Origin of the sequence: Burkholderia semiarida, from assembly GCF_029268935.1 — a bacterium.
In the GTDB taxonomy this organism is placed as follows: Bacteria; Pseudomonadota; Gammaproteobacteria; order Burkholderiales; family Burkholderiaceae; genus Burkholderia; species Burkholderia semiarida.
Window position 1 is genome coordinate 48,751 of record NZ_JAHLCL010000007.1, and the last position, 57,671, is coordinate 106,421.

The 57,671-nt window shown below is 66.9% G+C and carries 44 protein-coding genes and 2 tRNA genes (1 of these 46 running past the window's edge); 31 read left to right on the top strand and 15 right to left on the bottom strand.

The features are described 5' to 3' along the window. Positions 1-33: 33 nt before the first annotated feature. Positions 34-528: a recombinase family protein gene (locus KPB06_RS13205; protein ID WP_275920512.1), complete on the top strand. Its 495-nt coding sequence runs from the start codon at positions 34-36 to the stop codon at positions 526-528. 9 nt (positions 529-537) lie between these two features. On the opposite strand, the gene KPB06_RS13210 is transcribed toward KPB06_RS13205, so the two are convergent. The 3 genes from KPB06_RS13210 to KPB06_RS13220 form a co-directional block, all read right to left on the bottom strand. After that, positions 538-3,108: a S8 family peptidase gene (locus tag KPB06_RS13210; protein WP_275920457.1), complete on the bottom strand. Its 2,571-nt coding sequence runs from the start codon at positions 3,106-3,108 to the stop codon at positions 538-540. Positions 3,109-3,137: 29 nt separating this feature from the next. Continuing rightward, a complete protein-coding gene (locus KPB06_RS13215; protein ID WP_275920458.1) occupies positions 3,138-4,109 on the bottom strand; it encodes an AAA family ATPase in 972 nt (323 codons plus the stop codon). Positions 4,110-4,354: 245 nt separating this feature from the next. After that, positions 4,355-4,445: transfer RNA gene (locus KPB06_RS13220), tRNA-Ser, on the bottom strand. Positions 4,446-4,795: 350 nt separating this feature from the next. Here KPB06_RS13220 and KPB06_RS13225 point away from each other — a divergent pair. From KPB06_RS13225 to KPB06_RS13255, 7 genes are all read left to right on the top strand, one after another. After that, entirely contained in the window at positions 4,796-7,573 is a 2,778-nt protein-coding gene (locus tag KPB06_RS13225) for a type VI secretion system Vgr family protein (RefSeq protein ID WP_059578269.1), read from the top strand. A 23-nt stretch (positions 7,574-7,596) separates the two neighbouring features. Further along, entirely contained in the window at positions 7,597-9,858 is a 2,262-nt protein-coding gene (locus KPB06_RS13230) for a T6SS effector phospholipase Tle3 domain-containing protein (protein ID WP_059578272.1), read from the top strand. Further along, positions 9,855-11,336, top strand: coding sequence for a virulence factor (locus tag KPB06_RS13235; RefSeq protein WP_196485202.1), 1,482 nt, complete (start codon positions 9,855-9,857; stop codon positions 11,334-11,336). The genes KPB06_RS13230 and KPB06_RS13235 overlap by 4 nt, the downstream gene beginning before the upstream one ends. 9 nt (positions 11,337-11,345) lie before the next feature. After that, a complete protein-coding gene (locus KPB06_RS13240; protein WP_059578274.1) occupies positions 11,346-11,609 on the top strand; it encodes a PAAR domain-containing protein in 264 nt (87 codons plus the stop codon). Between the two features lie 47 nt (positions 11,610-11,656). Next, positions 11,657-12,994, top strand: a complete 1,338-nt coding sequence (locus tag KPB06_RS13245) for a hypothetical protein (RefSeq protein WP_059578277.1) — start codon at positions 11,657-11,659, stop codon at positions 12,992-12,994. A gap of 209 nt (positions 12,995-13,203) precedes the next feature. Next, positions 13,204-13,587 carry a hypothetical protein gene (locus KPB06_RS13250; RefSeq protein ID WP_230951156.1) on the top strand — a complete coding sequence of 128 codons (384 nt, stop codon included), beginning with the start codon at positions 13,204-13,206 and terminating at the stop codon, positions 13,585-13,587. 120 nt (positions 13,588-13,707) lie between these two features. After that, positions 13,708-14,328, top strand: coding sequence for an HAD family hydrolase (locus KPB06_RS13255; protein ID WP_059578280.1), 621 nt, complete (start codon positions 13,708-13,710; stop codon positions 14,326-14,328). 41 nt (positions 14,329-14,369) lie between these two features. On the opposite strand, the gene KPB06_RS13260 is transcribed toward KPB06_RS13255, so the two are convergent. Next, on the bottom strand, positions 14,370-15,479 hold the full coding sequence (locus KPB06_RS13260) for a fatty acid desaturase (RefSeq protein ID WP_059578282.1): 1,110 nt from the start codon (positions 15,477-15,479) through the stop codon (positions 14,370-14,372). Between the two features lie 224 nt (positions 15,480-15,703). Here KPB06_RS13260 and KPB06_RS13265 point away from each other — a divergent pair, with 224 nt between their 5' ends. Continuing rightward, a complete protein-coding gene (locus KPB06_RS13265) occupies positions 15,704-16,741 on the top strand; it encodes an AraC family transcriptional regulator (protein ID WP_059578285.1) in 1,038 nt (345 codons plus the stop codon). Between the two features lie 76 nt (positions 16,742-16,817). Here the strand turns inward: KPB06_RS13265 and KPB06_RS13270 are convergent, their stop codons facing one another. Next, positions 16,818-17,867: a lactonase family protein gene (locus tag KPB06_RS13270; RefSeq protein WP_059578288.1), complete on the bottom strand. Its 1,050-nt coding sequence runs from the start codon at positions 17,865-17,867 to the stop codon at positions 16,818-16,820. Next, on the bottom strand, positions 17,854-19,221 hold the full coding sequence (locus KPB06_RS13275; RefSeq protein WP_059578289.1) for an MFS transporter: 1,368 nt from the start codon (positions 19,219-19,221) through the stop codon (positions 17,854-17,856). Before KPB06_RS13275 ends, KPB06_RS13270 begins: the two co-directional genes overlap by 14 nt. A gap of 572 nt (positions 19,222-19,793) precedes the next feature. On the opposite strand from KPB06_RS13275, the gene KPB06_RS13280 reads away from it, so the two are divergent. Continuing rightward, entirely contained in the window at positions 19,794-20,774 is a 981-nt protein-coding gene (locus KPB06_RS13280; RefSeq protein WP_059578340.1) for a hypothetical protein, read from the top strand. Positions 20,775-21,110: 336 nt separating this feature from the next. Continuing rightward, on the top strand, positions 21,111-22,595 hold the full coding sequence (locus tag KPB06_RS13285; protein ID WP_059578296.1) for a cryptochrome/photolyase family protein: 1,485 nt from the start codon (positions 21,111-21,113) through the stop codon (positions 22,593-22,595). A gap of 22 nt (positions 22,596-22,617) precedes the next feature. On the opposite strand, the gene KPB06_RS13290 is transcribed toward KPB06_RS13285, so the two are convergent. From KPB06_RS13290 to KPB06_RS13300, 3 genes are all read right to left on the bottom strand, one after another. Beyond that, on the bottom strand, positions 22,618-22,740 hold the full coding sequence (locus tag KPB06_RS13290) for a hypothetical protein (protein WP_059578298.1): 123 nt from the start codon (positions 22,738-22,740) through the stop codon (positions 22,618-22,620). After that, positions 22,731-23,960, bottom strand: coding sequence for an MFS transporter (locus KPB06_RS13295; RefSeq protein ID WP_275906090.1), 1,230 nt, complete (start codon positions 23,958-23,960; stop codon positions 22,731-22,733). The genes KPB06_RS13290 and KPB06_RS13295 overlap by 10 nt, the downstream gene beginning before the upstream one ends. A gap of 166 nt (positions 23,961-24,126) precedes the next feature. After that, positions 24,127-25,068 carry a LysR substrate-binding domain-containing protein gene (locus tag KPB06_RS13300; RefSeq protein WP_059578302.1) on the bottom strand — a complete coding sequence of 314 codons (942 nt, stop codon included), beginning with the start codon at positions 25,066-25,068 and terminating at the stop codon, positions 24,127-24,129. A 461-nt stretch (positions 25,069-25,529) separates the two neighbouring features. Here KPB06_RS13300 and KPB06_RS13305 point away from each other — a divergent pair, with 461 nt between their 5' ends. Next, positions 25,530-26,570, top strand: coding sequence for an alpha/beta hydrolase family protein (locus tag KPB06_RS13305; protein ID WP_275906091.1), 1,041 nt, complete (start codon positions 25,530-25,532; stop codon positions 26,568-26,570). A 123-nt stretch (positions 26,571-26,693) separates the two neighbouring features. Next, positions 26,694-27,449, top strand: coding sequence for a 4'-phosphopantetheinyl transferase family protein (locus KPB06_RS13310; protein ID WP_275906092.1), 756 nt, complete (start codon positions 26,694-26,696; stop codon positions 27,447-27,449). Positions 27,450-27,470: 21 nt separating this feature from the next. On the opposite strand, the gene KPB06_RS13315 is transcribed toward KPB06_RS13310, so the two are convergent. Then, the gene (locus KPB06_RS13315; RefSeq protein ID WP_275906093.1) at positions 27,471-28,391 is read right to left on the bottom strand and encodes a glutamate/aspartate ABC transporter substrate-binding protein; all 921 of its coding nucleotides are present in this window, start codon (positions 28,389-28,391) and stop codon (positions 27,471-27,473) included. A gap of 211 nt (positions 28,392-28,602) precedes the next feature. Here KPB06_RS13315 and hutH point away from each other — a divergent pair, with 211 nt between their 5' ends. From hutH to KPB06_RS13365, 10 genes are all read left to right on the top strand, one after another. Beyond that, on the top strand, positions 28,603-30,126 hold the full coding sequence (gene hutH, locus KPB06_RS13320) for a histidine ammonia-lyase (protein ID WP_059640055.1): 1,524 nt from the start codon (positions 28,603-28,605) through the stop codon (positions 30,124-30,126). Positions 30,127-30,130: 4 nt separating this feature from the next. Further along, the gene (gene hutC / locus KPB06_RS13325) at positions 30,131-30,826 is read left to right on the top strand and encodes a histidine utilization repressor (RefSeq protein ID WP_059578316.1); all 696 of its coding nucleotides are present in this window, start codon (positions 30,131-30,133) and stop codon (positions 30,824-30,826) included. Positions 30,827-30,864: 38 nt separating this feature from the next. Then, positions 30,865-32,553 (top strand): urocanate hydratase, encoded by a 1,689-nt coding sequence (hutU, locus tag KPB06_RS13330; protein ID WP_059578320.1) that lies wholly within the window; start codon positions 30,865-30,867, stop codon positions 32,551-32,553. A gap of 2 nt (positions 32,554-32,555) precedes the next feature. Further along, entirely contained in the window at positions 32,556-33,179 is a 624-nt protein-coding gene (locus KPB06_RS13335) for a HutD/Ves family protein (protein ID WP_059578323.1), read from the top strand. Between the two features lie 4 nt (positions 33,180-33,183). Continuing rightward, positions 33,184-34,407 (top strand): imidazolonepropionase, encoded by a 1,224-nt coding sequence (hutI, locus tag KPB06_RS13340; RefSeq protein ID WP_059578324.1) that lies wholly within the window; start codon positions 33,184-33,186, stop codon positions 34,405-34,407. A 197-nt stretch (positions 34,408-34,604) separates the two neighbouring features. Next, on the top strand, positions 34,605-35,981 hold the full coding sequence (locus tag KPB06_RS13345) for a formimidoylglutamate deiminase (protein WP_059578327.1): 1,377 nt from the start codon (positions 34,605-34,607) through the stop codon (positions 35,979-35,981). Between the two features lie 57 nt (positions 35,982-36,038). Next, entirely contained in the window at positions 36,039-36,836 is a 798-nt protein-coding gene (gene hutG, locus KPB06_RS13350) for an N-formylglutamate deformylase (protein ID WP_059578330.1), read from the top strand. A gap of 733 nt (positions 36,837-37,569) precedes the next feature. Further along, positions 37,570-38,382: a gamma-glutamyl-gamma-aminobutyrate hydrolase family protein gene (locus KPB06_RS13355; protein WP_059578332.1), complete on the top strand. Its 813-nt coding sequence runs from the start codon at positions 37,570-37,572 to the stop codon at positions 38,380-38,382. A gap of 11 nt (positions 38,383-38,393) precedes the next feature. Then, entirely contained in the window at positions 38,394-39,731 is a 1,338-nt protein-coding gene (locus tag KPB06_RS13360) for a glutamine synthetase family protein (RefSeq protein WP_060966349.1), read from the top strand. Positions 39,732-39,759: 28 nt separating this feature from the next. Next, on the top strand, positions 39,760-41,154 hold the full coding sequence (locus tag KPB06_RS13365) for an aspartate aminotransferase family protein (RefSeq protein ID WP_275906094.1): 1,395 nt from the start codon (positions 39,760-39,762) through the stop codon (positions 41,152-41,154). 115 nt (positions 41,155-41,269) lie between these two features. Here the strand turns inward: KPB06_RS13365 and KPB06_RS13370 are convergent. Together KPB06_RS13370 and KPB06_RS13375 are read right to left on the bottom strand one after the other, a co-directional pair. Beyond that, positions 41,270-41,344 (bottom strand) — tRNA-Val (locus tag KPB06_RS13370). Between the two features lie 99 nt (positions 41,345-41,443). After that, positions 41,444-42,346, bottom strand: a complete 903-nt coding sequence (locus tag KPB06_RS13375) for a LysR family transcriptional regulator (RefSeq protein WP_275906095.1) — start codon at positions 42,344-42,346, stop codon at positions 41,444-41,446. A 172-nt stretch (positions 42,347-42,518) separates the two neighbouring features. Between KPB06_RS13375 and KPB06_RS13380 the strand changes: the two genes are divergently transcribed. The 3 genes from KPB06_RS13380 (at position 42,519) to KPB06_RS13390 (ending at position 47,040) form a co-directional block, all read left to right on the top strand. Continuing rightward, complete coding sequence (locus tag KPB06_RS13380; RefSeq protein WP_275906096.1) at positions 42,519-44,270, top strand: acyl-CoA dehydrogenase family protein; 1,752 nt, start codon at positions 42,519-42,521, stop codon at positions 44,268-44,270. Continuing rightward, on the top strand, positions 44,267-45,469 hold the full coding sequence (locus KPB06_RS13385) for a CaiB/BaiF CoA transferase family protein (protein WP_275906097.1): 1,203 nt from the start codon (positions 44,267-44,269) through the stop codon (positions 45,467-45,469). Before KPB06_RS13380 ends, KPB06_RS13385 begins: the two co-directional genes overlap by 4 nt. 158 nt (positions 45,470-45,627) lie before the next feature. Next, positions 45,628-47,040 carry an MFS transporter gene (locus KPB06_RS13390; protein WP_275906098.1) on the top strand — a complete coding sequence of 471 codons (1,413 nt, stop codon included), beginning with the start codon at positions 45,628-45,630 and terminating at the stop codon, positions 47,038-47,040. A gap of 215 nt (positions 47,041-47,255) precedes the next feature. Here KPB06_RS13390 and KPB06_RS13395 read toward each other — a convergent pair whose 3' ends face one another. Both KPB06_RS13395 and argA read right to left on the bottom strand, forming a co-directional pair. Then, the gene (locus KPB06_RS13395; protein WP_006478357.1) at positions 47,256-47,531 is read right to left on the bottom strand and encodes an oxidative damage protection protein; all 276 of its coding nucleotides are present in this window, start codon (positions 47,529-47,531) and stop codon (positions 47,256-47,258) included. A gap of 52 nt (positions 47,532-47,583) precedes the next feature. Continuing rightward, positions 47,584-48,963, bottom strand: coding sequence for an amino-acid N-acetyltransferase (argA, locus tag KPB06_RS13400; protein ID WP_059583282.1), 1,380 nt, complete (start codon positions 48,961-48,963; stop codon positions 47,584-47,586). Positions 48,964-48,986: 23 nt separating this feature from the next. Here argA and hrpA point away from each other — a divergent pair, with 23 nt between their 5' ends. The 5 genes from hrpA to KPB06_RS13425 all read left to right on the top strand — a co-directional run bounded on the left by hrpA (position 48,987) and on the right by KPB06_RS13425 (position 57,129). Continuing rightward, complete coding sequence (gene hrpA / locus KPB06_RS13405; RefSeq protein ID WP_104012022.1) at positions 48,987-53,207, top strand: ATP-dependent RNA helicase HrpA; 4,221 nt, start codon at positions 48,987-48,989, stop codon at positions 53,205-53,207. Between the two features lie 174 nt (positions 53,208-53,381). Then, on the top strand, positions 53,382-54,371 hold the full coding sequence (locus KPB06_RS13410; protein WP_059583285.1) for a YVTN family beta-propeller repeat protein: 990 nt from the start codon (positions 53,382-53,384) through the stop codon (positions 54,369-54,371). A gap of 16 nt (positions 54,372-54,387) precedes the next feature. After that, complete coding sequence (locus KPB06_RS13415; protein ID WP_059583286.1) at positions 54,388-55,362, top strand: sterol desaturase family protein; 975 nt, start codon at positions 54,388-54,390, stop codon at positions 55,360-55,362. 127 nt (positions 55,363-55,489) lie between these two features. Further along, positions 55,490-56,317, top strand: a complete 828-nt coding sequence (locus KPB06_RS13420) for an EI24 domain-containing protein (RefSeq protein WP_059583288.1) — start codon at positions 55,490-55,492, stop codon at positions 56,315-56,317. Further along, positions 56,314-57,129 (top strand): competence/damage-inducible protein A, encoded by an 816-nt coding sequence (locus KPB06_RS13425; protein WP_059583289.1) that lies wholly within the window; start codon positions 56,314-56,316, stop codon positions 57,127-57,129. Before KPB06_RS13420 ends, KPB06_RS13425 begins: the two co-directional genes overlap by 4 nt. Before the next feature lie 116 nt (positions 57,130-57,245). Here KPB06_RS13425 and KPB06_RS13430 read toward each other — a convergent pair whose 3' ends face one another. Then, positions 57,246-57,671, bottom strand: partial view of a rhodanese-like domain-containing protein gene (locus KPB06_RS13430; RefSeq protein WP_059583291.1) — the 3' portion only. It continues 39 nt past the right edge of the window; only the last 426 of its 465 coding nucleotides appear in the window; its start codon lies beyond the right edge, outside the window; it ends in the stop codon at positions 57,246-57,248.

A 57,671-nucleotide genomic window follows, 5' to 3' on the forward strand; every position in this document is an offset into this window, starting at 1 on the left:
TTCCTGCCTGGTGTTAGTCAAAAACACAGTCTTATGCCTACCCGTTATTGTAAGTGGGTGACTGTGTCCGGCGTTTCAGGGGGCTGCTCCACTGAACACGATCTGCGCCACGGCGGCATGCTCATCGTTCGCTGGCTCGACCGGATCAGCCGTCGCTATGACGAACTGCACGCGACCATGCGCCGACTGATGGAACTGGGTGTGCGGGTCGAATGCACGCTCAACGGCATGGTGTTCGACGGGAAGGCGAAAGACCCTATCGAGAAAGCGACGCGCGACGCGATCCTCGCATTCATGGCTGCGCAGGGCGAAGCCGACTATCTGAACCGCGCCGAGATGCAACGGCGCGGCGTGGCAATCGCGAAAGCCGAAGGAAAGTACAAGGGGCGCACGCGCTCACACGACTACGCGGCGATCAAGGCATGGCGAGCGGAGCGCGGCGCGAGCATTCGGGAAACCGCCGAAAAGTTCGGCGTCGGAACGGCTACAGTCAAGAGAGCCTGCTCCGAAGGCAGGAAAGACGCTTAAAGAGGGGCGTTACGTCGCTGCAGGAGCTACAGCAATTCGTTGCTGAACTCGCTCACGAATTTGTTGATAGATAGGAACATCGATACCTTCCGCGACCTCCAACGAGACGCAGAGCGCAAAGTCCACGGGCTCGGTCAACCGCCCGGCGTCGGCCAAACAGTTTACCCGCAGTACCAAGTCCTGATCGGCAACAATTGGAACCGCGCCCCCGCCTTCAAATATCTCATGTTGGAGCGTTCCCATTCGGGCTTGTCGAGCCTCTACGTCGACTCGTTCGAGTCTCAGCGGATCGTCGGGCAGGTCGACCCATAGTCGAGCAGTTCGATAGTGGGAATGACGTGGATTCACTGGAGACAACCATGCGAGGGTCACGGTCAGCCGCCTCATTACCACGCGCGCGCTCAGTGCTTCCGGAAGCGGTACGCGAAACTCCAGCGCGCGGTCGTTGCGCAGTTGGCCCACCCCGAGGAGGGTCGCCCGCTGTTCGGTGCATGTCAGCGCACGGACGATGTCTGCTGTGCCGTAACCGATGTAGCGACTTACCAAGCGCCGTTGCGCGTGCCAATGATCAACATCCGGCCGGGCTCTAAGTATCGGATTCCCGAGATCGTGCCAGCGAGCCCCATGCGCAAGAAGGGCCTTGATCAAAACGGCATCGAAGCGCGAGGGCAGCGCGGTTGCATCGGCTGCACGTAACTGCTCAATAATCGAATGTGCGAGAGCGCCCCCCCTTGTACCCAACGCTGCCGCGTTACTGGTACCCCTTGTGTAAGCGGTATCCCCGGCCTCTCCTGGCAGAGCCGTGCGCTGCCCCGGAGCCCTCGGGGTCCGCCAGTGACCGGTGACTTCAGTCTCGTTGGGTAAAGACATCGGGCGCTCGCCATACAATCCACGGCCACCGGGCAACAAGATGTCCGGTTTTACAGACCGTCGATACCCCGGTCCGATCGAAGAATACGGCGCGACACCTTGCTGCGGGAACAGCGTATAGCGAGTGGGAATACCTGCAAAATTTGCGTCGTCACTGTAGCTTGCGCCTACCGTTAACGCGTTAACCGACTCGGCTGGCGAAATCAATCTGCGATGACCATCAGCTCGAAGCAGAGCGGTCATAGCAGCCGATTCACGCGCTGCCGGGGCAGCATCTGAGAGTGTCCCTCGCGGCACGTCGAGGACGAGGTCGTCTGCTCGATTCCCGGTGCTGACGACGAAAAGTACACGGTACCGATATGCCAACCAATCTATGAGCCGCGCCCAGGGCGATAGTGCACCGTTGAAGGGGCGCGTACCATCTCCAACAGACAGGTTAATCACCTTGACGGTAGGAGCCGAAGGCGCTGCGGTCGGCGAGCCTTCAAACATGCGCCGCACCGCTTCATGAACAACGTCAATCAATAGCCGGTCGCCCGGAGTACGCTCTTCCCTTAGTTCGCCGTTTGGATGCGCGGCTCCATCTGGGCGCAAAATTGGCCGCACATAAATCGGATTTGGCAGCGCTATGGAAGCGGAATCGAGATCGCCCCATACAATAAGGGACGCCATTGCCGTTCCATGCAACCGCTCGTTCACTGAGTAATCCGCAGCCCAACCATCCGGGTCTTCGATCTGCACACGCCCCTGTAACCGGGGATGATTTTCCATCGGGAGTCCGTCGAGCAAGGCGACTATAGGTGTCCCAAAAGTTCGAGTGGCAGGCAGGCGGGTATCGGGGACGCGCGCGTCGACATCAATGCCGACGGAGTAGCTTTGGCCCTGAGGGCGCAAAAACATCACGCGCTCCGATATCAGGAGAGGCGAACGCGCATCGTTCAGCAATAGCTGTACGCTTGGCGCTGGCATTTCGACTAAGAAACCGTGATAGGCGATTTCCGAAATTAGTCGCGTGCTCAATATTGCCCCGTTCATTTCCCGAACTAGGGTGCGAATCTCCTCTGCGGCTCGCGCATTTTTTGTAGCGGACTGGAAACACCAAGCTTCCACCTCAAAGCGAATGGTTTGAGCGTCGTGTGCAAGCCGTTCCCCCCAGATATGTCGGAGGCTCGCGTCTAGCCGGTCCGCTGGTCCCCAGAAACGCACGTCTCGGAGGTGTGCGAACAACTGCTTCCACGCACTAAGGCCGGCCCCGAGGTTTGCAGAATGATCTTCCTGGTACCGAGTCCATAGCCGCACCAGTTCATCGAGAGCCTGACGATTCGTACCAACCAAGAACAGTTTTCCCTTGATTGATCGATCATGGTCGTCGGTATGGTAGAAGTCCTCGTCCGGGGCAAATTCAACGTCCAGCATGCCGGTCAGCCACTCCATACCGGCAATACGTTGCGCCGTTGAAATAAAGTCGCTGATGCTGCCGACGGTTTCGAACACAACGACTAAATCTGGGTCATCGTTCAACGCCGCCGCCTGCAGTTCTATCCGGCGGGCCGCAAACGCTTCCTGTAGCGCACGAAATTTCGGTGCCAGTCGTTGGCCTTGACGCGGGCCGCCGGGCACATGCAGGGTGGGCGGAACCGATGATCCTGGCTCTCGCCGAATTGGAGCGGGATTTGGAAAGAGAAGTAGCGGAAGGGGTCCCGTACTCATGTGGTCGCGTTGTTTTTGATAGCTTTAGGCTACTCGCCAGAAAGGCGATGCGCCCATTGCTCGATTCGCGTCGCCACAATGTCCTTGATATTACCAGACGGTAAAGAAAGCACATAACGCCTATGAACGTCTTGGCAAAACTGCTCCAACTCTGAAAAACTGTTCGCTTTCAAGCGCGTGGCGAGCGTTTTAGGTGACACGCCTAACGATGTACCGATTCGCTCTTGAAATTTCTCGAACCACGCAGTGCGCTGGGCGTGCGTTGGCACGGGCAACTCCAAGCGCAACTGGAAGCGACGCCATACCGCGCGATCTAGTAGCTCGGCATGATTCGTCGCAGTGACGACAACGACATGACTAGGTAGGGCGTCGATTTGCAGCAGCAAGGAACTGACCACGCGCTTGATCTCGCCGGTTTCGTGCGTGTCTCCGCGTTCTTTTCCTAGGGTATCGAATTCATCAAAAAACAGCACACAATTGTGGGTTCTTGTGAAGTCGAAAAGCCGTTTGAGGCGACCACTCGTTTCCCCTAAAAAGCTCCCCACCACGGCCTCATAACGAACGACAAAGAGCGGGACCATCAGCTCGTATGCGATAGCTTCGGCGAGCGTAGTTTTTCCATTCCCCGGCGGGCCGGAAAGAAGCACGCGATGTCGCGGTTCAAGTCCGTACGAGCGGAGGAGATCGCGACGATGTTGCTCTTCTACTAGCTCACGTGCAGCCCGCTCCACATCCTCGGGCAAAAGCATTGCTTCTAGCGGACGATGCGGGTCGATTTCGTACAGCAGGCCGCCGTGACCACCATCAAAGCTGCGAATAACCTCTGCCCCGCGCTGCGGCGTCACTGCAGCGCGCAAGTTCTCTTCCAATTTGTCAGCAAGTTGCGTGTGCCGCTTGGCGCGCTCATCAGCAGCCAAGGCTTCGACCGTCGAGCGGAAAAGCTTTTGATCGCCCTGGGTGCCTGCGCGGACAAGGTTGACGAGGAGATCGGCCCGGGCCATGACCATGTATATAGAGGTGGATGCTTTGTCGAGTATACCGGAGTGCGTCCGTTCCTAGGCTCTGTCCTGAGGCAACCAACGATTCGAGTCGCAGATCAATCGGGCGCACGAAAAACCGGTACGGCGTGGCGGGCAGCGCGACTACTGGCCGCGCCATCGCGATGACCCATTTGATAGTCAATTCGTGGGTCAAAAAACAAAAAGCCCTGCAACTTGTTGATTTTGCAGGGCTTTTTCGTCATATCTGGCGGAGAGAGGGGGATTCGAACCCCCGATAGGCGATTAACCTATACACGCTTTCCAGGCGTGCGACTTAAACCACTCATCCATCTCTCCGGAAGACCGAGAGTATAGCAAACTCTGGCGGCAGCCCGCCACTCCCTTCCGCGCCTGTCGGAAAATCGTCGATTCATACCGAGCGCGCGTCGCCCTGCGTCAGATCGTGACGACCCGTACGACCTGTTCGCTACATCGGACACGGAACGTCCCGGTTCGAAAGAATGTGAACGGTTGAGTCCGTTCGGACGCTTCGCAAAAAGGATTCTAAATCCTGTCAAAAAGCCGTCACCAAGCCGACAAATTTGTTATGCTCGCCGAAAATCAGACGGGCGGCACTCCCAGGACGGACCAGCGGGCGTGATTGCTTGCCGAATAACGAAGTCAAACAAAATCCTGAGAGTCACGCTGTGAATACAGCCGAATTGCTGCGCACGTTTGCGTCCGGGGTGGTCGATCAGAACAATCGGCCGGTTCGCATGAACTGGGGGGCCGCCCAGAAAACGCTCGAGCAGGTGCTTGCGCTCCAGTATGCCGATATCCGCGAAGGGTTGATGACGGGCATCGAGGGGCATCTGACCTGCGTGTCAGCGCGGGCCGATCTTCCGATCCGCAGCTTCATCGGGCTGCCGGTCTCCGTCGAGATGACGACCGATCGCGGGCGTCTCCATACCATCAACGGCATTGTCACCGACGTTCGCACCGGACAATCGGACGGTTCACTGACCTGCTACCAGCTGACGATTCGCGACGTGCTGTCCGTGATGGAGCGGCGCACCAATTCGCGGTTGTTTCGGTCCAAGAGCCTCCCCGACATCCTGGGTGTGCTGCTTCAGGAATGGCGCCAGCGCAGCTCGGCGCTCGCGGGCGCATTCGAATTCGATCTGTCCGGTCTGCAAGCCGAGCGTTACCCCGCGCGGGAACTCACACGGCAGGTCAACGAGTCGGACGCGCATTTCATTCGGCGCCTGTTGCGACGGGAGGGAGCGACCGTATTCGTCAAGGCGGGCAAGGCCGGGGAGCGGGCGAGCGGCAATGCGCACGACACGCCGGTGCATACGCTCGTCTTTGCCGACGACTCGATGAAGTTGCCGCAGACGGCCGCCGGCACCATCCGCTACCACCGTGACGCCGCCACCGAAGAGCGCGACTCGATCACGCTGTGGGCGACGAGCCGCCGGTTGATTCCGGGCAAGATCGTCCGGCCGACGTGGGACTACAAGAGCGGCCGGATGTCCCAAACCGAGCAGGCGACGATCGTCGATCAGGGCGACAGTGGCAACGACCTCGGGCATTTGCTGGCCGACGTCGTGATCGATATCCCGCACGCCGGGGATTCGTCGTCCGATCTCGACCGAATCGGCAAGGACCGGATGCTGGCGCATGAACTGCGCGCCGAATCCGTCGACGGCGTGAGCAACGTGCGTGATCTGGCCGTCGGTCACTGGTTTGCGCTCGCGGAGCATCCGCAACTCGACACGTTGCCGGCTGAACAGCGGCAGTTTGTCGTCACGTCGCTTCATCATTGCGTGCGAAACAATCTGCCGAAGGAACTGAACGAGCGCGCGCAATCGCTGTTCGCGGCAAGCCGCGTGCTGTTCAGCGCGGTGCCGACCGACGTGAGCGGCAAGCCGGGCGACGAAAGCGACAGGCGCTACGAGAACACGTTCTCGTGCGTGCGGCGCGGCGTGCCGCTGACGCCTGCCTACGATCCGCACGTCGACCTGCCGCCCGTGCATCCGATGACGGCCGTCGTCGTCGGGCCGGAGGGCGAGGAGGTGTTCTGCGATGAAATGGGCCGCATCCGGGTGCGGATCCAGGGGCTGAGCGCGGACGATCATGCGCACGCGCAGGGTGCCGGCACGAGTGGCACGCCGTCCGACAGCGCACCGGTGCGCGTCGCCTGCGCGCTAGCCGGGCCGAGTTTCGGCGCGAATACGTTGCCGCGCGTCGGCATGGAAGTGCTGATCGGCCATATCGGCGGCGATCCGGACCGGCTCGTCGTGATGGGTGTGCTGGCCAATGGGCCGAACATGCCGGCGACCTTCAGTCATACCGGCGCGCTGCCGGGCAACCGCTATCTTTCCGGCACGAAGACGAAGGAAATCAAGGGGCAGCGGTACAACCAGATCCGCTTCGACGATACGCCCGGGCAGATCAGCAGTCAGTTGGCGAGCGAGCATGCGTACAGTCAGCTGAACCTCGGCTATCTGACGCAGCCGCGCGACAACGGGCAGGGGGCGGCGCGCGGCGAAGGCGCGGAATTGCGCAGCGATGCGCACGTGGCGATTCGAAGCGGCAAGGCGATGCTGATTTCGGCCTGGGAGCGGCTGCGCGCCAGTGACGGCCACCTCGCGCGGGACGAGTATCTGCAACTGATGCAGGAATGCGTCGAGCTGTTCAAGAGTCTCGGCGACTATGCGGGCCAGCATCAGGGCGTCGCGCCCGATACGCAGCCGCACGATGCACTCGTGACCACGGTGAAAGGCTGGCCGAATGGCGAGGCGTCCGGCGGCGGTGAGTCGTCAGGCGCGCCGATGGCCGCGATCGGCATCACCGCACCGGCCGGCATCAGCATGGCGACGCCGAAGACCGTGACGACCCATGCGGGCGGCAACGTCGATGTCGTCGCGCAGAACCACCTGCAGTACACGAGCGGGCAGCGGATCAACCTGCAGGCCGGGCACGGTGTCGCGATGTTTGCGCACAGCGAAGGCGTGTCGGCAATCGCCAACCAGGGGAAAGTTGCGCTGCAGAGCCAGAACGACGACACGCAGATCGATTCGGCGAAGAACATCCAGATGACGGCGGGCGGCGGCAAGCTCGCGGGCATGGCCAGCGAGCAGGTCGTGTTCGTGACGTCGGGCGGCGCGTATCTGAAGCTGCATGGCGGCGATATCGAGCTCGGGTGTCCGGGGAGTTTCACCGTCAAGTCCGCGTCGCATACGTGGGCCGGGCCGGCGAGCATGAGCGCCGACTTTCCGAAGTTCGACCAAGGCTCGCTGGGGCGCGTGCCGAAGCTGGTACGCGCCACGGACGGGCAGCCGGTCGAGGGCATGGAAGCCGAGGTGCGAAAGGCGTCGGGCGAATTGATCAAGGGGAAGACCGACGCGCAAGGCAAGCTGGCGCCGGTCAGCAGCGATCAGTTCGAACAATTGGCGGTTCGCTTTTTCAAGTCCAGAACCTGAGCTGAGTCTTCAAGAAAAACAACATGTTCAACTACAACTTTGCGCAGAACCCGGGCGGGCAACCGTCGACGGACGACCCGTCGCAGACTTCGGTGGGCGGTGGACTGGGGACGACACTGTTCAACCGCAACGACCTCGAGTGCGTGATGCAGATGCCGTTGCCGGGCGTCGTCATTTTCGTGCACGGGGTGAATTCGGAAGGGGAATGGTTCAAGGACGCCGAGAAAGGGTTGTGTGCCGGATTAAACCGGCGCATGGGGCGTTATGACGATCAACTGTTCCATTGGGGGCCGGTGGCCGGGCAGATGACGCCGGTCAGCTATATCGAAAGCCTGACGCCAGACGGTTTCCTGAATCCGGACATGTCGTCGAAGACGTACATCAAGCCCGATCCGTCCTTTTCGCCCGTCATCCACTTTCGGTGGGGCTATGCCGCGAACGCGGAGGAGCTGAAGGAGTATGGCGACAAGATCATGCTCAACGAAAAGAATTACTGGGGCGGTGGCCCGTTCGCGGGCGGGTGTACGAGTTTGCCGGATCTGTGGAACGACGGGTTGAACGATCGGCTTTTCCTGTGGCTGACCGTCCAGCACATGAATGGCATCGGCAATCGAAAAATCTACTCCACGCCACCGCGCACTTACGGTGTGCTTGGCGCGCTGCGGCTTGCACGCCTGGTCGAGTCGATCCGCAAGCGACAGGCCGACGCGCCGATCACGATCGTGTGCCACAGTCAGGGAAACATGATCGGCCTTGCCGCTGCATTCCTTGGAGACCGCTTGCCCGAGGTGACGGATCAATGGGGCAAGAAAGGGCGCTGCGTCGCCGATACCTATGTTCTCGCCAATCCCCCGTACAGTCTCGTCGAGGCCAACATGACCGACTCGTGGGCCCAGCGCGGGGTGCGCGACAAGAACGGGCACGTGGGGCGCGAGACCTATGTCGCGCGCAAGGAAACGCTGAGGGAGTACTTCGATATCCTGCGTGCCCGGGCCGAGGTCGAGATGCCTGCGGAGGATCTGGATCGCGCAATGGAAAACGCAAGACCGTCGAAGAACGGCGGCAAACCGTATAGTGCAGCCAAGGACCGCGAGGCGCACGGGTTGTACCAGAAAAACACGTACGGCAGAGTGACGCTGTATTGTTGCCCGCACGATCAGGTCATTTCGGCCTTGACCGTTCAGGGAATCGGCTGGCGCGGGATGAGTGTCGACGAGATCAGTGCGACCAACGGGTGGGGTGTTTTCTCGCAGCGCGTGTTCGCGTCGAATTTCGAGGTGGGCGGAGAGAACAAGCTCTATCGGTATTGGCAGGATGACTGGCGCAAGGACAAGAACCAGAAGGAGGGTTTCTGGTATCCGCCGTCACCACCTGCACGGTATGGTCTTGGACGAGGCACGCATTCCAATAAATCGTGGATCGCGAAGTTTTTCACGATTGCAACGAGCCCGGCTCTTTACCTGTTCAATTTGACTAACATGGCGGTCAATGCCGATCCGCCGAAAGACTGGGAAATCCCGATTACGGCACCGATGCTCGACAAGGAGACCCGCTTCCTTCCGCAGGCGTTGCGCTACGACAAACCGTCGGGCGCTTGCGATGCGCAGGGGAAACCGATTGAGGAAGGGCGCTTCAACGAGAGTTACGATCCGCCGTCGGCTGCGCGCGATGCCAGGAAGGAGAGCAAGCGCGATGACGATCCGTACGACAACTTCGACGCGAAGTCGGAAAAATTCAAGACTGAGGGTGATGCGCTGAAAGCGCAGGGCGATGCGGCGTCCGAGGCTGCGCAGCGGTATGAGGATCATTCGATTCTTCGCATGGAAGCGCGGAGATCCGGAAATCGTCGCTGGGTCGACGAGATCGGAACCGTGGTCGGGGAGGACAATCCGGAGTCAGCGAGTGCTGACTATACGGAATGGCGGAACAAGGAGATATTTCAGATTCTGAACGGCGGGGACAAGAATAACCCCACCAACCATTCGACCATCATGACCAACAAGGACCATGCTGAAAAGGCGTTGGCTTATGATGTTGCAATTGGGCTTTGTTATCTGACCGAGATGGATTTTGAAGAAATCAGGATTCAGGCTGATTGGCGATTTGCCAATAGTTTGGGTGATGAGGGTCAAAATGGTAAGATGGCAGAATATATTATAACTGGAAAGTGTGAAAAAATGTTTTTGCAAGATTGGGTTGTTAAGGATGATCATGCAAAAATGCCTTCCAAGATACACGACGAAAGAGATGGTGGATTTTTCCTGAAGCTTGGAGGCCATTTATGAGATCGGCCATCGCTACATGGCCGCGTCGTGCCGGAGTCGCCGGCGGTGCATTGCTTCTTGCGCTGGGTGTATCGGTTTTGATATTGGTTTCGTCTGATGACGGGACAGGAGCGTTGTTGAGCATGGGAACTCTGATGAAGCGGTTAGTCCTGGTTCCAGGACTTGTGGCAATCATGGTATTTGCATTTGCAACGGTGATTGCGGGTCCGCGAGCGGTTGCGGCTTCATTGAACGAGAAGGCGGCTCCAATTACCGGAGCTGGGGCGTCCAGACCATTCGTTGCTCAGGTCGTCGGGCTTGGCTGGATGAACCCGTTGCAGCGCAAGGATTACAGCACCGAGTGGCAGATATTATGGACGCTCGGCCTGGTAAAGCCGAATGTCAACGATGACATGGTTCGGGTCAATCCAAAAAAATATTCAACATTGCAACCGATTTCTATCGTGGCCGATGGTCGCCGGGGGCGTGAATCGTTTTCCGGATTTTATAAGAAATATATCAATGAGCTGCTGGTACTTTTCCGGACTCGATATTTCACGAATCAGGATTATTTTTACACGGTTAGCGCGGATAGTCAGAAGAAGTGGCGAGAATTGGCTGGCATGCACATCGAGCTGGCAATCCCCTCTGGTCGACTCGATCCTGGGCTGGCATCGTCACATTTGCGAGATCAGATTGTTAATTTCTTCGAAATAGGAAATCCGTCCGCCAAAAATTTATGGAGCCACGACACACCGCCGGACGTGCACGTGACATCGGGGCAGGGGAATGCCGGCTTCACGTCGCTGAACGCGGCGCTGGACTATCTGGCCGCCCACCCCGACAAAAGCGCGTGGGTGATGAACTGGGATGCACCGAGCTTCCCGCCGAACGACGAACAGATCAACGAGAACATGGTGGTGCTGTTCCTCGCCGGCCCCGACCTGAAGACCGAGCGTGAGCCGCTGGCCTGGATCGGCAAGGCTGCACGAAGCAACGTCAAGGATTTCGAGGCAAAGCAAGGCGCGAGCCGTGCGGTGCAGGCATGGAAGTCGACGATCGATACGGCGGCGAGTAATGCTGGCGTGCCGGTGTCGTCGTTGAATTACATCGTGCACGACGCGGGCAAGGGCAGCGATGCTGCATCGACACGCATTGCCTCACTGTCGCAGACGCTGACAGAAGTTCTGCCGGAATACGATTTCCGCACGCAGACCTTCAATACATCGGCGTTGCTCGGTGACATGGGTGCCGGCGCGGCGCTGACCGATGTGGCGCTGGCGATCGGCCGCGCGAATCACCTCGGTGGAAATGTGCTCGTAGCCGGAACGACCGACGCGGAGCATCCGACGGCCGTGGTGGTGGTTGCGCCGTCGAAGCTGACACCGATAGATCCCGGCAAGGACTGGTTCCGCGCACGTGGTGAGAACAACGCGTACTTGCCGTGGTGGGGGCGCCGTCACGACGCGCGTCCGGCTCCGCAAGGCTATTCGGAATAAGGAGCGCGCATGCGCGGAATCATTCGGGTCGGCGACGCAACGAGCCACGGCGGTCAGGTCGTGACCGGCAGCACAGTCAGCGAAGTGATGGGGCGGCCGGTCGCCCGGCTCGGTGATACGTGCGTCTGCCCGATCACGGGCCATCAGGCCTGCTTTATCGCCGAAGGCGATCCGCAGGTTATCGTCGACGGGAAGCCGGCCGCATTCGATGGTCACAAGACATCGTGCGGCGCGACGCTGATTTCGAGTCTGGCGTCGTCCGGACGGGAATGAATTATCGGACCGGCGCTCGGGATTGGTCGGCTCGATCGGGAATATTCATGCACTGTTTCACGCTTGCGAGACGCATCGGGTGCGTCTCGATCCTCGTGGCGACACTCGTGTCGGGTTCGCCGTTGCGGGCCGAGACGAGCACCACATCGGCGCAATCTGTCGAAGGTGCATCTGCCGCGCCATTTCTTGCTCAAGTTGTCGGACTTGAATGGCTCAATCCGCTGCAGCGTCGTGACTATCCGACCGAGTGGCAATTGCTGTGGACGCTCGGGTTGGTGAAACCGAACGCCAACGACGACATGGTGCGGACAAACCCCAAAAAATACTCGACCTTGCAGGCGGTTTCCATCGTTGCGAATGGTAACTGGGGAAGTGAGACGTTTTCCGGGTTCTATGAAAAGTACGTCGACAAACTCCTTGTGTTGTTTCGAACGCGCTACGTGATGAACCCCGATTATTTTTACACCGTCAGCTCGAAGTACAAGCGGGAGTGGCGTGAACTGGCCGGGGTGCGTGTCGAACTCGCTCTTCCTGCCGACCGTCTCGATCCTGAAGCTGCCGGCGCGTACTTGCGCGACGAAATGGTAAGTACGTACGAAATCGGCAACCCCTCCGCAAAAAATCTATGGAGCAGCGATACGCCGCCCGATGTGCGCGTGACGTCGGGTCACGGCAATGCCGGCTTCACGTCGCTGAACGCCGCGCTGGACTATCTGGCCGCGCATCCCGACAAAAGCGTGTGGGTGATGAACTGGGACGCGCCAGGTTTTCCCCCGCAGGACGAACAGATCAACGAGAACATGGTGGTGCTGTTCCTCGCCGGCCCGGCTCTGAAGACCGAGCGCGAACCGCTGGCATGGATCGGCAAGGCGGCGCAAGGCAACGTCGAGGATTTCGACGCGAAGCAGGGCGGCAGCCGGGGAGGGCAGGCATGGAAGTCGACGATCGATGCGGCGGCAGGCAATGCGGGCGTCGCTGTCTCGTCGCTGAACTATGTTATTCACGATGCGGGCAAGGGCAGCGCTGCCGCGTCGGCAAGGGCCGCGTCGCTTTCGCAAGGGCTCGCGCAAGCCGTGCCGGAAAGCGACCTCCGCGACGCGACCTTCAACACGTCGGCACTGCTCGGTGACATGGGCGCCGGCGCGGCGCTGACCGATGTGGCGTTGGCGATCGGCCGCGCAAACCATCTCGGCGGAAACGTGCTCGTGGCGGGGACGACCGACGCGGAGCATCCGACGGCCGTGGTGGTGGTTGCGCCGTCGAAGCTGACACCGATCGATCCCGGCAAGGACTGGTTTCGCGCACGCGGGGAGAACAACGCGTACTTGCCGTGGTGGGGCCGCCGTCACGATGCGCGCCCGGCGTCGCAAGGCTATTCGTACTAGGGCGCGACGCAAGGGCTCGCGTTAAGCGATCTGTAACAATCAGCGGAATGGCGAACGCTTAATTCTTTCAAAATACTTTCCGCTTCTCTTTGCCGACGTGCCCCGAGGAACCCGGATTCGTGCTCCATCAAGGCACTTGTCCTGACGTTGCCGGAGGCAACATCGGAATCCCCATCGCATACATTGCAAAATGTATTGAAATGGAAAGGATGGCCTGGCTTGACGCGCCGCATCGTCGCGCCAGCCATGTCGACTACCGCGCGGCGCTCGGCGCGCTGAAGCAATCGCTCGGCTTTTTCCCGCGCCGGACCGAGGAACTCGCCGCGACGGTTCGCCATGCGGAAGAGAACCTTGTGGTCGTGCTCGCGGCGCTGAGCGCGGTGTCGGACGTCGTGCGGGCGCCGGACGACGCGGGCGTCGAGCGCACGCTGTTCGATCGCCGCAACATCGTCGGGCAGGCCGTCCAGCAGATCCGGATGCAGCCGGCGCAACTGCGCGGGCTCGACGAGCGCGTGACCGATCTGCTGTCGCGCGCCGATCACCTGATGAACGTCGTGCTGCCGGCGGCGCTGGCCGCGCGGCCGCCGCGCTGAGGGAACGATGCGACCGCGCGCTTCGGCGCGCGTGGTCTCATGTCGGGCTTTACGGTTTCGCGCGGATGGCCCCGACTCTGCTATCTTCCCGGCATCTCACCGCTTTCCCGCCGATTCCCCATGACCGACCGCATCGTCGCCGCCTTCGATTTCGACGGCACCATCACGACCACCGACAGCTTCCGCCATTTCGTCCGCCAGGCGGTCGGCACGCCGCGATTCGCGTGGGCCGGGCTGCGCGCGCTGCCGTGGATCTTCGCGATGAAAGCCGGGCTGCTGTCGCGCGGCGACGCGAAGGCGAAGTTCGCGTCGTTCGCGTTCGGGCCGATCCGCGAAGACGCGCTCGATGCACACGCGCGCACGTTCGTCGACAGTTATCTGCCGAGCCTCGTGCGTCCGGAAATGCTCGAACGCATTCGCGAACATCGCGCGCGCGGGCATGAAGTCGTGCTGGTCAGCGCGTCGCCGTCGCTGTATCTGGAGAAGTGGGCGAAGACGGTCGGCTTCGACGCGGTGCTCTCGACGCGGCTCGCGTTCGAGCGCGGTGTCTTCGCCGGGCGGCTCGACGGCGAGAATTGCTGGGGGCCGCAGAAGGTCGTGCGGTTGCGCGGATGGTGGGGCAACCGGCCGCCGAAGCAGTTGTTCGTGTACGGCGACAGCCGCGGCGACAAGGAAATGGCCGAGCTCGCGAACTGGTCGTGGATTCGCGGGCAGGGGCCGATGCCGCCGATCGGCGATTGACCCCGGCGCTGACGCCGCGCTGACGCCCCACGCTGCCCGCGTTACGCGTCGGCCTGCGCGTCGCGCGTGCCGCGAGACGGACGATAGGCGCCCCAGCGATTCGCGCGGGCGAACGTGCCGACATCGTTGAAGCGCACGCCGACTTCGCGCAGCGCCGCATGCGCGGTGCGCGCGGTCAGCTGCCGGATGTAGAACGGGTCGCGCACCACGAAGTGATGGATCGCGTGCGTGCTGCCGAAATTGAAGCAGAACAACTGAAACGGCAGCATCCACCACGGGTTCAGCACCTGCGTCTGCTGGATCACGTTGCGCGAATCGATGTCGCCGAAGTAATGCATGTTCGAGCTGACGAAGTTGATGCAGAAGCTGCGCAGGAAGTTCGGCCCGAGCCACACCACCGCGAGGAAATCGACGACGCTCATCACGCGTTCGACGACGGCCGGCACCGTCACCGCGTAGCCGAACCCATGCAGTGCGAACAGGCCGACGTGATAGACGATGAACGCGTGCCACAGCGTGTAGTACAGGTGACCGATCGGCATGTACGACGACAGCTGCTCGACGCGCAGTTGCAGGCGCTCGGACGGATCCTGCACCGGCTGCGCGGCCACGTACTGCTTCACCTTGCGACGCATCGCGGCCGGCCGCAGCACGACGGCGAGCATGCCGTCCGCGATCATCAGCGCGCGCTTCATGCCCCAGCGCTCCCCGTTGGTGATGCCGAATTCCTCGAGATCCGATTCGCCGCCCGATACCTTGTGGTGATGCAGGTGCATGCGCCGCCGCGTCCACGGGTTGATCGTGCCGGGCCGCGTGAGCCAGCACAGCGCCATCATCAGGTGATACGCCCACGGTGTCTTCTTGAAGTACATCAGGTGGATCAGGTCGTGCTCGAGCTCGTGGATCAACGACGTGACGAACGCGGCGAGCGGCAGCGCGACGTACCACGCGATCGCGCCGCGCGCATACAGCCACGCGATCGCGAGCATCGCGCCGACCGACACGACCATCACGGTCGCGCCGACGAGGTTCTGGTTGTCGAGCAGCGGAAACCGCGCGCGGATCGCGTCGCTCGCGGCGTTGACTTCGCGGCGGACGTACGCGACCTTGTCTGCGTCGTGGCGAAAGGCGGTTCGTGCGGGGTGGCTCATCGACCGGGATCCATGCGGAAGGAGTGGGGCGCAATGCCGATGCGACAAGCATAGGCGCGTGCCGGAGCGCGTGCGAGGGCCGCCGGTGCCAATCGTGGTGTCATTTCGGGCCACGTTGGCCGGCGGGCGCGCACCCGACGGATGTCGGCGCGCTAGAGTGCCGGCAAGGTGTCATGGCGGGCCAGCGACGCTACAATCCGCCGAAACCGCCCGGAGTGAGCCGCATGGTCCCGTCCGTTCCGGATGCCGCGCGCCAGTTGAACAAGGCGACGGTATCGTCCGCGTATGCGCTGTTCATGCTGATGCTGGCCGAGGAGCGCGGCATCGACGGCGGCCGCATCCTCGCCGGCTCGGGCGTCGAGCGTGACCGGCTCGCGCAGCCCGATGCGCGCATCACGCCGCTGCAGCAGGCGGCGATCGTGTTCAACCTGCTCGACGCGACCGACGATCCGTCGATCGCGATCGAGATCGGGCTGCGCAGCAGCCTGACGAAAGCGGGGCTGATCGGCTTCGGGCTGATGAGCTGCGCGACGCTCGGCGAGGCGATCGCGCTCGGCATCCGTTACCTGCCGACGCGCGTGCCGTTCTTCTCGGTGCGGCTCGCGCGGCTCGACGGCATCGTCGACATCGACGTGCGCGAAGCGTTTCCGCTCGGCCGGCTGCGCCAGTTCGCGGTGGAAAACTTTCTGGTCGAGACCGCGATCCTGTTCAATTCGCTGCTGTATCCGACGCCGGGGCGCACGCTGCAGTCGCGTGCCGAACTGCATTTCGAATGGCCGGAGCCGCCGTGGTTCGAGCGCTATCGCGCGCGCCTGCCGCGCTGCCATTTCGACGCGAGCGCGAACCGCATCCGCTGCGACGCCGCGCTGCTCGACGAGCCGATCGGCACCGCGAACGCGCAGACCGCGCAGATGATCGTCCAGCAGTGCGAGGCCGAACTCGCGCGGCTCGGCTACGCGGAAAGCATCGTCGAGCGCGTGCGCAACCTGCTGATCTGCGGCGAGGGCGGCTATCCGTCGGTCGACGATATCGCGCGCGAGCTGCATGTGTCGGCGCGCACGCTCAAGCGCAAGCTGGCCGAATACGGCGCGACCTATTCGGCGCTGCTCGACGAGATCCGGCTGCGCGACGCGCTGCGGCTGCTCGAAGGCACGCGGCTGCCGGTCGACGAGATCGCGGCGCGCGTCGGCTATACCGACCGCGCCAATTTCACGCGCGCGTTCAAGCGCTGGACGGGCGTGGCGCCGAGCGAGCGGCGCTGAACGCGCCGAACGGCGCGCCCGCATCGGCGTGCCGGTTCCCGCGCGGGCGCGGATGCTTCTTCAAACCTTCAGACGTTCAAACGATCGCGATCCAGTTCGCGCCGCGGCCGCCCGGCACGCGCGCGTGCAGCGACAGCGTGCCGTCGTCCGGCGCGATCGCATACACCGCGACGTGTTCCGACTGTTCGCCGCAGGCGACCAGCCAGCATCCCGACGGATCGATCGCGAAGCCGCGCGGCTGGGTCTCGGTGGGCGTCGCGTGGGTGGGCACGAATGTGCCATCTTCGTCGAGGCGATAGCCGAGCAACTGGCTCGACGTGCGCTCGCTGACGTACGCAAAACGTTCGTCGGGCGTCAGGTGCAGATCGGCGGCCCACACGGACGGCTCGGCGGGGGCGGGCGGGCGCGCATGGCCTTGCGCGAGTTCGGCGACGGCCGGATGGCGCGCGCTCACGTGCGGGTCGCCGAGCCGGCCGGTGTCGGTGTCCCGCGCGAAGGTCGCAAGCGTCGCCTGGAATTCGCTGACGACGACCAGCGTGCGGCCGTCATCCGCGAACCGCAGGTGACGCGGGCCGAAGCCGGCGGGCACGCGCGTTTCGCCGTGTTCGACCGCGCGCAGGCCCGTGGCGCCTTCGACCAGCGCGAAACCGAACACGCGGTCCGAGCCGAGCGAGCTGACGTACGCGAAGCGGTTGTCCGGCGACACGATCACCGCATGCGCGTTCGCGATGCCGCCGGCGACCTGCAGCGGCGTGCCGTCGCCGTCGCGCACGCGCGCGGCGTCGTAGACGCTCAGCGAATTCCCGCCGTACGACGCGCCGAGCAGCCAGCGGCCGCTTTGATCGAGCGACAGGTACGCATGGCTCGCGTCGATCGCGGTCGTGCCGATGCGTGCGAGCGCGCCCGTGGCGGCGGCGACGCGGAACGCGACGATCATCGGCTGCGCGCCGCGCGTCGCGACGTAGAGCCGCGCGCGGTCGGCCTGCACCGCGATCGGCATCGCGGCGTCGGCCGCCGGATAGCGGGCGAGCGGTGCGAGCGTGCCGTCGCCGGCGAGGGAGAACGTGGCGAGGTCGCCGTCGACGGCATTCGAGACGACGACGGTCAGGCGGTCAGTGTTCGGCATGGCGGAGCATCGGGGCGTGCGTGAAGGGTTCGTCGGCCGGCCGGCCGCGCGGCGGATCGCTGCGCCGGTGCGTGCGCGCGAACAGCGCGGCGACCGCGGCGACGAGCGAAGCGATCGCGAGCGCATACAGCCCGCCCGTGATCGAACCCGTATGTTGCTTCAGATAGCCGAAGGCCGTCGGCGCGACGAAGCCGCCGAGGTTGCCGACCGAGTTGATCAGCGCGATCACGGCCGCGGCCACGCGCGTGTCGAGATAGCCCTGCGGGATCGGCCAGAACAGCGACGCCGCCGCCTTGAAGCCGAGCGCGGCGAAGCAGACCGACGCGAACGACCACACCGGATTCGGCGACGTCGACGCGAACAGCCCGCACGCGGCGAGCACGAGCGCGAACGCGAGCCATCGCTGCGGATGCTTCCACTTCGACGACAGCACCGCGAAGCCGTACATCGCGCCGATCGCGATCATCCACGGAATCGTGTTGTACAGGCCGACCTGGAAATCGGTGAGGCCGCCCATCTTGCGGATGATGGTGGGCAGCCAGAACGTGGCCGCGTAGATCGTCAACTGGATCGAGAAGTACAGGAAGCAGAACAGCACGATCTGCGGATCGCGCAGCAGCGCGGTGGCGCGCACCGGCACGTTCGAGCGGACGTCGCGCGTCGCGCGCTCGTCGTCCAGCGCGTTCTGGAGGGCGGTGCGTTCGTCGGCCGTGAGCCACGTCGCGTCGCAGATGTGCGATTTCAGCAGCAGCCAGCTCGCGCCGCACAGCGCAACCGAGAACAGCCCTTCGATCAGGAACATCCATTGCCAGCCTGCGAGGCCGAAGCCGCGGATCGACAGCAGGGCGCCGGTGACTGGCCCGGACAGCACCGACGCGAACGCGGAGCCGCCGAGGAAGATCGCCATCGCCTTGCCGCGCTCCTGCGGCGGCAGCCATTGCGACAGGTACAGCACGACGCCGGGGAAGAAGCCGGCCTCGGCCGCGCCGAGCAGGAAGCGCAGCGCGTAGAACGACGTGTCGTTCCACACGAACGCCATCGCGGCCGCGACGATGCCCCAGGTCGCCATGATCCGCGCGAGCCAGACGCGGGCGCCGTAGCGCTGCATCAGCAGATTCGACGGCACTTCGAACAGCGCGTAGCCGACGAAGAACAGGCCGGCGCCGAGCCCGTACGCGGCCGCGCCGATGCCGATCGACGCTTCGAGGTGGCGATCGACGAAGCCGACGTTCACGCGGTCGATGTAGTTCGCGATGAACATGATCAGCACGAGCGGCAGCACGTGCCACTTCACTTTCGAGACGGCGGACGCGAGCGGATCGCGGCCGGGCAGGGCGGACGAGGGCGGGTTCAAGGGTGTCTCCGGTCGGGTGTCGGCGGGCGGAGCGGCAGCCCGCGGCGGCGTCTGGGTAGCGGTTATGTAGTATGTCGTCGTATGACATGGTACGCCGGAGTGCCCTCAAAGACGTCGCGGGTTTACCCGGGAATTTATCAAAAATTACCGAAATCTCGAGATGGAAAGCGCCTGTCTTCACATCTGATGACGTATGACATAAGGCAACATTGCACCGATCGCTGCTTCAAGGTCGGGCCGGCTGGGCGCGAGGCTCGCGGTCGAGGCGGTGCGTGAGCGCACGGCGTGTGGCCGGCGCCGGCGGAGAAAACCGGCCTCGACGGGGCGACGTTCGATATTCACGCGCTCCGTACGGTGTGCCCATACAGGAAGTCGTGCCGCCGATGAAGCGGCAGCGGCGTGATCGCGACGATCGACACGCAGTCGACCCGCAAGCCGTTTACCGGGAGCACGACTACGCTGTATCGAAAGGCGCGCTCGCGGTTGCGGCAAAATATCTGGCGCCGGAACTCGGCGTGCTCGCCACGCGAGAACGGCCGCGATTTCATGCCTTGACGATGGAGCAACGGATCATGCAGGACAACCAGTACGCGCGGCACGTGTTCGCGTTCAACGGCGACGCGGACGGCCTGTGCGCGCTTCAGCAGTTGCGGCTCGCCGAACGCGTGCACGGCACGCTCGTGACCGGCGTGAAGCGCGACATCACGCTGCTCGAGCGGATCGACGCGCGCGCGGGCGACCTCGTCACCGTGCTCGACGTGTCGCACGACCAGAACCGCGATGCCTGCGCGCGGCTGCTGCGGGCAGGCGCGACGGTCCGCTATTTCGACCATCACTTCGCGGGCGAACTGCCCGACGATCCGCGCTTTCACGCGCATATCGACACGGCGGCCGACGTCTGCACGAGCGCGATCGTGAACCGCTATCTCGGCGGCCGGCACGTGCGCTGGGCGATCGTCGCCGCTTATGGCGACGAACTGCCGGCGCTCGGCGATGCGCTCGCGCGCGAGCATGGAGTCGACGAAGCCGAGCGCTGCACCCTCGCCGAGCTGGGGCGCTACCTGAATTACAACGCATACGGCGAATGCGTCGGCGATCTGCATTTCGATCCGGCGGCGCTCGCGGATGCGATGTTGCCGTGGGCCGATCCAGTCGATTTCGTGCGCGAGACGGCCGTGTTCGCCGCGCTGCGCGACGGCTATCGCGACGACATGGCGCTCGCGTGCGCGCTCGCGCCGCTGCGTGAGGTGCCGGGCGCGACGCTGGTCCGGATGCCCGATCATCCGTGGGCGCGGCGCGCGACCGGCATGCTCGCGAACGAACGGATGCGCAATGCGCCGCATACGGCGCTCGCGGTGCTGTCGCCGCGCGCGGGCGGCGGGCTCGTCGTCAGCGTACGCGTGCCCGACGGCCGGCCGATCGGTGCGGACGAGTTCTGCCGCGGCTTCGCGACCGGCGGCGGGCGCAAGTGCGCAGGCGGCATCAACCATCTGCCGGAAGCCGAGTTCGACGCATTCGCCGAGCGCTTCGAGGCCGCGTTCCGGCTCGACTGATCCAACATCGATGCGCCGTGCGCCGGGCGGGCCATCGCGCGGCACGTGCATCGCGAAGCAGACCAGCCGGCCGCACAGGTGGCCACGGCAGGCTTTCCTGCGTTCGTCGATGCGCGGGGCAATGCGCCAGCGATGCGCCGGGCGCACGAACCGGTCGACGGACGACAGCCTCGCAAACATCACCTGCGTGCGGCCGGCACCGCAACCTTCATCGGGTCGGCGCCGCGTGTACGGCCGCGCACGGCGTCGCCGTGATGCGCTAGCCGTAACGGCCGGCGTCGACACCGCGCAGCGCAGCCGCGACAATACGCATCTCCTGTCCCTTTCGTCATCGAGATGCCCGTATCCGCCCAGTCGTCCGTTGCCCCAGCGATCGTATGGTTCCGCGACGATCTGCGCGTGACAGATCAGCCCGCACTGACGCGCGCGGTCGAATCGGGCCGGCCGCTCGTCTGCGTCTTCGTCGACGGCACGGACACGGGCGCCGGGCCCGCGCTCGGCGGCGCGGCGCGCTGGTGGCTGCACGGGTCGCTGGCCGGGCTCGACGCGGCGCTCGCGCGGCATGGCGGGCGCCTGCTGCTGTTGCGCGGCGACGCGCGGCGCGAGATCGAGCGCCTCGTTCGCGACACGGGCGCCGCGGCCGTGTACTGGAACCGCCGCTATCCGCAGCCACAGCGCGACGCCGATGCGGCGTTGAAGGCGTCGCTCAAGGCGCAGGGCGTGACGGTCGAAAGCAGCAACGGCAGCCTGCTGAACGAGCCCTGGGAGGTGCTGACGGGCAGCGGCGGCCCGTACCAGGTGTTCACCGCTTACTGGCGCGCGGCGCGCCGCGATCGCACGGTGGCCGCGCCGCTGCCGGCGCCCGAGCGGATCGCGTTCCATCCGTGGCCGAAGGCCGTGCGCGAGCGCGCGCTGTCGCTCGATGCGCTCGCATTGCGTCCGCATGCGCCGGACTGGGCCGGCGGCCTGCGCGAGGCGTGGCCGGCGCCCGACGAAGCCGGCGCGCACGCGCAGCTCGACACGTTTCTGACGACCTCGCTCGCCGGCTATGCGGACGCGCGCGATCGACCCGACCGCCCCGCGACGAGCCGGCTGTCGCCGTTCCTGCGCTTCGGCAACGTATCGCCGCGACAGGTGTGGCATGCGGTGCAGGGCGCCGCGAACGCGGGCGGCGCGGCGTATGCGATGCACGCCGACAAATTCCTGAGCGAGCTCGGCTGGCGCGAATTCAGCTACATGCTGCTGTATCACTTCCCGGCGCTCGCGACCGACAACTTCCGCGCGCAATTCGATGCGATGCCGTGGCGCGACGATCCCGCCGCGTTGCGTGCGTGGCAGCGCGGCCGGACCGGCTACCCGCTCGTCGACGCGGGCCTGCGCGAGCTGTGGACGACCGGCTGGATGCACAACCGCGTTCGAATGGTCGTCGCGTCGTTCCTGATCAAGCATCTGCTGATCGACTGGCGCGCGGGTGAAGCGTGGTTCCGGGACACGCTGGTCGATGCGGATCCCGCGAACAACGCGGCGAGCTGGCAATGGGTGGCCGGCTGCGGCGCCGACGCGGCGCCGTATTTCCGCATCTTCAATCCGGTCGCGCAGGGCCGGAAGTTCGACCCGGACGGCGCGTACGTACGGCGCTGGGTGCCCGAGCTCGCCGGCCTCGACAACACGTCGATCCATGCGCCGTGGGAAGCGTCGCCGCTGGAACTCGACGCGGCCGGCGTGCGGCTCGGCGTCGACTATCCGGCGCCGCTCGTCGAGCATGCGGCCGCGCGCGCCCGTGCGCTCGATGCGCTGGCCGCGTTGCCGAAGCGCCACTGACGATGCGCCGAGGTTTGCCGCATCAATTGCAGAACGCGACGTGCTCGAGCAGCGCGTACGCGACGCCCGAATCGAGGTAGGCCGCGCCGCACCACGCGACGAACGCGAGCATGCCGGCGGCCAGCGCCGCGCGAATCATGCCCATGCCGCAGTGCCCGATCCCGGGCGTGCGACGCGCGCGTCGTCGATCGGCAAGTGCAGCAGCGCCGCGAGCACGCCGAGCGCGATCGAGCCGATCCACAGCGGCAGGTACGAGTGCGTCGCATCGTACACGAGCGCGCCGAGCCATACACCGAAGAAACTGCCGAGCTGGTGCCCGAAGAACACGAAGCCGAACAGCGTCGCGATGTAGCGCACGCCGAACACCTGCGAGATCACGCCGTTCGTCAGCGGCACCGTGCCGAGCCATGTGAAACCCATCACGGCCGCGAACACGTAGACACTGGCGGGCGACAGCGGTGCGGCGACGAACGCGGCCATCGCGAGCGCGCGCACGAGGTACAGCACCGACAGTACGTACTTGCGCCGCAGCAGCCCGCCGAGATGGCCGCACGCGTAGGTGCCGGCCACATTCGTCAGCGCGATCAGCGCGAGCGCGACGCTCGCGTGGCGCGCCGGCAGCCCGTGGTCGAGCAGGTACGCGGGCAGGTGCGTCGCGATGAACGCGAGCTGGAAGCCGCACGCGAAGAAGCCCGCATTCAGCAGCCAGAAGCCGCGATGCGCGAACGCCTCGCGCACGGCTTCGCCGATCGACTGGTCGGAGCCGGCGGCGGCGGCCGCCTGCGCGGGCCGGTCGCGCAGCAACACGGCGAGCGGCGCGAGCAGCGCGGCGACGAGCGCCAGCGCGATGAACGCGTGCCGCCAGCCGATGCCGCCGATCAGCTCCTGCGCGACGGGCACCATGCAGAACTGGCCGAGGCCGCCGACCGCGCCGGCGACACCGAGCGCCCAGCCGCGCCGGTCGGGCGGGAACAGTCGGCTCAGCGCGCCGTAGATCGACGCGAACGCCGAGCCCGACAGCGCGACGCCGATCACGAGCCCGGCGCCGACCGTGAACAGGCCGGTCGTGGCCGCATGCGCCATCGTGCCGAGCCCGGCTGCGTACAGCAGCATGCCGGCGACGATCACGCGCACCGAGCCGAAGCGGTCGGCCACCATCCCGGTGAACGGCTGCGCGACGCCCCAGATCAGGTTCTGCAACGCCAGCGCGAGCCCGAACGCCTCGCGCGACCAGCCGTGGTCGAGCGACACGGGCGCGAGGAACAGGCCCTGCACGTGGCGGATGCCGAGCGCGGCGCCCATGATCAGGCCGCCTGCCAGCACGGGCAGCCAGCGGCGCCGGACTTCCTGCTCGATCGGGGTCATGCGTGTCTCCGGATGAAGGCGCGCGGCGAAACCGCCGCGCTCGATCCGATTAGACGAGCGCGGCTGCCGTCGCTCAAGCGATCATTCGGTCAGGTTGGCATGCGTGGCGCGAATGTGAAGGGGGCGGCGTGAGCCGGTGGTCATGCGCAGCCGCCCAGCTGCCGGTTCAGCCCGACGCCGTATCGTGCGCGTGCATCGCCGCATCGCATTCGGCTGCTTCGGCGAGCATCCAGTCGCGCACGTCGACGACCTCGCGGCGCGGGGCCGGATCGTGCTGAAACAGCCAGTAGCCGTACGTTGGCGGCAGCGTCCGCGTGTGCGGCCCGAGCGCCGCCAGCCGGCCGTCGGCGAGCATTGGCGCGACGAGCGCGAGCCGCCCGAGCGCGATGCCCTGGCCCGCGATCGCGGCCTGGATCACCTGGTCGTACTGGTTGAAGCGCAGCACGCCTTTCGGGCGCGCGTCGTCGAGCCCGGCCGCGTGCAGGTGCGCGTGCCATTGCAACTGCGGTTGCGGCGGCCCGTCGAATTCGAGCAGCACGTGATCGGCGATCGCGGCCGCGCTCGTGATCGGCCGCGCGGCGAGCGCGGGATGCGCGACCGGCACGACGATCTCGTCGAACAGGCGCAGCGCGCCGGCTGGTGCGCGCTCGCGCGGGCAGTAGCGGATGCCGAGGTCGATGCCCTCGGCGCGCAAATCGAGTACCTTGTCGTTCGCGGCGACGCGCAGGTCGATCCCGGGCAGGCGCGCCTGCAGCCGCCCGAGCCGCGGCAGCAGCCACAGCGCGGTGACGCCGATGCTGGCGGTGATCGTCACCGGCTGGCGCTCGCGCCCGGCGGCGAGCGACGCGACGGTGTCCTGCAGGCCGTGCAGCGCCGCATCGGCGACGCGGAACAGTCGCTCGCCTTCCGGCGTGAACGCGATCTTCCGGTAGCCGCGCTGCAGCAACGCAACGCCGAGATGCGCTTCGAGCGCATGGATCTGACGGCTGACCGCCGACTGCGTGACGCACAGGTCCTGCGCGGCGAGCGTGATGCTCATGCGGCGGCCGACGGCGACGAAACCGCGGACGAGATCGAGCGACGGGAGACGGACGAGTGGCATTGACATGCGTGTGACTCATGCGAACGGAGCGGCAAGATTGGTTGAGAACGGGGCGTGCGTCAAGTTCAATGGAGGCGGGGTGATTGCGGAGGGCGGGGCGTGGAGCAAGTGTTGAAGCGCTGACTCCAACCGGGCACGCCATGGGACCGGAGTAGGCGCTGAAGCGCTAACTGGGGTCGACCGCCGTGGGGATGGAGTAAGCGCTGAAGCGCTAACTCCATCGAGCCACGCCATGGGACCAGAGTAGGCGCTAAAGCGCTAACTGGGGTCGACCGCCGTGGGGTTGGAGTAAGCGCTGAAGCGCTAACTCCAACCAGCCACGCCATGGGACCAGAGTAAGCGCTAAAGCGCCAACTCCGGTCGACCGCCGTGGGGTTGGAGTAAGCGCTGAAGCGCTAACTCCAACCAGCCACGCCATGGGACCAGAGTAAGCGCTAAAGCGCTAACTCTGGTCGACAGGAGACACGATGACGATTTCGAACGAGAACAGCGGCGCGCCACAGGCCAATCGCACGGCCGACGCGTTGCCACCCGAACCCGTGACGCTGCGCGCAGCCGACGGCTACGAACTGCGCGCCCATGTCTGGCGCCATCGCGGCGGCGGCGCCGTGCGGCCCGTGACGGTCGTCAATTGCGCGACGTCGGTGCGCTGCGACTACTACTTTCGTTTCGCGGCCTGGCTGTTCGCGCAAGGGCGCGATGTGCTCGTCTACGACTATCGCGGCATCGGCGGGTCGCGCCCGGCGCGGCTCGCCAAGCTGGACGCGAACTGGCTCGACTGGGGGCGGCTCGATTGCGAAGCCGCGCTGCACTACGCGCGCGACGCGTTTCCGGGGCAGCCGCTCGACGTGGTCGCGCACAGCATCGGCGGCTGCGTGCTCGGCCTCGCGGCATCGAACGTGCACGCGCGGCATGTGGTCACCGTCGGCGCGCAGTATGCGTACTGGCGCGATTACCTGCCGGCCGAGCGACGCCGGATGTGGTGGAAGTGGCATGTCGCGATGCCCGCGCTCGCGGCCGTGTTCGGCTACGTGCCCGCGAAGCGGCTCGGCTGGATGGAGGACACGCCGCGCGGCGTCGCACTGTCGTGGGCGCGCTCGCAGCCGCGTTTCGAGGATGGCTACATCGGCAGCGTGCTCGACGACGGCGCCACGAGTCGCACCGCGTTGCCGGCGCGCTTCGCGGGGCTGTCGGCGCCGATGCTCGCGATCGGCATCGACGACGACGCGTTCGGCACGGTCGACGCAATCGAGCGGCTGGCCGGCTATTACACGGGCAGCAACGTCACGCATCTGCGGATCGCGCCGGCCGACATCGGCGTCGACGCGATCGGCCATTTCGCGTTTTTCCACAGCCGCTTCACCGACACGCTGTGGCCCGTCGCGCTGTACTGGCTGCAACACGGCGTGCTGCCGGCCGATGCGCCGGGCGTCGTGCACGCGCTGCACCCGGCGTCGCGCGGGCGGCTGACGGGGAGCGGCTTGCCCGGCATCGCCGCGAACGGGTGACCACGCATCCGCGCACGCATCGCGCAGCCCCGTTCAATGCCCGATCGTGTCGCAGCGGCCGCAGGCCGGCACGATCGATTAACATCGGACCTTTCGTTTTACCGCACCGACTGCCGCGCGCCGATGTCCATTCCGTCCGATTCCGCTTCTTCCGTTGAAACGCCCCGCGCATGGCGCATGCATGCGCTCGACGTGCCGCCCGCCGCGGCGCGCGCCGGCGTGCGGATCGCGCGCGTCGATTTCGACTGGCGCGTGCCGCTCGTGTCGGCCGCGTATGCGGCGCTGAGCGATGACGAGCGCGCCCGCGCCGCGCGCTTCCTGCGGCACGAGGATGCGGTGCGCAGCGCCGCGACGCGCGCCGCGCTGCGCGACGTGCTCGGCGCGGCGCTCGGCATCGCGCCGCGTGCGGTCGCGATCGTCGTCGACGCAGCGGGGCGGCCGTCGCTGGACCCTGCGCATCGCGCGTCGCTCGACTTCAACGTGTCGCACGCGGGCGAGCATGCGCTGCTCGCGTGGGCGCCGGCAGGCCGCGTCGGCGTCGATATCGAGGGCTGCAACCGCGCGACCGACTGGCGTGCGCTGACGCGCGAAGTGTGCGCGCCCGCCGAGATCGCGTATCTCGACGGCCTGCCGCCCGGCGCGCGCGAGGGTGAATTCATGCGCGTGTGGTCCGCAAAGGAGGCGCTGCTCAAGGCGCTCGGCACCGGCATCGTCGGCGGGCTGCGCGCGTTCGCGGTCGTGCCGCCGCGCGACGCGGCGACGCCCGCGACGACGATCGTCGAGCCGGCCGCGCCCGCCGCCGGCGTCGCGGCGTTCGACTCGGCGTGGCTCGACGCGGCGCCCGGCTACGCGGCGTGCGTCGCGTGGACGCGCGCGTAAGCCGGTGTCGACGCGCGGCGCTCACTCGAGCGGCGCGTCGTTCGGCGCCGCATAGCGCGCCTTGATCACGTCGCTCATCGGGAAGTCGAACGACAGCCCCTTCGGCGGCACCGGCTTCAAGAACCACTTGTCGTACAGCGCGTCGATCTCGCCGCTTTTCATCAACTGCACGAGCACGCCGTCGACGAGCGCCTTGAATTGCGGATCGTCCTTGCGCAGCATGAACCCGTACGCCTCCGACGATTGCGGCGTGCCGACGATCCGCCAGTCGGCCGGTTTCGCGGCGAGCTGGCGCACGCCCGCGAGCAGCACGTCGTCCATCATGTACGCGGCCGCGCGGCCGGATTCGAGCGTGAGGCGTCCTTCGCCGTAGTCCTTCGCGCCGATGATCTGCATGCCCATCTTCCTTTCTTCGTTCATCTTGCGCAGCAGGCGTTCGGACGTCGTGCCCTGGTTCGTCACGACCGTCTTGCCGGCGAGATCGGGGAAGTCGCGGATACCCGAACTCGTGCGCGTGAGCAGGCGCGTCGTCGCGACGAAGAAGGTGGTCGAGAACGCGACCTGCGCATGGCGCGCGGCGAGGTTGGTGGTCACGCCGCATTCGAGATCGACGGTGCCGTTCTGCACGAGCGGAATGCGGTTCTGCGACGTGACCGGAATGAAGCGCACCTGCAGGTCGGGCTTGCCGGTGCGCGCCTTCGCCGCCGCGATCACGCGGTCGCACAGGTCCTGCGAGAAACCGACGACCTTGCCGCTGGCATCGACATAGGAGAACGGCACCGACGTTTCGCGATGGCCGATCGAAATCAGGTTGGCCTGGCGGATCTTGTCGAGCGTGCCGGACAGCCGCTCCGCCGCGAAGGACGCACCGTGCGCGAGCGCGCACGCGGCGACGAGCAGGGGGAAGCCGAGGCGGGCGGCGAATCGTGACGGGAAGGGCATGACGGTCTCCGTGGCGAGTGATGATTCGTATGTTGCCAAAAATAAAATAATTGCAACAGATGTTAAGAGCCGGATCGCGGCGACCGGCCCGGCGGGCCTGCCGGGCATCAGGGAAACTCCCGAGTCGGAATAATGAAAAACGGGTTGTCTAGACAAGTGTGGGTGGCTACACTTCAATCCATTCCGAACTTGTCTAGACAGGATTGCTCACATGATTACGTTGACCCCCGGCCACCTGACGCTCCCGCAACTGCGCCGGATCGCACGTGAATCCGTGCAACTGAAGCTCGACCCGGCCAGCTTCGCGAAGATCGACGCCGGCGCGAAGGCCGTCGCCGACATCGCCGCGAAGGGCGAGCCGGCCTACGGCATCAACACGGGCTTCGGCCGCCTGGCGAGCACCCACATCCCGCACGACCAGCTCGAACTGCTGCAGAAGAACCTCGTGCTGTCGCACGCGGTCGGCGTCGGCGAGCCGATGGCGCGTTCGTCGGTGCGCCTGCTGATGGCGCTGAAGCTGTCGAGCCTCGGCCGCGGCCACTCGGGCATCCGTCGTGAAGTGATGGACGCGCTGATCACGCTGTTCAACGCCGACGTGCTGCCGCTGATCCCGGTGAAGGGCTCGGTCGGCGCGTCGGGCGACCTCGCGCCGCTCGCGCACATGTCGGCCGTGCTGCTCGGCGTCGGCGAAGTGTTCATCCGCGGCGAGCGCGCGAGCGCGCTCGACGGTCTGCGCGTCGCGGGCCTCGCGCCGCTGACGCTGCAAGCGAAGGAAGGCCTCGCGCTGTTGAACGGCACGCAGGCGTCGACCGCGCTCGCGCTCGACAACATGTTCACGATCGAAGACCTGTACCGCACCGCGCTCGTCGCCGGCGCGCTGTCGGTCGACGCGGCGGCCGGCTCGGTGAAGCCGTTCGACGCGCGCATCCACGAACTGCGCGGCCACCAAGGCCAGATCGACGCGGCCGCGTCGTACCGCGAACTGCTCGAAGGCTCGCCGATCAACCAGTCGCATCGCGACTGCGACAAGGTGCAGGATCCGTACAGCCTGCGCTGCCAGCCGCAGGTGATGGGCGCGTGCCTGGACCAGATGCGCCACGCGGCCGACGTGCTGCTCGTCGAAGCGAACGCCGTGTCGGACAACCCGCTGATCTTCCCGGACACCGGCGAAGTGCTGTCGGGCGGCAACTTCCACGCGGAGCCGGTCGCGTTCGCCGCCGACAACCTCGCGCTCGCCGCAGCGGAAATCGGCGCGCTGGCCGAACGCCGCATCGCGCTCCTGATCGACGCGACGCTGTCGGGCCTGCCCCCGTTCCTCGTGAAGGACGGCGGCGTGAACTCCGGCTTCATGATCGCGCACGTGACGGCGGCCGCACTCGCATCGGAAAACAAGACGCTCGCGCACCCGGCGTCGGTCGACTCGCTGCCGACCTCGGCGAACCAGGAAGACCACGTGTCGATGGCGACGTTCGCCGCGCGCAAGCTCGCCGACATCGCGGACAACACGAAGCACATCCTCGCGATCGAGCTGCTGGCCGCCGCCCAGGGCGTCGACCTGCGTGCGCCGTACCACACGAGCCCGAAGCTCGCGCCGGTGATGGAGACGATTCGCAGCCAGGTCGCGCACTACGAACTCGACCACTACTTCGCGCCGGACATCGCGGCGATCGCGAAGCTCGTCGGCGAGCGTGCGTTCGCGAAGGTCGCGCCGTTCTCGTTCGCATCGGAACAGTAAGCCGATGAGCGCGCCGGTCTACCAGGAGATCAAGGATTTCATCCTGGCCCGCATTCACGCCGGCGAGTGGGAGGAGGGCGACCAGGTGCCGTCCGAGAACGAACTGGCGCGCGAGTTCAAGGTGGCGCGCATGACCGTCAACCGCGCATTGCGCGAGTTGACGGCGGAGCAGGTGCTCACGCGCATGAAGGGCGCGGGCACCTACGTCGCGCGGCCGAAGTACGAGTCGACGCTGGTGGCGATCCGCAGCATCTCCGAGGAAGTCGGCGCGCGCGGGCATGCATACCGCGCCAGTGTGCTCGGCCTCGACACGATCCGCGCCGACGAGGCCCTCGCCGACGAGATGCAGGTGGCCGTGCGCACGAAGCTGTTTCATTCGCAGGTGCTGCACTTCGAAAACGACGAGCCCGTGCAGCTCGAAGAACGATGGGTGAATCCGGCGGTCGCGCCGGATTACGCCGAGCAGGATTTCACGAACACGACGCCGAACCTGTACCTGATGCGCGCGGCGCCGCTGCAGCGCGTCGAGTACCGGATCGAAGCGGCGGCCCCGGCGCCGGAGCGGCGCGAGCAGCTGCGGATGGACGACGTCGAGCCGTGTCTGGTTTTACATCGGCGCACCTGGTCGCAGGGCGTCGTCGCCTCGGTGGCGAATCTGTGGCATCCCGGCAGCCGTTATCGCTTCACCGGGCATTTCTGATTCCTTATTGATCTCAATTTCCCTCGGGAGCAGTCGTCATGAACCATCCGAAACACATCGATCCCCGTCTCGATCCGACGCGCACGATCCGCGCGCCGCGCGGCAGCGAGAAGACGTGCAAGACCTGGCTGGCCGAAGCGGCCTACCGGATGATCCAGAACAACCTCGACCCGGAAGTCGCCGAACATCCGCACGCGCTCGTCGTGTACGGCGGCATCGGCCGCGCGGCGCGCAACTGGGAATGCTACGACCAGATCCTCGCGTCGCTGAAGGATCTCGAGGAAAACGAAACGCTGCTGATCCAGTCGGGCAAGCCGGTCGGCGTGTTCCGCACGCACAAGGATGCGCCGCGCGTGCTGCTCGCGAACTCGAACCTCGTGCCGCACTGGGCGAACTGGGATCACTTCCACGAGCTCGACCGCAAGGGCCTGATGATGTACGGCCAGATGACGGCCGGCAGCTGGATCTACATCGGCAGCCAGGGCATCGTGCAGGGCACCTATGAAACCTTCTTCTCGGTCGCGAACCAGCACTTCAACGGCGATCCGTCGGGCCGCTGGATCCTGACGGGCGGCCTGGGCGGGATGGGCGGCGCGCAGCCGCTCGCCGCGACGATGGCCGGCTTCTCGATGATCGCGGTCGAATGCGACGAGACGCGCATCGACTTCCGCCTGAAGACGCGCTACGTCGACAAGAAGGCGACGACGCTCGACGAGGCGCTCGGCATGATCGACGAAGCGAAGCGCACCGGCAAGCCGGTGTCGGTCGGCCTGCTCGGCAACGCGGCCGACGTGTTCGCGGAACTCGTCGCGCGCGGCATCACGCCGGACTGCGTGACCGACCAGACGAGCGCGCACGATCCGATCAACGGCTACCTGCCGCAAGGCTGGACCGTCGCGCAATGGCGCGAAGCGCAAAAGGTCGATCCGCAGAGCATCGTGAAGGTCGCTAAGCAGTCGATGGCCGTCCAGGTGCGCGCGATGCTCGCGCTGCAGGAACGCGGCGCGGCGACGCTCGACTACGGCAACAACATCCGCCAGATGGCGCTGGAAATGGGCGTCGAGAACGCATTCGACTTCCCGGGCTTCGTGCCGGCGTACATCCGGCCGCTGTTCTGCGAAGGCAAGGGCCCGTTCCGCTGGGTCGCGCTGTCCGGCGATCCGGAAGACATCTACAAGACCGACCAGAAGGTGAAGGAGCTGATCCCCGACGATCCGCACCTGCACAACTGGCTCGACATGGCGCGTGAGCGCATCGCGTTCCAGGGCCTGCCTGCACGGATCTGCTGGGTCGGCGTGAAGGATCGCTATCGCCTCGGCCAGGCGTTCAACGAGATGGTGAAGAACGGCGAACTGAAGGCGCCGATCGTGATCGGCCGCGACCACCTCGACACCGGTTCGGTCGCGAGCCCGAACCGCGAGACGGAATCGATGAAGGACGGCTCGGACGCCGTCAGCGACTGGCCGCTGCTGAACGCGCTGCTGAACACCGCAGGCGGCGCGTCGTGGGTGTCGCTGCACCATGGCGGCGGCGTCGGCATGGGCTTCTCGCAGCACTCGGGCGTCGTGATCGTCGCCGATGGCACGGCCGACGCGCACGAGCGTCTCGGTCGCGTGCTGCTGAACGATCCGGCGACGGGCGTGATGCGCCATGCGGATGCCGGCTACGAACTCGCGCAGCAGACGGCTCGCGAAGCCGGCCTCAAGCTGCCGATGCTCGGCCGCTGAGCATGACGGCGCTCGATCAGGCGCCGGCGAACGCAACACCGGCCGTCGCGGTAATCCGCGCGGCGGATCTCGTTGCGTCGCGGTGGAAGAACGGCGGTGGCGTGACGCGCGAAATCGGCGCGTTCCCGCCCGGCGCGGCACTCGATGCGTTCGCGTGGCGCGTGAGCGTCGCGGACGTCGGCACGGCCGGGCCGTTCTCGCGTTTCGACGGCGTCGACCGTACGCTCGTGCTGCTGTCCGGCGCGGGCATGACGCTCGCAGAAGCGGGCGGCGCGCGGCACGTGCTGGACGCGCCGCTGGCCCGCGCGGATTTCGCGGGCGAGACGGCGATCGATGCGACGCTGCACGACGGCGCGACGCGCGACTTCAACCTGATGACGCGCCGTTGCGCCGCGCGTGGCGCGCTCGACGTGTGGCGCGCGGGCGCGCACCGTCTTGCGCCGGCCGATACCGTGCTGCTGTTCTGCGCGGCCGGTGCGGTCGGCGTCGACATCGACGGCATGCACTACGCGCTGGAAGACATGGACACGTTGCGGCTCGACGGGCCGCCGCGTGCGTTTGACGTCGTCGTGAGCGGAAGCGGCGCGCTGCTCGCCGTCACGCTTGCCGTCGGCGAACGAGACTGAACGCATGAAACCGACTGTCTGGCATCACCTGAGGCTGTGTCCGCACGGCCATCCCGACGAGACGATCGACGACGCGGCGATCGCCGTCGACGAAACCGGCACGATCGCGTGGCTCGGCGCGCTGTCCGCGCTGCCGCACGGTTACGCGCACTGGCGGCGCGAGGACCTGCACGGCGCGTGGGTGACGCCGGGCCTCGTCGACTGCCATACGCACCTCGTGTACGGCGGCACGCGTGCCGACGAATTCGCGCAGCGCCTCGCGGGCGTCAGCTACGAGGAAATCGCGCGGCAGGGCGGCGGGATCGTGTCGACGGTGCGCGCGACGCGCGCGGCCGACGAGACGACGCTGTTCGTGCAGGCTGCCGCGCGCCTGCAGCCGCTGCTCGCCGAAGGCGTGACCGCGATCGAGATCAAATCCGGCTACGGGCTGGACCTCGCGAGCGAGCGCAAGATGCTGCGCGTCGCGCGCCAGCTCGGCGAGCGCTTCCCGGTCAGCGTCTACACGACCTTCCTCGGCGCGCATGCGCTGCCGCCCGAATATGCGGGCCGCGCGGATGCGTACATCGACGAAGTGTGCGACCGGATGCTGCCGACGCTGGCCGACGAAGGGCTCGTCGACGCGGTCGACGTGTTCTGCGAACGCATCGGCTTTTCGCTCGCGCAGACCGAGCGCGTGTTCGAGGCCGCGACGCGGCGCGGGCTGCCGGTGAAGCTGCATGCGGAGCAACTGTCGAATGCGGGCGGCACGGCGCTTGCCGCGCGCTACCGCGCGCTGTCCGCCGATCACCTCGAATTTCTCGACGAAGCCGGCATCGAGGCGATGAAGGCGGCCGGCACGGTCGCCGTGCTGCTGCCCGGCGCGTACTACTTCATCCGCGAAACGCAACTGCCGCCGATCGAGCTGCTGCGCAAGCACGGCGTGCCGATCGCGCTCGCGACCGATCACAACCCCGGCACGTCGCCGCTTGAATCGCTGCTGCTGACGCTGAACATGGGCTGCACGCTGTTCCGCATGACGGTGCCCGAGGTGCTGCAGGGCGTCACGCGCCATGCGGCCGCGGCGCTCGGCCGCGCGGATCGTCACGGCGCGCTCGAAGTCGGTCGACAGGCCGACTTCGCCGCGTGGTCGGTCGGCTCGCTGGCCGAGCTCGCGTACTGGATCGGCCGGCCGCTGTGCGAGCAGGTCGTCCGCGGCGGCACGACCGTGTTTCGCCGGATGAACGGATAAGTTTCACGTCGGCCGGGCCGGGTCGTGACGGACCGGGCCCGGCCGACGCCTTGCATGGGACCGGGCCCGGCGCGCCAGCGCGCCCTCCGGTCGATCGCCGCGACGCAGGGGCGGGCGCGATGCGCTCGCGCCTGCCGGCCGCGGTACCGGGCCGGACGACACGCTTGCGTGCTGGATCCGGTCGATGAGGACTCGCAATGACCGACACGATGTTGTTCGCGGACCATGCCTACCTGCCCGATGGCTGGCGCCGCAACGTGCTGCTGCGCTGGGACGCGGCCGGCACGCTGACCGACGTGACGCCCGACACCGACGCCCCGGCGGGCGTCGCGCGCGCGGCCGGGCCGGTGCTGCCCGGCATGCCGAACCTGCATTCGCACGCATTCCAGCGCGCGATGGCGGGGCTCACCGAATACCGCGCGAATCCCGCCGACAGCTTCTGGAGCTGGCGCGACCTGATGTACCGCTTCGCGCTGAAGATCACGCCCGACGCGCTCGCGGCGATTGCACGCTGGCTGTACGTCGAGATGCTCAAGTGCGGCTACACGTCGGTGTGCGAATTCCACTACGTGCATCACGCGCAGGACGGCTCGCGCTATCCGCGGATCGCCGAGCTCGGCTCGCGCGTGATCGACGCCGCGCGCTCGGCCGGCATCGGCATCACGATGCTGCCCGTGTCGTACCAGTTCGCGGGCTTCGGCAACAAGCCGCCGCGCGACGACCAGCGCCGTTTCATCAACACGCCCGACGGCGTGCTCGAACTGCTCGACGCGATGCGTCGCGCGGCGCCCGAGCATGGCGGGCTGCGCTACGGCGTCGCGCCGCATTCGCTGCGCGCGGTGTCCGAGAACGGGCTGCGTGCGCTGCTCGACGGGTTGCCCGACGATGCGCCGGTGCATATCCACATCGCCGAGCAGACGGCCGAGGTCGACGACTGCGTGCGCGCTTACGGCGCACGTCCCGTGCAATGGCTGCTCGATCGATTCGACGTCGATGCGCGCTGGTGCCTCGTGCACGCCACGCACGTCGATGCGGCCGAGACGGCGGCGCTCGCGAGGCGTCGCGCGGTCGCCGGGCTGTGCCTGACGACCGAAGCGAACCTCGGCGACGGCGTGTTCCCGGCCGTCGACTATCTCGCGCAAGGCGGCGTGATCGGCGTCGGCTCGGACAGCCACGCATCGGTCGAGTGGCGCTCGGAGCTGCGCCTGCTCGAATACGGGCAGCGGCTCGTGCATCGTGCGCGCAACGTGCTGGCGAGCGAATCGCAGGCGCACGTCGCCGATCGCCTGTTCGACGCGTCGCTCGCGGGCGGCGCGCAGGCGAGCGGGCGGCGCATCGGCGCGCTGCGTGCAGGCTGTCGCGCCGACTGGCTCGTGCTCGATCCCGATCATCCGGCGATTGCCGAACACGACAGCGCGGCATGGCTGTCGGGCATCGTGTTCGCCGAACACGGCGAGACGCCGGTGCTCGACGTCTACACGGGCGGCGAGCGCGTCGTGAGCGGCCGCCGCCATCGCGACGAAGCCGCCGCGTATGCCGACTACCGCGCCGCGCTGGCGCAATTGCTGCGCTGACGCGCGGCAACCGGCGCGCCGCATGCGCGCGCCGGCAGACTCTTACGGTGAGGCGACATGACTGAACAACCGGCTGTATTCACGCTGAAGCAGGGCACGCTGCCGCTGCTGATCTCGATTCCGCACGCGGGCACGCACATTCCCGACGACATCGCCGCGACGATGACGCCCGACGCGCGCTTCGTCGACGATTGCGACTGGCATCTCGAGCGGCTGTACGGCTTCGCGGCCGAACTCGGCGCATCGATCCTCGTGCCGTCGCACGCGCGTTACGTCGTCGACCTGAACCGTCCGCCCGACAACGAGAACCTGTATCCGGGGCAGGACACGACGGGGCTCGTGCCGATCGATACGTTCGACAAGGCGCCGCTGTATCCGGCGAACGCGCTGCCCGGCAACGACGAGATCATGCGTCGCCGCGACCGTTACTGGCTGCCGTATCACGACGCGCTGCAACGCGAGATCGCGCGCCTGAAGGGCGAACACGGCCGCGTGCTCGTGTGGGAAGCGCATTCGATCCGCTCGCATGTGCCGCGTTTCTTCGACGGCCGCCTGCCGGACTTCAACTTCGGCACGTCGAGCGGGGCGAGTGCGGCGCCCGGTCTCGCGGAGGCGCTGGCTGCGCGTGTACTCGCGCACGGCGGCTACACGGCCGTCGCGAACGGGCGCTTCAAGGGCGGCTACATCACGCGTCACTATGGCATGCCCGAGACCGGCGTCGAGGCCGTGCAGCTCGAACTGTCGCAGATCACCTACATGGAAGAGACGCGTCCGTACGCGTACGACGAAGCGCGTGCCGCGCGGATCGTGCCGCTGCTGCGGACGCTCGTCGAAACCGCGCTCGCGCATCGCTGAGCACGAGCCGCCACGATGCGGCGGCGCGGCGCGAGGGCACGTCCTGCCCCGCCGGCCCGTAGCCGGCAAGCCGATGCAATGCACAAAACGGCATCGATCGCGCGGATCGATGCCGTTTTTTTCATCTGATCGGTGTCGTCATCGCCCCCTGAAAAGTTGACGCAATTTTTAGGTGATATAAGCTGAATGTCAGGAAGTCGTCATGCGCGCACCGGCGGCGAGGCCATCGACGATGGCCGGCCTGCGCCGGAATGCGCGCGAGACATCTTGCTGACGTGTCGCCACGCGGCATTGCGACACGTGTCCTGCCTCCATCAGTCAGTCGAGTACGATCGTGAAAGCCGCCAGCCCTTCGATACGCCGGACGCGAAGTCCGTCGGCGGGCGCGCCGCCTCAGGCCGGGCCGAACCGGCATGCTGATCGCGGCACGCGCGCCGCCCCGTTACGCGAGCCTCGTTTCTTCGCCATTTCCCATCGCGGCCCGCGCCGCTTCAATCTCGTGACCGTGCACCTGTTCAGCGCGGTGCAGTGCGACGGCAGCGCGTCGTTGTTGCCCTAGCGTCCCTTTCCGCTCCCGTCCCGGGCCGTACCGCCTGTTGCCGCACCGTTCGCGCGGCGGGATCGCGTCTGCGCCTGCGCTGGCGCGGCGCGATTGCACGCGCGTGCGGCGTACCCATGGACCTGCGTCGTTGCGCGCACGAGCGTGTCGTGCACGATTACCGGAGAGACGCCGATGCGTGCGCGACCGATCGTAGCCGTCACCGCCGACCGCATCCTGCGCGGCGCCCATCCGAACCACGCGGCGGGCGAGAAGTACCTCACCGCGCTCGTCGACGGCGCCGGCGCGCTGGCGTTCGTGCTGCCCGCGCTCGGCGCGCGGCAGCCGGCCGAGGCGATCGTCGCGGCGGTCGATGGGCTGCTGTTGACCGGCAGCTATTCGAACGTCGAGCCGCATCATTACGGCGGCGCCGCGGGCGCGCCCGACACGCTGCACGATCCGGCGCGCGATGCGACCGCGTTGCCGCTGATCCGTGCGGCGATCGACGCGGGCGTACCCGTGCTCGCGATCTGCCGCGGCATGCAGGAGCTGAACGTCGCGTATGGCGGCACGCTGCATCAGCGGCTGCATGCGACGACCGGCTTCGACGACCATCGCGAACGGCCGGCCGATCCGCTCGAACGGCAGTACGGTCCCGCGCACGTCGTGCGGCTCGCGCCGGACGGCCTGCTGCAGCGGATCGCGCGCGGCGCGCGCGAGGCGACGGTCAATTCGCTGCACGACCAGGGCATCGCGCGCCTGGGCGCAGGGCTTGCCGTCGAAGCGAGCGCGCCCGACGGGCTGGTCGAGGCCGTCAGCGTGCGCGGCGCGCGTGCGTTCGCGCTGGGCGTGCAGTGGCATCCCGAATGGCGCTACGCGGAGCAGCCGCTGTCGCGCGACATCTTCGCGGCATTCGGCGCGGCGTGCCGCGCGCGGATGGCGCACCGCCTTCATGCGGCCGGCGGCGCGACACCGTCGCCGGCCGCATCCGACATCGATATCGACTAACGAGACCGATCATGCAACCCGAACTGAGCGAATTCCTGCGTCAGCACCGCATTACCGAAGTCGAGGCGATCATTCCCGACATGGCCGGCATCGCGCGCGGCAAGATCATTCCGCGCAACAAGTTCGAATCCGGCGAGTCGATGCGCCTGCCGCAGGCCGTGATGGTGCAGACCGTCACCGGCGACTATCCGGAAGACGGGTCGCTGACCGGCGTGACCGACCCCGACATGGTGTGCGTGCCCGATCCGTCGACGATCTGCCTGATCCCGTGGGCCGTCGACCCGACCGCGCAGGTGATCCACGACTGCGTGCACTTCGACGGCTCGCCGGTCGAGATCTCGCCGCGCTACGTGCTGCGCCGCGTGCTCGACTTGTACAAGGCGAAGGGCTGGACGCCCGTCGTCGCACCCGAGCTGGAGTTCTATCTGGTCGACATGAACGCCGATCCCGACTTGCCGCTGCGTCCGCCCGTCGGCCGCACGGGGCGGGCGGAAACGGGCCGCCAGTCGTATTCGATCGAGGCCGTCAACGAGTTCGATCCGTTGTTCGAGGACATCTACGAGTACTGCGAAATGCAGGGCCTCGATATCGAGACGCTGATTCACGAAGTCGGCGCCGCGCAGATGGAGATCAACTTCGTGCATGGCGATGCGCTGTCGCTGGCCGACCAGGTGTTCCTGTTCAAGCGCACCGTGCGCGAGGCCGCGCTGCGCCACAACATGTATGCGACGTTCATGGCCAAGCCGATGGAGGGCGAGCCGGGCTCCGCGATGCACATCCATCAGAGTCTCGCCGATGCGCGCACCGGCCGCAACCTGTTCGCCGACGAAGGCGGGGTCGTGTCGCCGCTGTTTCACAGCTATCTCGCGGGGCTGCAGAAGTACACGCCGGCGCTGATGCCGATCTTCGCGCCGTACATCAACTCGTATCGCCGCCTGTCGCGCTTCATGGCCGCACCGATCAACGTGCAGTGGGGGTACGACAACCGCACGGTGGGCTTTCGCATTCCGCAGTCGAGCCCCGTCGCGCGACGCATCGAGAACCGGATTCCGGGTGTCGACTGCAACCCGTACCTCGCGCTCGCGGCGACGCTCGCCGCCGGCTATCTCGGCATCACGCAACAGCTCGCGCCGACCGAGCCGATCGCATCCGACGGCTACGACCTGCCGTACCAACTGCCGCGCAACCTCGAGGAAGGCATCTCGCTGATGGCCGCGTGCGAGCCGCTCGCCGGCATCCTCGGCGACAAGTTCGTGAAGGCCTATCTGGCGTTGAAGGAAACCGAATACGAAGCGTTCTTCCGCGTGATCAGCTCGTGGGAACGCAGGCACCTGCTGCTGCACGTGTAAGCGTGCGGCGCTGTTTGACGGAGAAAACATGACCGATCGAAACGAAGCACTTTCGCAGTACTCGACCGCCGAATACCGCGCGCTCGACGCCGCGCACCACATCCACCCGTTCTCGGACATGGGCGCGCTCAACCGTGCCGGCAGCCGCGTGATCGTGAAGGCCGACGGCGTCTACCTGTGGGACTCGGACGGCAACAAGATCATCGACGGGATGGCCGGCCTCTGGTGCGTGAACGTCGGCTACGGCCGCAAGGAACTCGCCGACGCCGCGTATCGCCAGATCCAGGAACTGCCGTTCTACAACACGTTCTTCAAGACCACGCATCCGCCGATCATCGAGCTTTCCGCGATGCTCGCGGAAGTGACACCGGCCGGCTTCAACCACTTCTTCTACTGCAACAGCGGCTCGGAAGGCAACGACACCGTGCTGCGCCTCGTGCACCAGTACTGGCGCGTGCAGGGCAAGCCGCAGAAGAAATACGTGATCTCGCGCAGGAACGGCTATCACGGCTCGACGATCGCGGGCGGCACGCTCGGCGGGATGGGCTACATGCACGAGCAGATGCCGTCGAAGGTCGAGCACATCGTGCATATCGACCAGCCGTATTTCTTCGGCGAAGCACAGGCAGGCGAGACGCCCGAAGCGTTCGGCCTCGCGCGTGCGCAGCAGCTCGAGGCGAAGATTCTCGAACTCGGCGCGGACAACGTCGCCGCGTTCATCGGCGAGCCGTTCCAGGGCGCGGGCGGCGTGATCTTCCCGCCGTCGACGTACTGGCCGGAAATCCGGCGGATCTGCCGCAAGTACGACATCCTGCTGGTGGCCGACGAGGTGATCGGCGGGTTCGGACGCACCGGAGAATGGTTCGCGCATCAGCACTTCGGCTTCGAGCCGGACCTGATCACGATGGCGAAGGGCCTGACGTCGGGCTACGTACCGATGGGCGCGGTGGGCATACACGAGCGCGTCGCGCGCCCGATCATCGACAACGGCGAATTCAACCACGGCCTCACGTATTCGGGCCACCCGGTGGCGGCGGCCGTCGCGGTCGCGAACCTGAAGTTGCTGCGCGACGAAGGGATCATCGAGCGCGTGAAGACCGAGATCGGCCCGTATTTCCAGCGCCGGCTGCGTGCCGCGCTGGGCGATCATCCGATCGTCGGGGAGATTGCCGGGGCAGGGCTCGTCGCGGGCGTTCAGCTTGCGCGCGATCGTGAGCGGCGCGAGCGGTTCGATGCGAGTGTCGATATCGGCACGATCTGCCGCGACTTCTGCTTCAACGGCAACCTGATCATGCGCGCGACCGGCGACCGGATGCTGCTGTCGCCGCCGCTCGTGATTCGCGAGGCGGAGGTCGACGAGATCGTCGACAAGGCGAAGCGTGCGTTTGACGCGACGGCGCAGCGGGTGGGGGACGTGCGGTAAGGCGTTACCTGCGAGCGGACGCGGCGGCGCATGACGTGGCGCCGCGTCGTGCAGGACACGCGCGACGCCAAAACGAAAAGGGCCTGCGTCGTGAGACGCAGGCCCTTGAATTCTTTGGTGGGCGGTACTGGGATCGAACCAGTGACCCCTGCCGTGTGAAGGCAGTGCTCTACCGCTGAGCTAACCGCCCAAAGAAGAATCAAATTATGTCAGAGCTTTTGGGGTTCGTAAAGCCCTTTGTGCAAATTTTTTTCAAACAGCTGCCAACGCCATTGCACGCGCCGCGCGCTCAGCCCGCGAGCGCGGGCAGCGCATCGATCGATGCGAGCACGTAGCCGGCAAAGCGCAGCGCCACCGGTTCGGCGGTGCCGCTGCGTTTCAGCGCGAGCGTGCGCGATTCGAGCGACGCATCCTTCAGCGGCAGGAACGCGAGCCGATCGCTTTTCGCCCGCTGCAGCACCTGCGGCACCAGCGCGATGCCCATTCCGAACTCGATCATCGACAGGATCGTCTGCCATAGCCGTGCCTCGTGGCGGATCAGCGGACTGAACCCCGCGTTCACGCACTGCGCGATGATCAGGTCGTGATAGTGCGGCGCGGCGTCGCGCGGAAACAGGATGAACGGTTCCGTCGCGAGCGTGGCGAGCGCGACCTGCCTGCGCCGCGCGAGCGGATGCGCGGCCGGCAGGCAGCACACGAACGGCTCCGCATAGACGGGCGCCGATTCGACGTCGGGCGGGAAGCGGCCCCAGTGCGCATAGCCGAGATCGATCTGGCCGCGCTGGATCGCCTGCACCTGCGCGTGCGTGTTCATCTCGCTCAACACGACCTCGACGCCCGGATAGTCGGCCTCGAAGCGACGCACCGCGTCCGGCAGCCCACGATACAGCATCGAGTGGACGAAGCCGATCCGCAGCCGGCCCGCGAGACCCGACGCGGAGCGCACCGTCAGGCGCTCGGCTTCGGCTGCCTGCAGCAGCAGCCGGCGCGCCTCGCCGAGCAGCACCTCGCCCGCGTTGGTCAGCGCGACCGTCTTGTTGGTGCGCGAAAAGAGCTGCACGCCGAGCGCGTCCTCGAACTTGCGGATGTCGAAACTCAGCGCCGGCTGCGAGATGAACAGGCGCTTCGCCGCGCGCCCGAAATGCAGCTCCTCGGCAACGGCCACGAAGTAGCGCAACTGCCTCAGTTCCATGGTGTCTCCTCCCGGCGGCGGCATCGATAAGCGACATCTATCGTACCGGACAAATCCTGTATTGGACGCTTATCGATCGCGCGCCTACGCTCTGCGGGAGGCTTGACGCAGGGCCGGCCGATGCCGCGACATCCGGCCCGGCCAATGCGCAGGCAACCCAGGAGACGCACGCATGAACGATACCGCTCGCACGCCGGACACCGGCGCATCCAATATCCCCGACAGCCGGGGCCTCAATTTCTTCACCGTCGATCCCGATCTCGGCGCGTTGCTGAAGCTGCATCTCGGCGACGCGTGCTATGCCGAACTCGAGCCGCGGCTGCGCGCGCTCGGCGCCCGCGTATCGGGCGAACTCGACGAATGGGCGTCGCGCGCGGACAAGCATCCGCCCGTGCTCGAGCACCGCAATCGGCGCGGCGAGGCCGTGCAGCGGATCGACAAGGATCCGGCCTACGTCGCGCTCGAACGCGTCGCGTATGCGGAACTCGGGCTCGCGTCGCTCAGCCACGGATCCGAAACCGTGCCGCCGCTCGTCAAGTACGCGCTGACGTTCCTGTTCGTGCAGGCGGAATTCGGGCTGTGCTGCCCGGTCAGCATGACCGATTCGCTGACGCGCACGCTGCGCCGCTTCGGCGATCCGGCGCTCGTCGCGCGCTATCTGCCGAGGCTCGCGTCGCGCGACTTCGACACGCTGTACCAGGGCGCGATGTTCATGACCGAGCAGGCGGCCGGCTCCGACGTCGGCCGGATCGCGACGCGCGCGACCCGCGAAACCGACGCGCACGGCGAGGCCGTCTGGCGCCTGACCGGCGACAAGTGGTTCTGCTCGAATGCGGACGCCGATCTCGCGATGGTGCTCGCACGGCCCGACGGCGCGCCGGACGGCATCAAGGGCCTCGCGCTGTTCCTGCTGCCGAAGACGCTGCCGGACGGCACGCGCAACCGCTACCGGATCGTGCGCCTGAAGGACAAGCTGGGCAGCCGTTCGATGGCGAGCGGCGAGATCGTGCTCGAAGGCGCGCAGGCTTGGCTGATCGGCGAGATCGGCCGCGGTTTTCACCAGATGGCCGACATGATCAACATGTCGCGGCTGTCGAACGGCGTGCGCGCGGCGGGGCTGATGCGGCGCGCGCTGAACGAGGCGCTGCACGTCGCCGCGCATCGCGAGGCGTTCGGGCGCAAGCTGATCGAGATGCCGCTGATGCAGCGCCAACTGATGAAGATGCTGCTGCCGGCCGAAGCCGCGCGCGCGATGTTCATGCAGATCGCGTTGCTGTTGCCGCAGGCCGACGCGGGCGACGAGCAGGCGGCGCGCTGCGTGCGGATCCTGACGCCTCTGATCAAGTTCCGCGCCTGTCGCGACGCGCGCCGCGTGACGGGCGACGCAATGGAAGTGCGCGGCGGCACCGGCTATATCGAGGAATGGAGCGACGCGCGGCTCGTGCGCGACGCGCACCTCGGTTCGATCTGGGAAGGCACGAGCAACATCGTCGCGCTCGACGTCGCGCGCGCCGCGCAGCGCGAGCATGCGCTCGACGCGCTGCGCACGTTCCTCGGCGATCGTCTGGGCGCGGCGCCGCTGCCCGACGCGAGCCGCACGGCGCTGCGGCGCATCCTCGCGCGGGCGTGCGATGCGCTCGCGAGGGTGGCCGGAGAAGGCGACGACGCGCGCGTGCGGCAGGCCGCGTCCGCGCTGTATTACGCGAGCGCGGCCGTGCTGATGGCCTGCGAGGGCGCACGGCTCGCACCGGATTTCAGGCGTCTCGCGCTCGCACACCTGATCGTACGTCACAAGCTGCTGCCGGTCGATCCGCTCGCGCCGGCGCCGCGCGACGACGAATCGGCCGCGTCCGACGCGCTGCTGCGCGGCCTGCCGGTCGCGCTCGACACGGCCCTCGACCTGCTGCCGGAGGTCGAGCGATGAACGCGACGCGTGGCGCACTGGACGGCCTGAAGGTCGTCGACCTGAGCCGGGTGCTCGGCGGCCCGTATTGCACGCAGGCGCTCGCCGATCACGGCGCGACGGTGGTCAAGATCGAGCCGCCCGCCGGCGACGAGACGCGCGGCTGGGGGCCGCCGTTCCTCGGCGACACGGCCTGGTACTTCATGGGCGTGAACCGCAACAAGGAAGGGCTCGCGCTCGACCTGTCGCGCGAAGAAGGGCGCGCGATCCTGTGGCGCCTGCTCGAAGAAGCCGACGTGCTCGTCGAGAACTTCAAGCCGGGCACGCTCGCGCGCTGGGGGATGGACTACGCACGCGACCTGCAGCCGCGCTTTCCGCGCCTGATCCACTGCGCGGTGACGGGCTTCGGCGACGACGGTCCGCTCGGCGGGCTGCCGGGTTACGACGCGGTGATCCAGGCGATGGCCGGGCTGATGAGCGTGAACGGCGAACGCGACGGCGACGCGACCCGCATCGGCCTGCCGATCGTCGACATGGTCACGGGGCTGAACGCACTCGCCGGCATCCTGCTGGCGCTCGCGGAGCGCGAGAAGAGCGGGCGCGGGCAGTCGATCGACGTGGCGCTGTACGACTGCGGCGTGTCGCTGCTGCATCCGCACCTGCCGAATTTCTTCGGGTCGGGCCGCGTGCCGGAACGCAGCGGCAACGCGCATCCGAACATCGCGCCGTACGACAGCTACCGCACGGCGACCGTGCCGATCTTCCTCGCGGTCGGCAACGACCGGCAGTTCGCGCGGCTCGTCGCGCATCTCGGCGCACCGGCGCTCGCCGGCGATCCGCGCTTCGTCGACAACCGCAGCCGCTGCGCGCATCGCCCGGAGCTGAAGACGGAACTGGAAGCGCGGCTCGGCGCGCACGCGTGCGAGCCGCTCGCGCGCGACCTGATGGCGGCCGGTGTGCCGTGCGGGCCGGTGCGCACGGTGGCCGACGTCGCGCACGATCCGCATGCGCTGCATCGCGAGCTGTTCGTCGAGATCGGCGCGTATCGCGGCACCGCGTCGCCGGTGAAGCTGTCGCGCACGCCGGCCACCTACCGGTCGGCGCCGCCCGCGCTCGGCCGCGACACGCGCGCGGTGCTCGATCGGCTCGGCGTCGATCGCGCGCTTCAGCAGCAATTGCTCGATGCCGGCGTGCTGAAGGTCGGGCCGGACGAGACGTGACGGGCCGAGGGCGCCCGCAAACGAACGTCGTCCCGAACGGACCGACGCCGACATCAAGCAACGCAACGTAGCGCAACCCCGCCAGCCGGCGGCGCAAGGCCGGCCCTCCGGCAACGCGCGCGACCGTCGCGCCGCCGATCACAAACATGGAGACATCGATGAGCCGTCCGCAATCCCCGCCCGCCGCGCAGCCGCGGCCTGGCCGCGCCGCCCTCGCGGCGTTCGTCGGCACCACGATCGAGTGGTACGACTTCTACATCTACGGCACGGCCGCGGCGCTCGTGTTCGGCAAGGTGTTCTTTTCCAGCACGATGGACCCCGGCGTCGCGACGCTGCTCGCGTTCGTCACGTTCTGGGCCGGCTTCGCCGCGCGGCCGCTCGGCGGGATCGTGTTCGGGCATCTCGGCGATCGCGTCGGCCGCAAGACGGCGCTCGTGATCACGCTGGTGATGATGGGGCTCGCGACGACCGGCATCGGGCTGCTGCCCGGCTATGCGTCGATCGGCGTGTGGGCGCCCGCGGGCCTCGTCGTGCTGCGCGTGCTGCAGGGCATCGCGGTCGGCGGCGAGTGGGGCGGCGCGGTGCTGATCGCGAGCGAGAACGCGCCGAAGCATCGCAGCATCCTGTATGCGGCGTTCGCGCAGCAGGGCTCGCCCACCGGCAACCTGCTGGCCACGGCCGCGTTCTTCGCGCTGAGCGCGCTGCCGACGCCGTCGTTCCTGATGTGGGGCTGGCGCATTCCGTTCCTGCTGTCGGCCGTGCTCGTGATCATCGGGATGGTGATCCGGCTGAAGCTCGAGGAATCGGTCGACATGCAGCGCGTGCTCGCGCGCAAGCGCACGGTGAAGCTGCCGCTGCGCGACGTCGTGCGCGACCACTGGGTCGTCGTGCTGCTCGCGGCCGGCACGCTGCCGGTGATCAACGTCACGTATTTCCGCAGCACGTTCGCGCTGTCGTGGGCGACCAAGGAACTCGGTTATGCGCAGGGTACGTTCCTCGGCATCCTGTCGATCTCGCTCGTCGTGCAGTTCCTGATGCAGCCGGTCGGCGCATGGTTCGTGTCGAAGATCGACATGCGGCGCGCGATGTGCTGGATTCTGATCCCGGAAATCGTGCTGATGCCCGTGATGTTTCATGCGCTCGCGACGGGTTCGTACTGGGTCGCCGTCGCGGGCATGTGCATCTCGACGATTCCGTCGGCGATGTTCTACGGCGCGGTCGGCGGCGTGCTCGCGCGCGTGTTCCCGGCCAACATCCGCTACACGGGCCTGTCGCTCGCGTATCAGTTGAGCGCGCTCGTCGTCGGCGGCGGCACGCCCGTGCTCGCGCAGGCGATCCTCAATGCGACGGGCAGCATCGTCGGCGTCGCGATCGCGTCGGGTCTCTATGCGCTCGTGTCGCTTGTCTGCATGGTGGCGCTGCTCAATCGCACCGGACATCGCGCCGACGAACTGTCGAGCGCCGAGCGCAGCGATGCGGCCGAGTGGGGCACCGAGCATACGGGCGCAGGGAACCCGGGCGGCGAAGCCGCGCCACCCGACGATCGCGGGACGTTGAAACCCGCGGGTTGAGCGGGCAGGTTGGCGCGATGCGCCGAGGCGGCGGCGCGGCGATTCCGCGGCATCGGGCGCCGGGCGGGCCGTGCGTCGCGTTGCCTTCGCGCGCGCCAGATCAGGCGTCCCAAAAGCAAACGGCACCGTGCGAGACACGGTGCCGTTTGCTTGGGGCTTTTGCTTCACGTCGCGACGCCGCCGGCACGGCCGGCCGTCGCGAGTCGCGTCGTCGCTCAGCCTTCCGTCGGCGGCACGTAGCCGGACGCCTGGTCCGCGCCGTCGCCGAAGAAGTACTTCTCCGTCTGCTTCATCAGATACTGGCGCGCGCGCGGGTCGGCCATGTTCAGGCGGTTTTCGTTGATCAGCATCGTTTGCTGCTTGAGCCAGCCTTGCCACGCTTCCTTCGAGACGCTCTCGTAAATGCGCTTGCCGAGTTCGCCCGGCAGCGGCGGGAAATCGAGGCCTTCGGCTTCCTTGCCGAGCTTCGCGCATTGGATCATTCGAGCCATCGTGTACTTCTCCTGTAATCGGTGTCTGGGGGAAGGGCAGTCGTGCCGGTGCTCAGAGCTGCTTCATCAGCACGAGCGACTTGCGCTGCCAGTTATAGAGTTTGCGACGGTCTTCCGGCAGGTCGTCGACGCTGACCTTGACGAAGCCGCGCTTGAGGAACCAGTGCTCGGTGCGCGTCGTGAGCACGAAGATGTGCGTGAGGCCGCGCGCGCGGGCGCGCTGCTCGATGCGCTTGAGCAGGCGTTCGCCGTCGCCCGAGCCCTGCGCTTCCGGCGCGACCGTCAGGCACGCCATCTCGCCGATCTTCTCCTGCTGGTACGGGTACAGCGCCGCGCAGCCGAACAGCACGCCATCGTGCTCGATCACCGAGAAGTGGTCGATGTCGCGTTCGATCTGGTGGCGGCCGCGCCGCACCAGCGTGCCGTCCGATTCGAGCGGCTCGATCAGCGACAGGATGCCGCCGACGTCGTCCGGCGTCGCTTCGCGCAGGCTTTCGAGGTTCTCGTACGAGATCATCGTGCCGACGCCGTCGTGCAGGAACAGTTCGAGCAGCATGCTGCCGTCGAGCGATTGCGGAATCAGGTGCGCGCGGGTCACGCCGCCGCGGCACGCGCGGATCGAATGCTTGAGGAAGAATGCGTCGTCGCCCTGGATGTTGCCGGAATCGAGCAGCTCGGCGGCCGCGTCGAGCGACATTTCGCGGACCAGGTCGCCTTCGTCGTCGACGATGCCGGGCCCTTCGGTCAGGAAGATGATCTTGTCGGCGCGCAGCGCGATCGCGGCCGCCGACGCGACGTCCTCCATCGACAGGTTGAACGCCTCGCCGGTCGGCGAGAACCCGAGCGGCGACAGCAGCACGAGCTTGCGGCTCGCGAGCGAATGACGGATCGATTCGGCGTCGATCTTGCGCACGATGCCCGTGTGCGCGAAATCGACTCCATCGAGAATCCCCACCGGCCGCGCGGTCACGAAGTTGCCCGACACGACGCTGATGTGCGCGTGCGCCATCGGCGAGTTCGGCAGACCCTGGCTGATCGCGGCCTCGATGTCGAGACGCACTTCACCGGCCGCTTCCTTCGCGGATTCGAGCGCGCGCGCATCGGTGATGCGCAGCCCGTGCGAAAACTCGGATTCGACACCGTGCAGGCTCAACTGCTCCTCGACCTGCGGGCGCGAGCCGTGGACCAGCACGATCTGGATGCCCATCGCCTGCAACAGCGCGATGTCCGATACGAGCGCGTTCAGCAGCCCCTGCTGCACCACCTCGCCGCCGAACCCCACGACGAACGTGCTGTTGCGGAACTTGTGGATATAGGGCGCGACGGAGCGCATCCAGTCGACGAACTGCGCGTGGCTGGCGGCCGAATCGTCGGCGGCCGGCGGCGTCGCGGCGCCGGTCTGGGCGGGAGGGAGGTCGGTTTGGGAATTCATGGGCGGGATTATAATGCGCCCCCATGTCGAATGTTTCTAAAAGTCCCGCGCCGACGCGGGCCAATACGCCGTCGGCGAAGCACCCGGATGGTGCGGCCGACGTGCGCGAGCAGCCCGGCCAGCCGCCGCGCCGGCAGCAGGACAAGCCGGCGGGCACGCCGGCACATGCGCCGCGCGGGCCGCGCAATGACGAACGGCGCGGCGACGCGCGCCAGCCGGCCGCGAAGGGCGCGCCGCAGGCCGCGGGCGAGCGTGCCCCGCGCCGCGAGCGTGCGCCGCGGGCCGCCGTCGCACCGAACCCCGTCCCGCCGATCACATACCCCGAAAGCCTGCCCGTGTCGGGCAAGCGCGACGAAATCGCGCGCGCGATCGCCGGCCACCAGGTCGTCATCGTCTGCGGTGAAACGGGCTCGGGCAAGACCACGCAGTTGCCGAAGATCTGTCTCGATCTCGGCCGCGGGCTCGGCGCCGGCGGCACGGGCCTGATCGGCCATACGCAGCCGCGGCGCCTGGCCGCATCGTCCACCGGCCGCCGGATCGCCGAGGAACTCGGCACGCCGTTCGGCGAGGTGGTCGGCTACAAGGTGCGCTTTACCGACAATCTCGCGCCGGGCGCGTCCGTGAAGCTGATGACGGACGGCATCCTGCTCGCCGAGACGCAGACCGACCCGTTGCTGAAGGCGTACGACACGCTGATCATCGACGAGGCGCACGAGCGCAGCCTGAACATCGACTTCCTGCTCGGCTATCTGAAGGAGATCCTGCCGCGGCGGCCGGACCTGAAGCTGATCGTCACGTCCGCGACGATCGACGCCGACCGCTTCGCGCGCCATTTCGGCACCGACGAACGCCCGGCGCCCGTGATCGAGGTGAGCGGGCGGCTGTATCCGGTCGAGATGCGTTACCGCCCGGTGGCCGAGGATCGCCCGGCGGTGAAGAACGCGGAAGGCACGGGCGGCCGCGATCGCGTGAAGACCGCGCGCGAGGCCGAGCGCGACCTGATGGACGCGATCGTCGACGCAGTCGACGAGCTGTGCCGCGAAGGCCCCGGCGACGTGCTGGTGTTCCTGCCCGGCGAGCGCGAGATCCGCGAGGCGGCCGAGGCGCTGCGCAAGCACCATCCGCCGCATACCGAGATCCTGCCGCTGTTCGCGCGGCTGTCGGCGGCTGACCAGGACAAGGTGTTCAAGGCGTCGAACGCGCGCCGCATCGTGCTCGCGACCAACGTGGCCGAAACCTCGCTGACGGTGCCGGGCATCCGCTACGTGGTCGACACCGGTCTCGCGCGCGTGAAGCGCTATTCGTACCGGAACAAGGTCGAGCAGCTGCAGGTCGAGTCGATCTCGCAGGCGGCCGCGAACCAGCGCGCGGGCCGTTGCGGCCGCGTGGCCGACGGCGTGTGCATCCGCTTGTACGAGGAAAGCGACTACCAGGCGCGCGCACGCTTCACCGATCCGGAAATCCTGCGTTCGTCGCTCGCGTCGGTGATCCTGCGGATGAAGTCGCTGCACCTGACGGCGATCGAATCGTTCCCGTTCCTCGAACCGCCGCCCGGCCGCGCGATCGCGGACGGCTACCAGTTGCTGAACGAGCTCGGCGCGGTCGACGACGACAACGCGCTGACGCCGCTCGGCTGCGAGCTCGCGCGGCTGCCGCTCGACCCGCGCGTCGGCCGGATGATTCTGGCCGCGCGCGACCAGCAGTCGCTGCGCGAGGTGCTGATCATCGCGAGCGCGCTGTCCGTGCAGGATCCGCGCGACCGCCCGATCGAAGCGCAGGAGCAGGCCGACCAGGCGCACCGCCGGTTCGCCGACGAGCGCTCCGAATTCCTGCAGTGGCTGAAGATCTGGGCGTGGTTCGAGGAAGCCGTCGCGCACAGGAAGTCGAATCGCCAGCTCGTCGACGCCTGCCGGCAGAATTTCCTGTCGCACCTGCGGCTGCGCGAGTGGCGCGACGTTCATTCGCAGCTGCTGACGGTCGTGCGCGAGCACGGCTGGCGACTCAACGAAGTCGAGGCCACCTACGAACAGATTCATCTGGCCCTGTTGACGGGCCTGCTCGGCAACATCGGGATGAAAGCGGATGACGATCCGCATTACCTCGGCGCGCGCGGCATCAAGTTCTACCTGTGGCCCGGCTCCGCGCTCGCGAAGAAGGCCGGCCGCTGGGTGATGGCGGCCGAACTCGTCGAGACGAGCCGGCTGTACGCGCGATGCCTCGCGAAGATCGAGCCCGAGTGGGTCGAGAAGGTCGGCGCGCATCTGCTGAAAAAATCGCTGTCGGAGCCGCACTGGGAAAAGCGCCCGGCGCAGGTGAGCGCGTTCGAGCGCGCGACGCTGTACGGGTTGCCGATCTACCACCGGCGGCGCGTCGCGTTCGGCAAGCAGGACCCGGCGCGCGCACGCGAATTGTTCATCCGCGGCGCGCTGGTCGAGGGCGAATTCGACACGAAGCTGCCGTTCTTCGCGCACAACCGCAAGCTGCTCGCCGACATCGAGCAGCTCGAACACAAGTCGCGCCGCCAGGACGTGCTGGTCGACGACGAGCTGATCTACGCGTACTACGACCATGCGATTCCGGAAGGCATCCATACGGGCGCCGCGTTCGAGCGCTGGTATCGCGACGAGGTGAAGAAGGCCGGCCAGCCCGACGACAAGCAGCGGCTGCTGTACCTGTCGCGCGACGACCTGATGCGCCACGAGGCGGCCGGCGTGACGACCGATCTGTTCCCGAAGCGCGCGACGATGGCCGGCGTCGAGATGGCGCTCACGTATCACTTCGAGCCCGGCACGCCGCGCGACGGCGTGACGCTCGCGGTGCCGCTCTTCGCGCTGAACCAGGTCGATGCGCGCCGCTGCGAGTGGCTCGTGCCGGGGATGCTGAAGGAAAAGGTGCAGTTGCTGTTGAAGTCGCTGCCGCAGAAGCTGCGCCGGCACTGCGTGCCGCTGCCCGAGTACGCGGCGGGCTTCGTCGAGCGGATGGGGCGCGAGCGCTTTGGCGCGGGCGGGCTCGTCGAGGCGCTGATCGCCGACGTGCGCGGCGAGACGCAGGTCGCGATGAAGTCGGCCGATTTCAAGCTCGAGACGTTGCCCGCGCATCTGTTCATGAATTTCAAGGTGATCGACGAGCACGGCCGCCAGCTCGCGATGGGGCGCAATCTCGCGCAGCTTCGCCAGGAGCTCGGCGCGCAGGCGCAGCAGCAGTTCCAGAAGATCGCGGCGGCGTCGACGCTCGCGCCGGGCGGCGACGCCGGCGCGGGCGATGCAGTCGGCGCGCCGGCGCCGGCCGCCGCGCAGGCTTCGGCCGCGAAGGGCGGCAAGCCGGGCAAGGGCGCCGCGCCGCAGACGGCCGCCCCACGGATGGCCGCCCCGACGGAAACCGGCGCGACGGCGTTGTACGAGAACCTGACGACGTGGAATTTCGGCAAGCTGCCCGAGCTGCTGGAAATCCGCCGGCGTGGCCAGACGCTGTACGGGTATCCGGCGCTCGTCGACCGCGGCACGCATTGCGACGTCGAGGTGTTCGATTCGCCGGAGGAGGCCGCGCGCATCCACCGGGCCGGCTTGCGGCGGCTGTTCGCGCTGCAGTTGAAGGAGCCGATCAAGTTCCTGGAAAAGAACCTGCCGGGCCTGCGCGAGATGGCGATGCAGTACATGTCGCTCGGCACGCAGGACGAGTTGCGCGACCAGTTGATCGACACGGCGCTCGACCGCGCGTGCCTGCAGGACCCGCTGCCCGACGACGACGCGAGCTTCCACACGCGCCGCGACGAGGGCAGGAGCCGGCTGAACCTGCTCGCGCAGGAAATCGCGCGGCTCGTCGGGCAGATCCTGGCCGAATACGCGGGCCTCGTGAAGAAGCTCGCGCAGGCGAAGCCGTTCGCGCAGGCCCATGCCGACCTGCAGCAGCAACTGGCCGCGCTGGTCGGCAAGCGCTTCGTGATCGACACGCCTTACGCGCAGCTTGCGCATTTCCCGCGCTATCTGAAGGGCATCGCGCTGCGGATCGACAAGCTGAAGGCCGATCCGGCGCGCGACGCGAAGCAGTCGACCGAGCTGCTGCCGCTCGTCCAGCAGTACCAGCGCGCGGTGTCGCAGCGCGGCGGCGTCGCCGATGCGCGGCTCGCGGAATTCCGCTGGCTGCTGGAGGAACTGCGGATTTCGCTGTTCGCGCAGGAACTGCGCACGCCGATGCCGGTCTCTGTCAAGCGTCTGCACAAGGTCTGGGAGTCGATGCAGCGCTAGCGCGACATCGGTCGGCCGGGCCTGCACGGGCAGCCCAGGCCTGCGCCGCGGCGGCCCGTGCGGCCGCCCGGCGTGCGGCAAGGTGGCGCAAAAGCGGCGCAATCCCGGCATGGGTCAACCGGAGGGGCCCGCCGAACGTTCTACAATCACTGCTGTTCCACGACGTGAGTCTTCATGCGCACTTTCCTTTCCTTCGGCCGCACGCTTGCGCTGGCCGCCGCCGTGCTGGCGCCCGCCGCACACGCGAATAACGTGATCGTCCTCAATTCGGCCGAAGCGACGCTTTCCCTGATCGACCAGCAGACCCGCGAAGTCGTTTCCACGATGCCGACCGGCAAGGAACCGCACCATTTGATGGCGACGCCCGACAATGCATCGCTGATCGTCGCGAATTCGGTCTCGAACAGCCTGATGTTCCTCGATCCGAAGACGGGCAAGCTGCAGCGCACCGTCGAAGGGATCGACGATCCTTACCAGCTTGGCTTCTCGCCCGACCGCAAGTGGTTCGCGGCGGCCGGTTTGCGGCTCGATCGCGTCGACATCTACGGCTACGACGGCCGCGACCTGAAGCTCGTGAAGCGCGTGCCGCTCGCGGTGATGCCGAGCCACCTCGCGTTCACGAAGGACAGCAAGACGCTGCTCGTGTCGCTGCAGGTGTCCGGCGAGATCGCGGCGATCGATCTGCCGACGCAGACGGTCAAGTGGAAGATGAAGGTCGGCAAGGTGCCGGCCGGCCTGTGGCTCACGCCCGACGACAAGTTCCTGCTGGTCGGGATGACCGGCGCGGATTACGTCGCAGTCGTCGACTGGCGCAACCAGAAGGTCGTCAAGCAGATCTACACGGGCAAGGGCGCGCACAACTTCCGCTCGCTCGCCGACGGCACGCACGTCGCGGTCACCAACCGCGTCGCGAACACGATCAGCATCATCGACGAGAACGCGCTCACCAACGTCGGCGACATCACCGGCCTGCTGCCGGGCCCCGACGACATGGAGCTGTCCGCCGACAAGAAGACGCTGTGGGTGACGTTCCGTTTCGCGAAGAAGGTCGGGATCATCGATCTGGCCTCGCGCAAGCTGGTGCAGACGATCGCCGTCGGCCGCTCGCCGCACGGCATCTACTTCTACGACCGCGCGCCGTGGAAGGCGGCGAACGGCGCGTGACGGGCGGAGGCGGACGATGCTGCACCTGATCGACGCGTTCGTGTCGGACATCCAGACCTGGCTGTACGTCGACGTCGTGCAGCCGCTCCTCTTCAAGTTCAACCTGATGGACTACGACGAGGACACCTACGACGCGCTGTACTGGGTGATCATCGGCGCGCTGCAGATGGTGCTGATGTTCGCGCTGCTGCGCCCGCTCGAGGCGCTGCTGCCGGTCGAGCGCTGGAAGAACCGCCGCGCGGTGCGGGTCGACGTGATCTACACGGCGATCTCGAAGCTCGGCATCTACACGCTGTTCTTCTTCTTCGCGCTGCAGCCGGTGTTCGACAACTTCCAGGCGTGGCTGCGCCTGCATGGCGTGTCGAACGTCAACCTCGACTACCTGTGGCCGGGCGTGACCTCGCAGCCGATCGTCGCGTTCGCGATCTACCTCGTCGTGCTCGATTTCGCCGGCTACTGGTATCACCGCTGGCAGCACAAGTTCGGCATCTGGTGGGAGCTGCACGCGGTTCATCACAGCCAGCGTCAGATGTCGCTGTGGTGCGACGACCGCAACCACCTGCTCGACGACGTGATCCAGTCGTGTTTCTTCGCGGCGATCGCGCTCGTGATCGGCGTGACGCCGTCGCAGTTCGTCGTGCTGACCGCGGTCACGAACTTCCTGCAGAGCATCCAGCATACGAATGCGCGGCTGTCGTACGGCCGCATCGGCGAGCGCCTGCTCGTCAGCCCGATCTTCCACCGCCGGCACCATGCGGTCGGCTACGGCCACGAAGGCACCAAGTACGGCTGCAACTTCGGCGTGCTGTTCCCGTGGTGGGACATGATGTTCGGCACCGCGTCGTGGAACCGCACGGTCGAGCCGACCGGCATCCGCGAGCAGGTCGAGGGCGTGTCCTACGGCGACGGCTTCTGGTCGCAGCACGGCCTGGCGTTCGTGCGGATCTTCCGGCGCCTGTTCCCCGCGAAGCGCGGCGCGGCGTCGGCCTGATCCCGATTCCGGCCTGTCTCCCGTCGAGCGACGCTTCCACGCGGCCCGCAGGCGCTTTGGCGCAGGCGGGCCGTGTGGTTTATCCTTTCCCCGTTTTTCTCCGTCAATCCACACTCCATAGGCTCGCATGAACGACTTGCTGCGTTCCTTCGTCCGGGCGCTCGCCAGCGCGCTGCACCCGCGCATGCTGTGGCTCACGCTGATGCCGTTCGTCGTCTCGGCGCTGCTGTGGGGCGCCGTGCTGTGGTTCTCGTGGCAGACGCTGATCGACGTCGCGCGCGGCGCGCTCGACGGGTTCGTGCTGACGGCCGCGCTGTATCGCGCGTTCGATGCGATCGGCATGTCGCAGCTGCACGCGGTCGTCGCGCCGTTCGTGGTCGTGTCGCTCGCGATTCCGCTGATCGTGCTGACCGTGCTGCTGCTGATCGCGACGATCTCGATGCCGGTCGTGATCAAGCACCTGTCGAACCGGCAGTTCGCGGCGCTTGAGCCGAAGCGGGGCGGCACGTTCTTCGGCAGCGTGGTCAATTCGCTCGGCGCGGCGATCGTCGGCGTCGTGCTGCTCGTCGTCACGATCCCGCTGTGGCTGATTCCGCCGTTCTTCGCGCTGCTGCCGCCGGTGATCTGGGGCTGGCTCACGTATCGCATGATGACCTACGACGCGCTCGCGCTGCACGCGAGCCGCGACGAGCGCCGCGCGCTCGTGCGCCGGCATCGCTGGCCGCTGATCGGCATCGGCGTCGCGACCGGGCTGCTCGGCACCGTGCCGACCTTCGTGTGGGTTTCGTCGGTCTGGATGATGGTGCTGTTCCCGTTCGTCGCGGCCGCCATGATCTGGGTATACGCTTTCATCCTCGTCTTCTCGGCGCTGTGGTTCGGGCACTACTGCCTGCGCGCGCTGGAGGACCTGCGCGCCAGCGCGCGCGCCACCGCAATCGACATGGGGCAGGCATGAGCATCGGCATCATCATCATCGGCGACGAAATCCTTTCGGGCCGCCGGCAGGACAAGCATCTGGCGAAGGTCATCGAGCTGCTCGGCGCGCGCGGCCTCGCGCTCGACTGGGCCGAATACGTCGGCGACGATCCGGCGCGCATCACCGCGACGCTCGCGCGCGCGATCGCGTCGGGCGACATCGTGTTCTCGACGGGCGGGATCGGCGCGACCCCCGACGACCATACGCGCCAGTGCGCGGCCGCCGCGCTCGGCGTGCCGCTCGAGCTGCATCCGGAAGCGAAGGCGCTGATTTCGGAACGCATTCGCGAGACGCACGCCGACCCGGCCACGCCGGTCGATTTCGAATCGCCGGAGAACCAGCATCGATTCAACATGGGCGTGTTTCCGGCGGGCGCGACGATCATCCCGAACGGCTACAACCGGATTCCCGGCTTCTCGGTCGGCCATCTCCACTTCGTGCCGGGCTTCCCGGTGATGGCGTGGCCGATGATCGAATGGGTGCTCGATACGAAGTACGCGCATCTGCATCACGCGACGCCGCATGCCGAGCGCTCGCTGGTCGTGTTCGAGTTGCCGGAATCGACGCTGACGCCGCTGATGGAGAAGATCGAGCGCGATTTCCCCGGCGTGCGCGTATTCAGCCTGCCGAGCGTCGGCGACGCGGAGCGCGGCGGCATCTACGCGCGCCGTCACATCGACCTCGGCGTGAAGGGCGAGCCGGAAGCAGTCGCGGCCGCGTTCGTGAAGCTGCGCGAAGGCGTGCACCTGCTCGGCGGCGACGTCGTCGAGCCCGATACGCCGCGCGCCTGAGCGGCCTGCAACGGGGCCGTACCAAAAACAACGGGCCGCGCAATGCGGCCCGTCATCGGCATGTCATCGCCCGGCTCGACGATGAGGCTGTCGCAACCGGCGGGCGTGGCGCGCCGTCAGGCGCCGATCCACGGCAGTTTGCGGAAGCACCAGCCGTCGACCGTCTTGCGGTGGCCTTCGGCGTCCTTGGCGCCCTCGAAGCCTTCCAGCAGATCGAAGGCCTTCGTGAAACCGGCCTGCGCGGACGCGACCGCGGCGAGCTTCGAGCGCGCGGCGCTGCGGCACAGGAACAGGATGGGCGTATCGGCCGGGAGGGCCGCCTTCAGTTCGTTGACGAATTCGGCGTTCGGCACGCCGCCCGGGTAGCGCGTCCATTCGACGTGCAGGTACTGGCCGTCGCCGACGAGCGGGCGGCCGACCCAGTCGAGCTCGGCGCGCGTGCGCACGTCGACGAGGCGCGCCGACGGGTCGAGCTGCAGCAGTTCGAACGCCTCGACCGGCAGCAGCGCGCCGGCGTAGTTGAGCGCGCCTTGTGCGCGGCG

Coding starts and splice junctions, on each gene's coding strand:
- KPB06_RS13205 (WP_275920512.1), top strand. CDS start 34: ATGCCTACCCGTTATTGTAAGTGGGTGACTGTGTCCGGCGTTTCAGGG.
- KPB06_RS13210 (WP_275920457.1), bottom strand. CDS start 3,108: ATGAGTACGGGACCCCTTCCGCTACTTCTCTTTCCAAATCCCGCTCCA.
- KPB06_RS13215 (WP_275920458.1), bottom strand. CDS start 4,109: ATGGCCCGGGCCGATCTCCTCGTCAACCTTGTCCGCGCAGGCACCCAG.
- KPB06_RS13230 (WP_059578272.1), top strand. CDS start 7,597: ATGTTCAACTACAACTTTGCGCAGAACCCGGGCGGGCAACCGTCGACG.
- KPB06_RS13235 (WP_196485202.1), top strand. CDS start 9,855: ATGAGATCGGCCATCGCTACATGGCCGCGTCGTGCCGGAGTCGCCGGC.
- KPB06_RS13240 (WP_059578274.1), top strand. CDS start 11,346: ATGCGCGGAATCATTCGGGTCGGCGACGCAACGAGCCACGGCGGTCAG.
- KPB06_RS13245 (WP_059578277.1), top strand. CDS start 11,657: ATGCACTGTTTCACGCTTGCGAGACGCATCGGGTGCGTCTCGATCCTC.
- KPB06_RS13250 (WP_230951156.1), top strand. CDS start 13,204: ATGGCCTGGCTTGACGCGCCGCATCGTCGCGCCAGCCATGTCGACTAC.
- KPB06_RS13255 (WP_059578280.1), top strand. CDS start 13,708: ATGACCGACCGCATCGTCGCCGCCTTCGATTTCGACGGCACCATCACG.
- KPB06_RS13260 (WP_059578282.1), bottom strand. CDS start 15,479: ATGAGCCACCCCGCACGAACCGCCTTTCGCCACGACGCAGACAAGGTC.
- KPB06_RS13265 (WP_059578285.1), top strand. CDS start 15,704: ATGGTCCCGTCCGTTCCGGATGCCGCGCGCCAGTTGAACAAGGCGACG.
- KPB06_RS13270 (WP_059578288.1), bottom strand. CDS start 17,867: ATGCCGAACACTGACCGCCTGACCGTCGTCGTCTCGAATGCCGTCGAC.
- KPB06_RS13280 (WP_059578340.1), top strand. CDS start 19,794: ATGCAGGACAACCAGTACGCGCGGCACGTGTTCGCGTTCAACGGCGAC.
- KPB06_RS13285 (WP_059578296.1), top strand. CDS start 21,111: ATGCCCGTATCCGCCCAGTCGTCCGTTGCCCCAGCGATCGTATGGTTC.
- KPB06_RS13290 (WP_059578298.1), bottom strand. CDS start 22,740: ATGGGCATGATTCGCGCGGCGCTGGCCGCCGGCATGCTCGCGTTCGTC.
- KPB06_RS13295 (WP_275906090.1), bottom strand. CDS start 23,960: ATGACCCCGATCGAGCAGGAAGTCCGGCGCCGCTGGCTGCCCGTGCTG.
- KPB06_RS13300 (WP_059578302.1), bottom strand. CDS start 25,068: ATGTCAATGCCACTCGTCCGTCTCCCGTCGCTCGATCTCGTCCGCGGT.
- KPB06_RS13305 (WP_275906091.1), top strand. CDS start 25,530: ATGACGATTTCGAACGAGAACAGCGGCGCGCCACAGGCCAATCGCACG.
- KPB06_RS13310 (WP_275906092.1), top strand. CDS start 26,694: ATGTCCATTCCGTCCGATTCCGCTTCTTCCGTTGAAACGCCCCGCGCA.
- KPB06_RS13315 (WP_275906093.1), bottom strand. CDS start 28,391: ATGCCCTTCCCGTCACGATTCGCCGCCCGCCTCGGCTTCCCCCTGCTC.
- hutH (WP_059640055.1), top strand. CDS start 28,603: ATGATTACGTTGACCCCCGGCCACCTGACGCTCCCGCAACTGCGCCGG.
- hutC (WP_059578316.1), top strand. CDS start 30,131: ATGAGCGCGCCGGTCTACCAGGAGATCAAGGATTTCATCCTGGCCCGC.
- hutU (WP_059578320.1), top strand. CDS start 30,865: ATGAACCATCCGAAACACATCGATCCCCGTCTCGATCCGACGCGCACG.
- KPB06_RS13335 (WP_059578323.1), top strand. CDS start 32,556: ATGACGGCGCTCGATCAGGCGCCGGCGAACGCAACACCGGCCGTCGCG.
- hutI (WP_059578324.1), top strand. CDS start 33,184: ATGAAACCGACTGTCTGGCATCACCTGAGGCTGTGTCCGCACGGCCAT.
- KPB06_RS13345 (WP_059578327.1), top strand. CDS start 34,605: ATGACCGACACGATGTTGTTCGCGGACCATGCCTACCTGCCCGATGGC.
- hutG (WP_059578330.1), top strand. CDS start 36,039: ATGACTGAACAACCGGCTGTATTCACGCTGAAGCAGGGCACGCTGCCG.
- KPB06_RS13355 (WP_059578332.1), top strand. CDS start 37,570: ATGCGTGCGCGACCGATCGTAGCCGTCACCGCCGACCGCATCCTGCGC.
- KPB06_RS13360 (WP_060966349.1), top strand. CDS start 38,394: ATGCAACCCGAACTGAGCGAATTCCTGCGTCAGCACCGCATTACCGAA.
- KPB06_RS13365 (WP_275906094.1), top strand. CDS start 39,760: ATGACCGATCGAAACGAAGCACTTTCGCAGTACTCGACCGCCGAATAC.
- KPB06_RS13375 (WP_275906095.1), bottom strand. CDS start 42,346: ATGGAACTGAGGCAGTTGCGCTACTTCGTGGCCGTTGCCGAGGAGCTG.
- KPB06_RS13380 (WP_275906096.1), top strand. CDS start 42,519: ATGAACGATACCGCTCGCACGCCGGACACCGGCGCATCCAATATCCCC.
- KPB06_RS13385 (WP_275906097.1), top strand. CDS start 44,267: ATGAACGCGACGCGTGGCGCACTGGACGGCCTGAAGGTCGTCGACCTG.
- KPB06_RS13390 (WP_275906098.1), top strand. CDS start 45,628: ATGAGCCGTCCGCAATCCCCGCCCGCCGCGCAGCCGCGGCCTGGCCGC.
- KPB06_RS13395 (WP_006478357.1), bottom strand. CDS start 47,531: ATGGCTCGAATGATCCAATGCGCGAAGCTCGGCAAGGAAGCCGAAGGC.
- argA (WP_059583282.1), bottom strand. CDS start 48,963: ATGAATTCCCAAACCGACCTCCCTCCCGCCCAGACCGGCGCCGCGACG.
- hrpA (WP_104012022.1), top strand. CDS start 48,987: ATGTCGAATGTTTCTAAAAGTCCCGCGCCGACGCGGGCCAATACGCCG.
- KPB06_RS13410 (WP_059583285.1), top strand. CDS start 53,382: ATGCGCACTTTCCTTTCCTTCGGCCGCACGCTTGCGCTGGCCGCCGCC.
- KPB06_RS13415 (WP_059583286.1), top strand. CDS start 54,388: ATGCTGCACCTGATCGACGCGTTCGTGTCGGACATCCAGACCTGGCTG.
- KPB06_RS13420 (WP_059583288.1), top strand. CDS start 55,490: ATGAACGACTTGCTGCGTTCCTTCGTCCGGGCGCTCGCCAGCGCGCTG.
- KPB06_RS13425 (WP_059583289.1), top strand. CDS start 56,314: ATGAGCATCGGCATCATCATCATCGGCGACGAAATCCTTTCGGGCCGC.